This window comes from Desulfosporomusa polytropa (genome assembly GCF_055380075.1).
In genome coordinates this window covers 695,604-753,274 of the sequence record NZ_AP042400.1, presented here as the reverse complement: position 1 = coordinate 753,274, position 57,671 = coordinate 695,604, and the positions used below count along the sequence as shown (strand labels likewise).

At 43.6% G+C, this 57,671-nt stretch carries 66 protein-coding genes, 1 other RNA gene and 1 riboswitch (1 of these 68 only partly in view); of the genes, 4 read left to right on the top strand and 63 right to left on the bottom strand.

Going from position 1 to position 57,671, the window contains the following annotated elements:
* The 8 genes from ACZ449_RS05265 to lgt all read right to left on the bottom strand — a co-directional run.
* Positions 1–1,249: the 5' portion of a UDP-N-acetylmuramoyl-tripeptide--D-alanyl-D-alanine ligase gene (locus ACZ449_RS05265; protein ID WP_464260010.1), read on the bottom strand. It extends 125 nt beyond the left edge of the window; only the first 1,249 of its 1,374 coding nucleotides appear in the window; its start codon is at positions 1,247–1,249; its stop codon lies beyond the left edge, outside the window.
* On the bottom strand, positions 1,242–2,756 hold the full coding sequence (locus tag ACZ449_RS05260) for a UDP-N-acetylmuramoyl-L-alanyl-D-glutamate--2,6-diaminopimelate ligase (RefSeq protein WP_464260009.1): 1,515 nt from the start codon (positions 2,754–2,756) through the stop codon (positions 1,242–1,244). Before ACZ449_RS05260 ends, ACZ449_RS05265 begins: the two co-directional genes overlap by 8 nt.
* Before the next feature lie 84 nt (positions 2,757–2,840).
* The gene (locus ACZ449_RS05255) at positions 2,841–4,925 is read right to left on the bottom strand and encodes a stage V sporulation protein D (protein WP_464260008.1); all 2,085 of its coding nucleotides are present in this window, start codon (positions 4,923–4,925) and stop codon (positions 2,841–2,843) included.
* 25 nt (positions 4,926–4,950) lie between these two features.
* A complete protein-coding gene (gene ftsL / locus ACZ449_RS05250) occupies positions 4,951–5,409 on the bottom strand; it encodes a cell division protein FtsL (protein ID WP_464260007.1) in 459 nt (152 codons plus the stop codon).
* 38 nt (positions 5,410–5,447) lie between these two features.
* On the bottom strand, positions 5,448–6,389 hold the full coding sequence (gene rsmH, locus ACZ449_RS05245; RefSeq protein ID WP_464260006.1) for a 16S rRNA (cytosine(1402)-N(4))-methyltransferase RsmH: 942 nt from the start codon (positions 6,387–6,389) through the stop codon (positions 5,448–5,450).
* Positions 6,390–6,414: 25 nt separating this feature from the next.
* On the bottom strand, positions 6,415–6,846 hold the full coding sequence (gene mraZ / locus ACZ449_RS05240) for a division/cell wall cluster transcriptional repressor MraZ (RefSeq protein ID WP_464260005.1): 432 nt from the start codon (positions 6,844–6,846) through the stop codon (positions 6,415–6,417).
* 155 nt (positions 6,847–7,001) lie between these two features.
* Positions 7,002–7,832, bottom strand: coding sequence for a polysaccharide deacetylase family protein (locus tag ACZ449_RS05235; protein ID WP_464260004.1), 831 nt, complete (start codon positions 7,830–7,832; stop codon positions 7,002–7,004).
* Complete coding sequence (gene lgt, locus ACZ449_RS05230) at positions 7,819–8,643, bottom strand: prolipoprotein diacylglyceryl transferase (protein WP_464260003.1); 825 nt, start codon at positions 8,641–8,643, stop codon at positions 7,819–7,821. The genes ACZ449_RS05235 and lgt overlap by 14 nt, the downstream gene beginning before the upstream one ends.
* Before the next feature lie 172 nt (positions 8,644–8,815).
* Here lgt and ACZ449_RS05225 point away from each other — a divergent pair, with 172 nt between their 5' ends.
* Positions 8,816–9,013, top strand: coding sequence for a DUF1858 domain-containing protein (locus ACZ449_RS05225; RefSeq protein WP_464260002.1), 198 nt, complete (start codon positions 8,816–8,818; stop codon positions 9,011–9,013).
* A 54-nt stretch (positions 9,014–9,067) separates the two neighbouring features.
* Here ACZ449_RS05225 and ACZ449_RS05220 read toward each other — a convergent pair whose 3' ends face one another.
* The 24 genes from ACZ449_RS05220 to ACZ449_RS05105 all read right to left on the bottom strand — a co-directional run bounded on the left by ACZ449_RS05220 (position 9,068) and on the right by ACZ449_RS05105 (position 29,469).
* The gene (locus ACZ449_RS05220; protein ID WP_464260001.1) at positions 9,068–9,295 is read right to left on the bottom strand and encodes a FeoA family protein; all 228 of its coding nucleotides are present in this window, start codon (positions 9,293–9,295) and stop codon (positions 9,068–9,070) included.
* 8 nt (positions 9,296–9,303) lie between these two features.
* Positions 9,304–11,253: a ferrous iron transport protein B gene (gene feoB, locus ACZ449_RS05215; RefSeq protein WP_464260000.1), complete on the bottom strand. Its 1,950-nt coding sequence runs from the start codon at positions 11,251–11,253 to the stop codon at positions 9,304–9,306.
* 112 nt (positions 11,254–11,365) lie between these two features.
* Positions 11,366–11,689: a thioredoxin gene (gene trxA / locus ACZ449_RS05210; protein WP_464259999.1), complete on the bottom strand. Its 324-nt coding sequence runs from the start codon at positions 11,687–11,689 to the stop codon at positions 11,366–11,368.
* A 35-nt stretch (positions 11,690–11,724) separates the two neighbouring features.
* Positions 11,725–12,114 carry a CoA-binding protein gene (locus ACZ449_RS05205; RefSeq protein WP_464259998.1) on the bottom strand — a complete coding sequence of 130 codons (390 nt, stop codon included), beginning with the start codon at positions 12,112–12,114 and terminating at the stop codon, positions 11,725–11,727.
* A 43-nt stretch (positions 12,115–12,157) separates the two neighbouring features.
* Positions 12,158–12,589: a peptidylprolyl isomerase gene (locus ACZ449_RS05200; protein WP_464259997.1), complete on the bottom strand. Its 432-nt coding sequence runs from the start codon at positions 12,587–12,589 to the stop codon at positions 12,158–12,160.
* Between the two features lie 139 nt (positions 12,590–12,728).
* Positions 12,729–12,905: non-coding RNA, 6S RNA (ssrS, locus tag ACZ449_RS05195), on the bottom strand.
* A gap of 155 nt (positions 12,906–13,060) precedes the next feature.
* Complete coding sequence (gene cobC, locus ACZ449_RS05190; protein ID WP_464259996.1) at positions 13,061–13,669, bottom strand: alpha-ribazole phosphatase; 609 nt, start codon at positions 13,667–13,669, stop codon at positions 13,061–13,063.
* Positions 13,670–13,673: 4 nt separating this feature from the next.
* On the bottom strand, positions 13,674–14,774 hold the full coding sequence (cobD, locus tag ACZ449_RS05185) for a threonine-phosphate decarboxylase CobD (RefSeq protein WP_464259995.1): 1,101 nt from the start codon (positions 14,772–14,774) through the stop codon (positions 13,674–13,676).
* Positions 14,764–15,645 (bottom strand): GHMP family kinase ATP-binding protein, encoded by an 882-nt coding sequence (locus ACZ449_RS05180; protein ID WP_464259994.1) that lies wholly within the window; start codon positions 15,643–15,645, stop codon positions 14,764–14,766. The genes cobD and ACZ449_RS05180 overlap by 11 nt, the downstream gene beginning before the upstream one ends.
* A gap of 39 nt (positions 15,646–15,684) precedes the next feature.
* Positions 15,685–16,410, bottom strand: coding sequence for an adenosylcobinamide-GDP ribazoletransferase (cobS, locus tag ACZ449_RS05175; protein WP_464259993.1), 726 nt, complete (start codon positions 16,408–16,410; stop codon positions 15,685–15,687).
* A gap of 35 nt (positions 16,411–16,445) precedes the next feature.
* Positions 16,446–17,396 carry an adenosylcobinamide-phosphate synthase CbiB gene (gene cbiB / locus ACZ449_RS05170; RefSeq protein ID WP_464259992.1) on the bottom strand — a complete coding sequence of 317 codons (951 nt, stop codon included), beginning with the start codon at positions 17,394–17,396 and terminating at the stop codon, positions 16,446–16,448.
* A 2-nt stretch (positions 17,397–17,398) separates the two neighbouring features.
* Positions 17,399–18,931, bottom strand: a complete 1,533-nt coding sequence (locus ACZ449_RS05165; protein ID WP_464259991.1) for a cobyric acid synthase — start codon at positions 18,929–18,931, stop codon at positions 17,399–17,401.
* Entirely contained in the window at positions 18,924–19,505 is a 582-nt protein-coding gene (gene cobU / locus ACZ449_RS05160) for a bifunctional adenosylcobinamide kinase/adenosylcobinamide-phosphate guanylyltransferase (protein ID WP_464259990.1), read from the bottom strand. The genes ACZ449_RS05165 and cobU overlap by 8 nt, the downstream gene beginning before the upstream one ends.
* A 5-nt stretch (positions 19,506–19,510) precedes the next feature.
* Entirely contained in the window at positions 19,511–20,917 is a 1,407-nt protein-coding gene (locus tag ACZ449_RS05155) for a cobyrinate a,c-diamide synthase (protein ID WP_464259989.1), read from the bottom strand.
* A 29-nt stretch (positions 20,918–20,946) separates the two neighbouring features.
* Positions 20,947–21,573: a precorrin-8X methylmutase gene (locus ACZ449_RS05150; RefSeq protein WP_464259988.1), complete on the bottom strand. Its 627-nt coding sequence runs from the start codon at positions 21,571–21,573 to the stop codon at positions 20,947–20,949.
* A 38-nt stretch (positions 21,574–21,611) separates the two neighbouring features.
* Positions 21,612–22,373 carry a precorrin-6A reductase gene (cobK, locus tag ACZ449_RS05145; protein WP_464259987.1) on the bottom strand — a complete coding sequence of 254 codons (762 nt, stop codon included), beginning with the start codon at positions 22,371–22,373 and terminating at the stop codon, positions 21,612–21,614.
* Complete coding sequence (cobJ, locus tag ACZ449_RS05140) at positions 22,370–23,059, bottom strand: precorrin-3B C(17)-methyltransferase (protein ID WP_464261817.1); 690 nt, start codon at positions 23,057–23,059, stop codon at positions 22,370–22,372. Before cobJ ends, cobK begins: the two co-directional genes overlap by 4 nt.
* A 20-nt stretch (positions 23,060–23,079) precedes the next feature.
* Positions 23,080–24,153, bottom strand: a complete 1,074-nt coding sequence (locus ACZ449_RS05135; protein ID WP_464259986.1) for a cobalt-precorrin 5A hydrolase — start codon at positions 24,151–24,153, stop codon at positions 23,080–23,082.
* 3 nt (positions 24,154–24,156) lie between these two features.
* Positions 24,157–24,912, bottom strand: a complete 756-nt coding sequence (gene cobM / locus ACZ449_RS05130; RefSeq protein WP_464259985.1) for a precorrin-4 C(11)-methyltransferase — start codon at positions 24,910–24,912, stop codon at positions 24,157–24,159.
* A 45-nt stretch (positions 24,913–24,957) separates the two neighbouring features.
* Positions 24,958–25,533 (bottom strand): precorrin-6Y C5,15-methyltransferase (decarboxylating) subunit CbiT, encoded by a 576-nt coding sequence (gene cbiT / locus ACZ449_RS05125; RefSeq protein ID WP_464259984.1) that lies wholly within the window; start codon positions 25,531–25,533, stop codon positions 24,958–24,960.
* Positions 25,530–26,162: a precorrin-6y C5,15-methyltransferase (decarboxylating) subunit CbiE gene (gene cbiE, locus ACZ449_RS05120; protein WP_464259983.1), complete on the bottom strand. Its 633-nt coding sequence runs from the start codon at positions 26,160–26,162 to the stop codon at positions 25,530–25,532. The genes cbiT and cbiE overlap by 4 nt, the downstream gene beginning before the upstream one ends.
* Positions 26,141–27,235 (bottom strand): cobalt-precorrin-5B (C(1))-methyltransferase CbiD, encoded by a 1,095-nt coding sequence (gene cbiD, locus ACZ449_RS05115; RefSeq protein ID WP_464261816.1) that lies wholly within the window; start codon positions 27,233–27,235, stop codon positions 26,141–26,143. Before cbiD ends, cbiE begins: the two co-directional genes overlap by 22 nt.
* 111 nt (positions 27,236–27,346) lie before the next feature.
* Positions 27,347–27,518: riboswitch (cobalamin riboswitch) on the bottom strand.
* Between the two features lie 158 nt (positions 27,519–27,676).
* Positions 27,677–28,603, bottom strand: a complete 927-nt coding sequence (locus tag ACZ449_RS05110; protein WP_464259982.1) for an NAD-dependent epimerase/dehydratase family protein — start codon at positions 28,601–28,603, stop codon at positions 27,677–27,679.
* 5 nt (positions 28,604–28,608) lie between these two features.
* Entirely contained in the window at positions 28,609–29,469 is an 861-nt protein-coding gene (locus ACZ449_RS05105; RefSeq protein ID WP_464259981.1) for a ChbG/HpnK family deacetylase, read from the bottom strand.
* Positions 29,470–29,601: 132 nt separating this feature from the next.
* Here ACZ449_RS05105 and ACZ449_RS05100 point away from each other — a divergent pair, with 132 nt between their 5' ends.
* Complete coding sequence (locus ACZ449_RS05100) at positions 29,602–29,898, top strand: hypothetical protein (RefSeq protein ID WP_464259980.1); 297 nt, start codon at positions 29,602–29,604, stop codon at positions 29,896–29,898.
* 54 nt (positions 29,899–29,952) lie between these two features.
* Here the strand turns inward: ACZ449_RS05100 and folE2 are convergent, their stop codons facing one another.
* The 6 genes from folE2 to ACZ449_RS05070 all read right to left on the bottom strand — a co-directional run bounded on the left by folE2 (position 29,953) and on the right by ACZ449_RS05070 (position 35,386).
* The gene (gene folE2 / locus ACZ449_RS05095; RefSeq protein WP_464261815.1) at positions 29,953–30,741 is read right to left on the bottom strand and encodes a GTP cyclohydrolase FolE2; all 789 of its coding nucleotides are present in this window, start codon (positions 30,739–30,741) and stop codon (positions 29,953–29,955) included.
* 41 nt (positions 30,742–30,782) lie between these two features.
* Positions 30,783–31,469 (bottom strand): 7-cyano-7-deazaguanine synthase QueC, encoded by a 687-nt coding sequence (gene queC, locus ACZ449_RS05090; protein WP_464259979.1) that lies wholly within the window; start codon positions 31,467–31,469, stop codon positions 30,783–30,785.
* A 29-nt stretch (positions 31,470–31,498) separates the two neighbouring features.
* The gene (locus ACZ449_RS05085) at positions 31,499–32,578 is read right to left on the bottom strand and encodes an HD-GYP domain-containing protein (RefSeq protein WP_464259978.1); all 1,080 of its coding nucleotides are present in this window, start codon (positions 32,576–32,578) and stop codon (positions 31,499–31,501) included.
* Between the two features lie 187 nt (positions 32,579–32,765).
* On the bottom strand, positions 32,766–33,974 hold the full coding sequence (gene larC, locus ACZ449_RS05080; protein ID WP_464259977.1) for a nickel pincer cofactor biosynthesis protein LarC: 1,209 nt from the start codon (positions 33,972–33,974) through the stop codon (positions 32,766–32,768).
* Positions 33,975–33,982: 8 nt separating this feature from the next.
* On the bottom strand, positions 33,983–34,735 hold the full coding sequence (gene larB, locus ACZ449_RS05075; protein WP_464261814.1) for a nickel pincer cofactor biosynthesis protein LarB: 753 nt from the start codon (positions 34,733–34,735) through the stop codon (positions 33,983–33,985).
* A 192-nt stretch (positions 34,736–34,927) separates the two neighbouring features.
* On the bottom strand, positions 34,928–35,386 hold the full coding sequence (locus ACZ449_RS05070) for a hypothetical protein (protein ID WP_464259976.1): 459 nt from the start codon (positions 35,384–35,386) through the stop codon (positions 34,928–34,930).
* Between the two features lie 260 nt (positions 35,387–35,646).
* Between ACZ449_RS05070 and ACZ449_RS05065 the strand changes: the two genes are divergently transcribed.
* Positions 35,647–35,835 (top strand): CC/Se motif family (seleno)protein, encoded by a 189-nt coding sequence (locus tag ACZ449_RS05065; protein WP_464261813.1) that lies wholly within the window; start codon positions 35,647–35,649, stop codon positions 35,833–35,835.
* Positions 35,836–35,850: 15 nt separating this feature from the next.
* On the opposite strand, the gene ACZ449_RS05060 is transcribed toward ACZ449_RS05065, so the two are convergent.
* The 25 genes from ACZ449_RS05060 to ACZ449_RS04940 all read right to left on the bottom strand — a co-directional run bounded on the left by ACZ449_RS05060 (position 35,851) and on the right by ACZ449_RS04940 (position 56,954).
* The gene (locus tag ACZ449_RS05060; protein ID WP_464259975.1) at positions 35,851–38,946 is read right to left on the bottom strand and encodes an efflux RND transporter permease subunit; all 3,096 of its coding nucleotides are present in this window, start codon (positions 38,944–38,946) and stop codon (positions 35,851–35,853) included.
* The gene (locus tag ACZ449_RS05055; RefSeq protein WP_464259974.1) at positions 38,947–40,080 is read right to left on the bottom strand and encodes an efflux RND transporter periplasmic adaptor subunit; all 1,134 of its coding nucleotides are present in this window, start codon (positions 40,078–40,080) and stop codon (positions 38,947–38,949) included.
* Between the two features lie 214 nt (positions 40,081–40,294).
* Positions 40,295–41,377 (bottom strand): 3-dehydroquinate synthase, encoded by a 1,083-nt coding sequence (aroB, locus tag ACZ449_RS05050; RefSeq protein WP_464259973.1) that lies wholly within the window; start codon positions 41,375–41,377, stop codon positions 40,295–40,297.
* Positions 41,364–41,891 carry a shikimate kinase gene (locus ACZ449_RS05045; protein WP_464259972.1) on the bottom strand — a complete coding sequence of 176 codons (528 nt, stop codon included), beginning with the start codon at positions 41,889–41,891 and terminating at the stop codon, positions 41,364–41,366. The genes aroB and ACZ449_RS05045 overlap by 14 nt, the downstream gene beginning before the upstream one ends.
* A gap of 28 nt (positions 41,892–41,919) precedes the next feature.
* Entirely contained in the window at positions 41,920–43,245 is a 1,326-nt protein-coding gene (locus ACZ449_RS05040; protein ID WP_464259971.1) for a type II secretion system protein GspD, read from the bottom strand.
* Positions 43,246–43,250: 5 nt separating this feature from the next.
* Positions 43,251–43,757 (bottom strand): hypothetical protein, encoded by a 507-nt coding sequence (locus ACZ449_RS05035; protein ID WP_464259970.1) that lies wholly within the window; start codon positions 43,755–43,757, stop codon positions 43,251–43,253.
* A gap of 35 nt (positions 43,758–43,792) precedes the next feature.
* Positions 43,793–44,866, bottom strand: a complete 1,074-nt coding sequence (locus tag ACZ449_RS05030) for a chorismate synthase (RefSeq protein ID WP_464259969.1) — start codon at positions 44,864–44,866, stop codon at positions 43,793–43,795.
* Between the two features lie 23 nt (positions 44,867–44,889).
* Positions 44,890–45,504 carry a type IV pilus inner membrane component PilO gene (locus ACZ449_RS05025; RefSeq protein WP_464259968.1) on the bottom strand — a complete coding sequence of 205 codons (615 nt, stop codon included), beginning with the start codon at positions 45,502–45,504 and terminating at the stop codon, positions 44,890–44,892.
* 5 nt (positions 45,505–45,509) lie between these two features.
* Entirely contained in the window at positions 45,510–46,040 is a 531-nt protein-coding gene (locus tag ACZ449_RS05020) for a PilN domain-containing protein (RefSeq protein WP_464259967.1), read from the bottom strand.
* Positions 46,037–47,134 carry a type IV pilus assembly protein PilM gene (gene pilM, locus ACZ449_RS05015; RefSeq protein WP_464259966.1) on the bottom strand — a complete coding sequence of 366 codons (1,098 nt, stop codon included), beginning with the start codon at positions 47,132–47,134 and terminating at the stop codon, positions 46,037–46,039. Before pilM ends, ACZ449_RS05020 begins: the two co-directional genes overlap by 4 nt.
* Positions 47,121–47,393: a late competence development ComFB family protein gene (locus ACZ449_RS05010; protein ID WP_464259965.1), complete on the bottom strand. Its 273-nt coding sequence runs from the start codon at positions 47,391–47,393 to the stop codon at positions 47,121–47,123. The genes pilM and ACZ449_RS05010 overlap by 14 nt, the downstream gene beginning before the upstream one ends.
* 12 nt (positions 47,394–47,405) lie before the next feature.
* Positions 47,406–47,807 carry a pilus assembly PilX family protein gene (locus tag ACZ449_RS05005; RefSeq protein ID WP_464259964.1) on the bottom strand — a complete coding sequence of 134 codons (402 nt, stop codon included), beginning with the start codon at positions 47,805–47,807 and terminating at the stop codon, positions 47,406–47,408.
* Positions 47,808–47,812: 5 nt separating this feature from the next.
* Positions 47,813–48,373, bottom strand: a complete 561-nt coding sequence (locus tag ACZ449_RS05000) for a PilW family protein (protein WP_464259963.1) — start codon at positions 48,371–48,373, stop codon at positions 47,813–47,815.
* A 10-nt stretch (positions 48,374–48,383) separates the two neighbouring features.
* A complete protein-coding gene (locus tag ACZ449_RS04995; RefSeq protein WP_464259962.1) occupies positions 48,384–48,806 on the bottom strand; it encodes a type IV pilus modification PilV family protein in 423 nt (140 codons plus the stop codon).
* A gap of 10 nt (positions 48,807–48,816) precedes the next feature.
* The gene (locus tag ACZ449_RS04990) at positions 48,817–49,281 is read right to left on the bottom strand and encodes a pilus assembly FimT family protein (protein WP_464259961.1); all 465 of its coding nucleotides are present in this window, start codon (positions 49,279–49,281) and stop codon (positions 48,817–48,819) included.
* Between the two features lie 21 nt (positions 49,282–49,302).
* The gene (locus ACZ449_RS04985; protein ID WP_464259960.1) at positions 49,303–50,052 is read right to left on the bottom strand and encodes a prepilin peptidase; all 750 of its coding nucleotides are present in this window, start codon (positions 50,050–50,052) and stop codon (positions 49,303–49,305) included.
* Between the two features lie 84 nt (positions 50,053–50,136).
* Entirely contained in the window at positions 50,137–50,514 is a 378-nt protein-coding gene (locus ACZ449_RS04980; protein ID WP_464259959.1) for a type II secretion system protein, read from the bottom strand.
* 45 nt (positions 50,515–50,559) lie between these two features.
* A complete protein-coding gene (locus ACZ449_RS04975; protein ID WP_464259958.1) occupies positions 50,560–51,783 on the bottom strand; it encodes a type II secretion system F family protein in 1,224 nt (407 codons plus the stop codon).
* Positions 51,784–51,817: 34 nt separating this feature from the next.
* Positions 51,818–52,873, bottom strand: coding sequence for a type IV pilus twitching motility protein PilT (locus ACZ449_RS04970; protein ID WP_464259957.1), 1,056 nt, complete (start codon positions 52,871–52,873; stop codon positions 51,818–51,820).
* 13 nt (positions 52,874–52,886) lie between these two features.
* The gene (locus tag ACZ449_RS04965; RefSeq protein ID WP_464259956.1) at positions 52,887–54,569 is read right to left on the bottom strand and encodes a GspE/PulE family protein; all 1,683 of its coding nucleotides are present in this window, start codon (positions 54,567–54,569) and stop codon (positions 52,887–52,889) included.
* Positions 54,570–54,807: 238 nt separating this feature from the next.
* Positions 54,808–55,668: a shikimate dehydrogenase gene (locus ACZ449_RS04960; protein WP_464259955.1), complete on the bottom strand. Its 861-nt coding sequence runs from the start codon at positions 55,666–55,668 to the stop codon at positions 54,808–54,810.
* A gap of 47 nt (positions 55,669–55,715) precedes the next feature.
* Positions 55,716–56,219, bottom strand: a complete 504-nt coding sequence (locus tag ACZ449_RS04955) for a YqeG family HAD IIIA-type phosphatase (protein WP_464259954.1) — start codon at positions 56,217–56,219, stop codon at positions 55,716–55,718.
* A gap of 255 nt (positions 56,220–56,474) precedes the next feature.
* Entirely contained in the window at positions 56,475–56,609 is a 135-nt protein-coding gene (locus ACZ449_RS04950) for a hypothetical protein (RefSeq protein ID WP_464259953.1), read from the bottom strand.
* Positions 56,610–56,679: 70 nt separating this feature from the next.
* Positions 56,680–56,796 carry a hypothetical protein gene (locus tag ACZ449_RS04945; RefSeq protein ID WP_464261812.1) on the bottom strand — a complete coding sequence of 39 codons (117 nt, stop codon included), beginning with the start codon at positions 56,794–56,796 and terminating at the stop codon, positions 56,680–56,682.
* On the bottom strand, positions 56,751–56,954 hold the full coding sequence (locus tag ACZ449_RS04940) for a hypothetical protein (RefSeq protein WP_464261964.1): 204 nt from the start codon (positions 56,952–56,954) through the stop codon (positions 56,751–56,753). Before ACZ449_RS04940 ends, ACZ449_RS04945 begins: the two co-directional genes overlap by 46 nt.
* A 160-nt stretch (positions 56,955–57,114) precedes the next feature.
* On the opposite strand from ACZ449_RS04940, the gene ACZ449_RS04935 reads away from it, so the two are divergent.
* Entirely contained in the window at positions 57,115–57,609 is a 495-nt protein-coding gene (locus ACZ449_RS04935) for a hypothetical protein (protein WP_464259952.1), read from the top strand.
* The last annotated feature ends 62 nt before the right edge of the window (positions 57,610–57,671 follow it).

The window sequence follows — 57,671 nt, the reverse complement described above, 5'->3', positions numbered from 1 at the left end:
AGGCTAGCGTAGTTTTTACACCCTGCTCACTGGCTGCAACAGCAATATGGTTTGCAAGGGCACCAACCGCTATAAGAATATCTACCCCTTGCTCTGCGGCTTGCCTGCCCACTCTGCGATGAGCCTCAACTGCGGCATCTCCTAGCTCTAACATATCGCCTAACACGGCAATTTTGCGGCCTTTACTGATATTAGCTAAGGTAGTAAGTGCCGCTGCCATTGATAAGGGACTGGCATTATAAACATCATTGATAACCGTGTACTGACTATACCTTTTTATTTCAAGCCGCATAGCACCAGGAACAAAACTACCAATTCCTTTTTGTATTTCATTTGGCTTTAAACCCAGCTCCCAGCCTACAGCAATAGCCGCAAGCGCATTATAAACATTATGTATGCCAACTGCTGGCAATGTGACGGGAAATGAGCCGCGGGCACTACAGCACTCAAAAGCAGTAATCAATTCACCATTTTCCCCGGTAGTTATGTTCTCAGCTCGAACAAACGCAGCTGGCGTTAAACCATAAAATACAACTCGGCCTTGGGTCTTATGCTGCATGTCCCGTACATGCTGATCATCAGCATTGAGTATCACTACATCATCATGACCAATTGCCTCAACAAGCTCGGCTTTGGCAGCTGCAATGTTTTCAATTGAGCCGAGAATTTCCATATGGGTTTCGCCCACATTTGTCACTACGCCTACTGTAGGCAATGCAATTTTAGTCAAATCACGTATTTCCCCAATAGCCCGCATGCCCATTTCAACAACAGCAACCTCATGACTTGCATCAAGCTTTAGCAGTGTCAGCGATAAACCTATTTCATTATTAAAATTAGCTTCCGTTTTAAGCACTTTGAACCTGCTAGATAGTACAGCTGCAAGCATGTCTTTAGTAGTTGTTTTACCATTAGATCCGGTCACAGCAATCACAGGAATATGGTACCGCTGACGATGAAACCGAGCCAACTCCTGCAACGCCGTCAGGGTATTCATTACCTGGATTACCGTAACATGCTCAGGCACAACTACCGCCTTACTGACAATTAGACCTGTTGCTCCTTTCGCTACAGCTTGAGCGGCAAATTCATTACCATCAAAATGTTCACCCACCAAAGCAACAAATAAATTACCATCCTGAATGCTCCTTGTGTCGGTAGAAACACCCTGAAACAGCTTGTTGTCGCCAGCATTAATCAATCGACCACCAGTAGCCTTAAGCACTTCTGTCAAACTAAAATCAGCCATTCTTACTCATCTCCTTGATGACTTCACGCGCTACCTGCCTGTCATCAAAATCAATTGTTTTATCTTGCAAAATTTGATAGGTTTCATGCCCTTTACCCGCAATAAGTACAACATCATGTGCATTTGCCATGCGGATAGCCTGCGTAATCGCCTGACGGCGATCAATAATTACTTCATATCTTTTTCCACTTTTATCTGCACATAAGGCCGCTTTGATCCCCACTTCTACGTCTGTCAGTATCTTTTCCGGGTCTTCACTACGCGGATTATCCGATGTAGCAAGTACAATATCAGCATACTGCACCGCCAATTTCCCCATAATCGGTCTTTTGGTGCGGTCACGATCACCACCACAACCAAAAACTACAATAATTCTTCCTTGAGCAAACTGTTTTGCCGTTTTTAGCACATTTTCCAAGCCATCAGGTGTATGGGCATAATCCACAATCACCGTAAATGGCTGCCCTGCCTGCACTAATTCAAACCGTCCTGGTACACTGGTGAAATTCTCCAGAGCCTGTTTGATAACCTCAGGATTAACCCCTTCTGCCAAAGCAGCCCCCACCGCCGCCAAAACATTATACACATTAAACATACCTGTAATGGCAAGCCTAAGCTCCATGGTACCAAAGGGACCTTTGACCTGGAAACTAGAACCGGTTTCTCTAACATTAACATTGTCAGCTGTCAAACTTCCAGCATTCTTAACTGCATAACTGATTACTGGACAAGCCGCATTCTGCGCCATAATAGTCCCTGCACTATCATCAAAATTAATGACTGCTGTTTTGCCTGTTTTCATATTGGTAGGTTTGTTCAAACCGCGGAACAATTCAGCCTTAGCCTCAATATAATTCTCAAAAGTCTGATGAAAATCCAAGTGATCCTGTGTCATATTAGTAAAAATACCAACATCAAATTCACAACCCGCCACCCGATTAAGCGCTAACGCATGGGAAGAAGCCTCCATAATTACATACGCCATACCACTATTGAGCATTTCTGCCAACGTATTTTGCAGCTCGATAACATCAGGTGTAGTGTTTTTTATCGGTAGTGCCCTGTTATCAATAAGGGTCTGGATTGTTCCAATTAATCCGACTTTATGACCGGCTTTTCGTAAAATATCGCGAATCAAGTAAGTAGTTGTGGTTTTGCCATTTGTACCTGTTACACCAATCATCCGCAGCTTATGTCCCGGATACTCAAAAAAACAAGGTACAATAACCTGCATTGCCACCCGAGTGTCTTCAACCCTGATTATCGTAATCGTATCATCGGCTACGTCTGCCACATCTCTTTCTACTACTACAGCAACTGCACCACGCCGAACAGCCTCAACAATAAAGTCATGCCCATCAACATGAACACCGCTCAGGCAAAAGAACAACGTTCCTGGAACCACTTTGCGGGAGTCATGCGCCACTGCTTCAATGGTTTGATCAAGCCTTCCCAAAATCGTAGCGTCTGATAATAATGCCGTTAGTTGTTTTAAATTCTTGGCCATACGAATTCCTCCTGCCCAACTATGAAAAATTCTCTAATCAATACCCTGTCGTATTATTTTTACCATTATTCCCTATTTTAACGCTTATTCAAAATAGATAGTAATGTTTGTGCCTGATGCTACTTTACTCCCTGCCAACGGGTCTTGTTTAATGGCTTGGCCGGTACCTACCGGCTTAATCGCAAGACCTATTTCAGCTAGTGCATCGGCTGATTCCCGTAGTGTCCGTCCAGTTACGTCTGGAACAGTAACTTCACCGTTTGAATATCGTGGTGTCATAGTATATAGTAGCACACCCCCGCCGCTAGGTATACGGCTACCCGGTTTAGGAATTTGATCTGCAATCCTGTCGCCTGACTCCTCAATGCGTGGAATTAAACCTACCTGCTCTAACTCCTTCATAGCTTCCGGAACACGCAGGTTTATGACACTAGGAACCAGTACGTGCGCTTGTTCAGTGCCTGTTGCGGCATTTGTCGCCACCTGTGGATTAATTTTCAGATACTGTAATACATCTTTCATTACTGCGCCAAACACCGGCGCGGCAATCTGACCACCATAGTATAGTCCAACAGGCTCATCTATAACCACTAACATGGCTACCTGGGGATTATCAGCAGGCGCAAACCCCATAAATGATGCCACATATTTATCAGGCAAATATCCGCCTGCACCAACTTTTTGCGCAGTACCGGTCTTACCGGCAATCTTGAAACCCTCGATATATGCATTTCTGCCAGTTCCTTGTGATACTACTGACTCTAGTATTTCTTTGACTTGTTTTGCGATAGAAGGATCAAGTACCTGCCTAACAACATCAGGCTGAAAACCTCTAATTAATTGCCCTGATTTGTCCTTTACTTCCCTTACAATCTGCGGCCGCAGTAGTTTACCATCATTAGCCACAGCGGCTGCTGCCGTAACCAACTGGATAGGAGTAACCGCAATACTTTGCCCAATAGACATTGTTGCGATATTAATAGGCGTTGCTTTAGCACAATCAATTGTTATGCCTTTTGCTTCTCCTGGCAAATCAACATTGGTGTGTTGCCCCAAACCGAAAGCATCAATATAGCGGTAAAACGACTCACGTCCTAATCGTAAACCTACAGTAACAAACCCGACATTACAAGAGTTCTGCACCACTTCGGTAAACGTCTGGCTGCCGTGCCCACCATGTTTCCAACAATGAATATTTCGGCCTTGTACCTCGACTTCTCCGGGATCAAAAAACTTCTCATCGGCCTTAATAATATGTTCAGCCATGACAGCTGATGTAGTAAGAATTTTAAAAGTAGAGCCAGGCTCATAGGCATTAGATATAGCTATATTTCGCCATAATTTAGGGGAAAACTCACTGAATTTATTAGGATTATAGTCAGGCCTGTTAGCCAAAGCCAAGATAGCGCCATCTCTTGGATCAATGGCAATAATAGTAACCGCTTTAGCCTGAGTTTCCTTCATAACACGGTCTAATTCACGTTCGACAATCTGTTGAATAACCAGGTCAAGAGTAAGATAGACATTATGTCCCTCAACAGGCGGCACAAAACGGTGAGAAGCATTCGGTATCTCCTGACCTCTGGCATCATACTCAATAACAATACTGCCTGAACGACCTTTTAGGTAACTGTCAAAGGTCATTTCTACTCCATCAAGGCCTTGGCTATCAATACCATTAAAGCCCAGAACATGCGCAGCTAAATTATCATAGGGATAATAACGTCGGTTCTCCTGAGTAAGTCCAATACCAGGAAGATTCAGTAATTGCACTTGGTGGCCAATTTCTGGTTCAATCTTGCGTTTAATCCAAGTAAATGCCTGACGTTTTTTCAGTTTGTTTTTAAGATTGTTTTCATCTAACGCCAAAATAGCAGCCAGTTTGGCTGCTGTTTCTTCTGGGTTACGTATTTCGGCAGGTATTGCATAGACAGATTCAGTACTAACACTAACTGCGAGTTCCCGACCATTCCGGTCATAAATAATGCCCCGTTTGGCCTCCACTGGAATTTCGCGAATGCGTTGATCAATAGCATTTTCTGATAACCAGACGCTTTTGTAAAACTGGAGATATAGCAAGCGACCTATCAACCCCATCATAATTACCGATATAACAAGAAAAAGGAACGCCACCCTCTTTCTAATGGTAACATGCGAAACAGCTGCCACTTATTTATCTCCCCCATCATCCAGATTACCGCCCTTTACTCGCCTCCGCCTTGTTCACGTTGATTGCGCTCAATACTTTCTCAGTAATCCCGGCATTACCACCAAATGCTGTTGGCTGAGATTGATTGCTTTCAGGAATGACTGTAGTTGCATAATAAGCGTTACTAGGTACAACCATCCCTAAGTTTTTGGTAGCAAACTCTTCGATACGTTGTGGTGATTTAAGTTTTGCAATATCAAGACGTAAAAGTTCGTTTTCCTTTTCAATTTTTGCTGCTTGGCTTTTAATTTTCACCAGATCATAGCCTGCTTGAATAATGGTAGCACTCTGCATGGTTGTAACCGCCGCCATGATAGCAGCTAGGATTACTAGGATTAAACACTTCGCACGCAATCGTTTATCAGCTTTTCGTACAATTTTGAGCGTAGGTAAAGCGGTTTCTTGCTCGTAAACATGTATTTCTTGTTTTTTATGCACTAACATTATTATTGTTCCTCCTTACTATTTAGAACAATTCGTCACTATAACTTTTCTGCTAACCGCAACTTAGCACTACGGGCTCGTGGATTGTGTTCCAGCTCATCCACAGATGGCAGCGTCGGTTTTCTTAGAACCTTTACTTTGGGTTTGGTATTACACATACACACTGGTAATTGCGGTGGACAAATACATGTTTTAGCTAACTCTTGCAAAGTTTGCTTGGCAATCCGGTCTTCCAGCGAATGAAACGTTATTATCCCAATGCGTCCTCCTGGTTTTAACCTTTCCACCGCAGTAATAAAAGTGTCCCGCAAAATTCCCAGCTCGTTATTGACTTCAATTCGAATGGCTTGAAATGTTCGTTTGGCCGGATGCGGTCCATCCCGGCGAGCGCCAGCTGGAATGGCTTTTTTAATAATATTCACCAGTTGGCTTGTTGTATCAATAGTTGCGTTTTGCCTATTTTCCACAATGAATTTGGCAATTCGTTTAGCCCAACGTTCCTCACCATAATTAGCGATAACCTCAGTCAGCTGCTTTTCATCATATGAGTTAACGACATCATAGGCTGAAAAATCAGACTTAGGATCCATACGCATATCAAGCGGCGCATCCTGCATATAGGAAAATCCGCGCTCGGCAACATCTAATTGATGCGACGAAACACCTAAATCAAACAAAATTCCATCTACCAAGCCAGCCTCTACCTGGTCAAGTACAGCACCCAAATTACGAAAATTATCCTGCACAATACTAATTTTGCAGACGGCCTCTGCCAAACGTTGTTGGCCTGCTTGAATGGCTGCGGGGTCTTGATCAATACCAATCAGCCACCCCTCTGGTGCCAGACGCGCAGCTAAACAAGACGAATGACCGCCCCCTCCTAGCGTGCAATCTACATAAATACCCTGCGGATTGGAAAAAACTCCAGCAACACTTTCTTCCAATAGTACACTAGTATGTTCAAATTCAAAACCCTGCATTTTTCACCCACTCGTTTCGATTATATTAGATACCCAAGTCGGCCAAGTTTTCAGCAATTTCAGCAACCGTAGGACTAACCTGCTGGTTATATTCATCCCAGGCAGCCTTGTTCCAAACCTCAATTCGAGTTGACACCCCGATTACTACAACCTCTTTATCCAATCGCGCATATTCGCGTAAATTTGTCGGTAGCAACACTCTTCCCTGTTTGTCACATTCCAGTTCAGCAGCTCCCGAAAAGAAGAATCGGACAAAGGCTCTCGCTTCAGGTTTGGCTAACGGAAGCTTTTTTAATTTTTCTTCTAGGATAGCCCACTCACTGCGGGTATATACAAACAAGCAATTATCCAATCCTTTGGTGGCAATAAATAGTTCTCCCAACTCATCCCGAAACTTCGCTGGGAAAATCAGCCGGCCTTTATTGTCAATGGTATGCAAATACTCTCCCATAAACACGGCTGTACCACCACCACCTAAAAGAATTCATCCACTTTACACCACTCTACACCACTTTTGTAGTCTATTCTTGGTAAATAAAAAAAATCCTGCCTAAAACTCAGCAGGATTTTAAAAAAACCAAAAATTGGACTTAAGTCCTATATTTCATTAACCTAATTTCTTATCAATCCAAAACGTTCCAATACAGGTGCCGCATTCAGTCTAACAAAAAAACTGCGAAAAGTATGTTGTCCTCTAAATATCGGTATACGTTCAAGTGCATAGGGGTTACTCTCGGTGCCGGCCTGACCATAGCGGATGGTAAAAGCCGCTTTATACCCGGCTTGTTTAACCATGTCTTCAATCTGGCGATTATACGCACCAGTAGGATAAGCAAAATATCGTGCTTTAACCCCTAGTTGCTGTTCCAGCTCTTTTCGTGAGTCAGTCAGTTCCATCATACCCTGCTCTCGTGAAACCTTGGTAAGAGCAGCGTGTGATACCGTATGAGAACCAAAAACAAAACCGTCTTTTTGCATGGCCCGTACTTGATCCCATGTCATGAAATTCCCCTCATGTCCTACCTTATTAGTCACTAAAAATATGGTAGCCGTAAAACCATACTTTTTCATGATTGGGTAAGCATTGGTGAAATTATCCGAATAACCATCATCAAACGTAATCAAAATAGGGTTTTCCGGCAATTCTCTGTCATGATTAAGATAAGCCATCAGCTGATCAGGTGTTATCGTCGTAAAACCATTTTCAGACAAATATTTCATTTGCTCTTCAAATTCTTCTGGCGGTATAGACAACGAATGATAAAAATCATCGACTTTATGATAATTTAAGATAGGCACATCGGCAAGTAAACTAATTTCAGCACGATTACTATTGCGTCCCGCCACTACAGCAGTGGTACTCACCACAGATGATGATACTATTAGTAGAAAAATAAGACCAACAATAAGAAAACATCCTTGACGCCGACTAATGCGAACCACCGTCTCGCCTCCCTAAAGGATTAAGCTGCAACCTATTCTGTAGCGTATAGTTGCGCCATATCATTAGAACTCCGGCCATTATTATGGCAATGACACTAACTAATTGTGCTACCCGCCACGCTCCGACCATCTCACTATCAAGACGCAAACCCTCAATGACAAAGCGGCCTACTGAGTACAAAATAATATACAGCAAAAACACACTGCCTGGTGCTGACTTGCGTGGATGTTTAGTGAGCAGCCAACTTACAATAATAAGTATACTAAATACAACTAAGTCCCACAAGCATTGATATAAAAAAACAGGATGAAAAAAATCAAACTGTTCATAGCCTAGTGGCCGATATATATAGTCAATATAGATACCCCAAGCAACATCAGTCGGATAGCCAAACGCCTCCTGATTAATAAAGTTTCCCCATTGACCAATCGCCTGCCCAAAAATCACCCCTGGTGCTATTATGTCAGCCCATCGCCAAAAAGAAATTTTTTCCTTTTGACAATACACTAAGATTGTCAAAAGGACCCCAATAATAGCACCATGGATAGCCAACCCGCCATGTTTTACTTGCAATATTTCATTGGGGTCAGCTGCATAAAACTGCCAATTTACAGCAACATAATATGCCCTGGCAGCCACTAAGCCTACCGGTAAACTATATAGTGTCAACCCCAACAATTTGTCTGGATCTTCATTACGTAGGCGGACATAATACCAGCTAATAGCCACTGCTATAATTATAGCAGTGGCTAAAATTATCCCAAACCAATTAAAATTAATTGTTCCAATTGAAAAAGCAATTTTCCCCATGTAAGCTCCTAACATAAATCTGATTTCGTATAAGAATCAGGAATCAGTTAATAATAATAAACATTATTGCCACTCTCTATTTTATAATAAAGTCATGACAAATATTAGTCAAGTATGCTATAATAATTTATATTGTCATTATGTTCCACTCTCAATTAAAGGAGGCTATAAAATGGCTATCACTAAAGAAATGAGTATTGTTGATGTTGTTCAGCAATATCCCCAAACTGTTGAAGTATTTCGCAATTATGGCATGGGTTGCTTAGGCTGTGCTGCTGCCCGCTTCGAAAATATTGAACAAGGCGCTTCTGCCCATGGTATTGACGTACCGGCATTAATTGCTGCCTTAAATGAAGCAGTAAAAGCATAATTGCAAAAAATAAAAGCAGGGCTAACCATAGCCCTGCTTTTATTTTTTGCCGCATTAACACGTAACCACAATAATACCAAACGCAGCTTCATAGTCAAGGGCCAGTTGAGTATTATCAATCTTAAGAACATAGGCAGGAAAGGTCTGCAGCACCTCAAGCTCCATTCCCGGTAACACACCAAAAACAATAAGTTTTCTAATGCTTGCGTCATTCTGCCCATGGATAGCTATAACTCTAGCCTTCTCACCTGTTTTAAGTTCAGTTACAGATTGTTCTGTCATAACACCCCTCACATTTGTATGGCTAACAACTTGAGCACATTATGGATAAGCGCCGCCGAACCAAAAGCAATCATTATTATTACCGTCACCATTGCCACCGACATTCCCAACCCTCGTTCTTTAACCATGACAGCCAATTGAGCCACACACGGCACAAATAAGGTTAATGCTACTGCTGCAGTGAGTAATTGTGCATCGGTTAGTTTCCCTGCCACTGTGAGGTCGTAGAGTCCTGCTGCCCCATAGTCGCGGCGGAAAAAGCCGAGCAAAAAGGCTTGTGCGGCCGCTGGTGGTAACCCGACAAAAACCATATAAGGCTCAATAGACTGTATCATCATACCTAAAATACCGCTATGATCGCCTGCCCACAATAGCACACTAGTAACAATAAAAACCGGTAATATCTCCATAAAGTACCAAGTCATGCGTGTATACGCTTTTTTCAGGACATTGCCAACAAGCGGCAACCGTAATGGCGGTATTTCCATATAAAAAGCACTTCGGCTTCCCGGAATAAGCTGAGCACTCAACCAGCCAACACTAACAAAGACTAGCAACATGTACGCGCTCCAAATAGTAACGATAGTTGTATTATGAGAAAGCAATGCAAGCACTACGCCTAGTTGAGCGGAACAAGGTATGGTCAGCGATAGCAAAAAAGTGGCCAATAACCTTTCACGCTTGCTTTCGAGCGTTCGGGTTACCATCACCGCCATGGTACCACACCCTAGCCCCAGCGTCAGCGGGATAACAGCCCGGCCGTTAAGTCCAAAATACCGAAAAACAGAATCAACCAGCATCGCTAACCGCGGAAGATACCCGGTATCTTCCAATAAAGCAAAAACCAAAAAAAATGTCCCGACAATGGGTAAAATAATCGCAGTTGCGTAACGAAAACCCATAGTAAAGACACCATATTCCCCAGCTAAAAGCGACCTTAGCCATTCCCATGGAATATAAGTATTTGCGCCCATTGCCACTACCGGATTGATAATCGGCACAAACACACTATTATTAATATAATCAACAAGATAGCCAGCGCCGAACTTTCCAACAAATTGGTATAATCCAAAGTAAAGTACCAGACATAAAATAGGAATCCCGGTCCAAGGTTCTCTGGTTATTTTACCTAGATATCCTGCCATGTTTCTTAGGGGTTGACGATCAAAGCTTGCATATCTGACAACTTTAGCCACTATTTTATCAATAATAGCCTGTTGCTCTATGGCTACAAGAGCAGCAAGGTTATTTTTATTTTTCAATGATAAGCCAGCCATAAGGGCAGCTATTTCTGTCCACGCCTTTTCAGTCTGCGCCATATTGAGTACCATAGGATCGCCCTGCAAGAGCAGCAAGGTGGTAATCCTTTGGCCTAGACCATATGAGCAGCTTAATCGCGCACTTATTTTAGTTATTGCTTGCTCAAGCTCATCGTTTAGTTTAAAGATATTTGGCTGTACTTGTTTATATTGATAAATCACCCTTTTTAAAGACTCTAGGCCAACCTTCTTGACAGCAGAAGTCGCAATAACCGGAATCCCCAGCATTTTTTCGAGTAGCTGAACATTAATGAGCAACCCCATATTCTGAGCTTCATCCATAATATTTAAGGTAAGAATAACTGGCAGCCCTGCATCAATAAGCTGAATAGTCATATTGAGCATACGCCTTACATTTTTTGCATCAACAACATGAACAACAATATCAGGCAGTTGTCTGGTAAGTAATAGTCGAGTGACTTTTTCTTCCTCAGTCAAAGGAATTAATGAATACATTCCGGGTGTATCAATAATCTCAAAACGCTGCCTACCATAGTTAAAACGGCCTGTTGAAATATCAACTGTAGTACCTGGATAATTAGACACGGCAACATAACTGCCTGTCAAATAATTAAAGATGGCGCTTTTACCAACATTGGGTGAACCAACCAGTACTACTTTCACTGCCTTATCTCGCACCAATACATCCTCCGTTTACTAGAAATACTAAATGATATTTCCTATGCTGCGGTATGCGGGGATATACGTGAAAGAACAAATAAATTCCCGGCCATGTGGCCGGGAACAATAGTTATATTAGTTTTTCCAGTTTAGAGGCGATATTAGCCTTGGGTATATAACCTGTCAGCTTCTCTAATTGCTCACCATCTTTGAAGACAATCATGGTAGGCAAACTCATTACACCGTATTTTTGGGTTAGTGAACGATTTTCATCAACATTAACTTTTACAACTTTGATTTGGTCACTCATTTCTTGCGCCAATTCATCCATAATCGGTGCAAGCTTATTACAATAGCCACACCAAGGAGCCCAAAAGTCTACAAGTACCGGCTTAGCAGTATCAAGCACTTCCTCCTGGAAATTGTTGTCATTAGCATTGACTACAGTTGCCATCGACAGTCCCCCTTTTACTAAACTGAAATATGTATCTACTTGTGGTTGCGAAGTTCAACCAAAACACAGTTTTGCTCAACCACATTAAGACCCAATTTTTGGGCTAACGCTACTACACTGGCAGCATTAGCTCCAGGCTGCAGCCATACATTTTCAATGCCAAGTTCAGAACAATTATTCATAATTTGCTCACCGACTTTCGGCGGCACTACAACATTCACAACCTCAGGTACGACTGGCAAATCCTTAAGGGCCGGATAGCATTTGTCACCAAGTATCTCAGTTATACCTGGATTTACCGGATATACACTATAGCCAGCTTCTTTGAGGGCTTTGAATATCTTATAGCCAAACTTCTCTGTATTGTCAGTAGCCCCTACAACAACCCAGTTCTTCATTTGGAGCATAGCTTCAACCTGCTTCATATAGGGAACCCCCTTACGTCAGTTTACGACGTTACCAGTTAAATCATTCCTCACTAATAGTAACTTTATTCATTATGTCGCCTTGAGCAATTTGATCAACAACGTCCAAGCCTTCAATGACCTTACCAAATACGGTATGTACACCATCTAAATGCGGCTGGGGTTCATATACAATAAAGAACTGACTGCCACCAGTATTAGGACCGCGATGCGCCATGGACAGCGAGCCCCGTTCATGCTTATTCGGATTGTCTTTGGTTTCACAAGGAATAGTGTAGCCAGGACCACCGGTACCATTACCATTCGGGCAACCACCTTGTGCCACAAATCCTTTAATTACTCTGTGAAATTGTAAGCCATCATAAAAACCTTCTGTAATTAGCTTTTCAAAATTAGCAACCGTCTTAGGTGCATCTTTTTCAAACAATTCAATAACAATCTGGCCTTTATCCATCTCAATAATCGCTTTTTTCAAAGTTTATCCCTCACTTAAATAGAATTATTTTTATTATAACATAATTAGATGTCCTTGGCAAAATTGGAAATCATCTTACAAGAAGCAAACCTAAAGAAAATACTCTTCCTACTTAGAAAGAGTATTTTATGAAACAGTATGTACGCCCATGGTACCGTGCTCTCGTATGTTCATACCCGCCGCTAAGCAGGTGGGCGCTTTCTAGTTATACTTTTGCCTTCCACTCAAAGGAGGCATGGCAGCGGCATCACATCAAACTCCCCAAGTAAATGAGTCGGTTGAACATATAAGAGTGTAACGAGCACCTCAGGCATTAATTTCTGTTAACATTATGTATCTTACCATGCCTGTATTATTATCTCAAGGCCGAAAAATAGTCAAAAAACTATGATTTTTAACTATTTTTTTAAATCAGCCTAAGCATGCCTTTTCGTCCTTGACCGCACGCAGTTACTAAGCGTTTGACTTTTATTATTCCTCTAAATGGCGAGCACAGTTTAGTAAAGTAATTGTCGGCCTGCCTTCATAATATTCAATAATATTAACGGCTGTGTTATCCTGCCTGATACTCCACACGTGATTTAAATGAATGTCAAGCATAGCGCACAAAATTGTACCAATTGTGCCGCCATGGGCCACTACTATTACCGTCTGATCAGGATGTGCGGCTACAATTTTTTCGATGGCCGCATAAGCTCGCTCTTTCAGCTGCTGAAAGCTTTCCCCTCCAGGTATTTGAAGTTCATCAGGAGTTGTCCACAACTTACCTAACAGCCCTGGCCACTGCTCAGAAATTTGCTCATAAGTGAGCCCTTCCCAATCGCCAAATTTTATTTCGCGTAAGGCAGGCACTACCTGTACCGTCAGACCATGTTTATCCGCAATGCATGCTGCCGTTTTGAAAGCCCGCGATAAATCGCTGGCATATACAGCATCAATTTTTTCTTCAGCTAAACGCGCAGCTACCGCTTCTGCTTGCTTAATCCCCTTGTCTGTCAAAGCAATATCGCTGTGTCCCTGATATTTCCGTTCTAAATTCCACAGTGTCTGACCGTGGCGTACTACTATTAATCGAGTCATAGCTTCACCTCAAGACCTGCTCTAACCTTTGGAGCAAAATTTTGTTCTGTTCATTGAGTTTCACAGCTACCCGTATATAGCTAGAAGATAATCCCGGATAATTACTACAATCACGGATTAAAATACTTTGTGCAGCCAGTCTCTGCCGCAATTGCAGTGCAGCCCAACCACTTGGGCTTATATCTATTAAAATATAGTTAACAGACGGCACAAATGGCTTTAATCCTCTCAGAGCTTTTAGACTGGCATAGAGACTATCTTTTTCACACTTCACGGCCTCCCGGCTCTTACTTTGATACTCGGTATCTGTTAACGCTGCCACACCTGCTACCTGCGCCAATAAGTTAACATTCCATGGATCCTTGGCGGCATGTAACTTAACAGTCAAACTAGGATGAGCCAGAGCAAAGCCCAGCCGGAGGCCGGGGATAGCATAGAACTTGGTAAGCGAATGGATAATTACCAGATTATCATATAGTTTAAGCAAGGATCGACAAGTATAGTCCTGGTCGCCGATAATAAAGTCCATGAACGATTCGTCAACAACGACTATTACTCCAGTCCGCTTGGCTGCTTGTATTAGACGTTCTATTTGATTGACAGTCAATAGCGTACCTGTAGGGTTATTGGGGTTGCCAATAAACACCATGTCTACGCCGTTCAGACGGCTGCCTAACAAATCTACATCAATGGCAAAATCATCTGCCGGCGATAAATATGCATACTCAATTGCCGCACCAGCCGCCGTAGCAGCCCTCTCATATTCACAAAAAGTAGGCGCTGGAATAAGTACCCGCTTAGGACGCAGCGTATGTGCCAATACATATAATAATTCGACAGCCCCATTACCTGGCGTAACCCGCGTAACATCAACATGATAATAATTGCTTATCGCCGCTTTCAACAGGGCAGCCTCTACATCAGGATAATGAATCACCTGGCCTATTGACTGCGCTATGGCTTTGCGTACACTCTCAGCCAAACCAAGCGGATTAATATTCGCACTATAGTCTAGTATATCTGCTAACTCACCAGCGTTCTCTCTGGCCCAAGCATGCACATTACCGCCGTGAACAAAGCTACCTATCTGCTTGTCAGCATTCACTACCATCATCTCCTGTTGTGATAAGCCCGCCAGCAATTAACTGGACAGTCTTGAGATAGACTACTTCCGAACAGACACGGCCTATTTCCTTGATACAACTTTCATGACCATTCATGGCAGTTGCACTAAACATAACGCCCAGAACTGTGCCGCTATGGGCGGCGCAGATGCCAACAGCACCAAAATCGCGACTGATCGTTATAACCTGTTCCAGACAAGGCTTATACAGTATTGCTTGATTAGCTACAGCACTCATTGTCGCTCCCTGGCCAATAAGCTGAGCATCGCCAGTTTCTAAGCCTTTGGCCACTAATGCAGCGGCAGCCATAACCTGCGGCTCTTTCGCTTGATTTAAAGCAGCTAGATCCTCACGGTCATTAAAAACTAGGGTATCTACTTGACCGCCAACATCGAAAACAGCAATATATATTGGCGGAGGATTGCCTAAAGAGCGACGAATTTTGCCCTCTACATGATCAAACATTATAATCCCAGGATAAAAAATCCCATCAGTTGGTTCAATGCTTAAAGCAATATCGGCAATCTCATCACAAGACAGGTACCGTCCTACCACTGCCAGTGCAGCAGCCTGACAAGCAGCGCTAATATCGGCACTGCTTGATGCCATGCCTTTGCCTACCGGCAAATCAGACTCCACAGTTAAACCAAGCTTTCCTGAAATATTCAGATATTCAAATGTCTTGGACACAGCTGTGGCAGTCTTAGGCTCAGTATGTACCATACTATCACCGGAAACTACGGTAACTTCAGAATACCAATCCACCGGACAGGTAATTAAGAAGTTGACGCCATTTATTGTGCCCTGCACTAATTCGCCACATGAACCGGGTGCTTTAACTTTAATCGTCATTGAAAAGTCTGCCTTTCAGTGATTGAATCTTATTGGTCTTTAGATTACAAATAGGAGCAACGCTGCTACTTCAGTCAATTCAGTAACAGCACCATAGGTATCACCAGTTAAACCACCCAAAATATTCGCAAAATAACGAGCTGTCAATATTCCGGCCACAACGGCTCCGCCAGCACAAATTGCAGCCTGAATTCCTAATGGAACAACCACCGCTACAGCAACAACCGCAGTAATACATAAGGTAGTGCGATTAGCATATTGCGCGAAGGCTTTCCCCATACCTTCAGGGCGTGCATAGGGAAACGAAGTAATACTGATTACCATCACCATGCGCCCTGCCACTGGCATAGTAATAAGCGCCGTAAATAACATGGTCGGGGTCATGTCTATAATAAGTGAATACTTCAAGAGCAATAATAGACCAAAAGCTACCACGCCGTTAGACCCAACCCGACTATCTTTCATAATCTCCAGCATGCGTTCCCGGGAACGGCCGGAAAATACGCCATCAGCCGTATCCATAAAACCATCACAATGCAAACCGCCGGTAAGCACAATTTCAACTATTATAATGACAGCTGCCAATACATGGGAAGGTAAAAACTGGCTAAGAATATAATTCATTCCCGCCAAAATCAAACCGATAATGGCACCAATCAAGGTAAAATATTTTACACTACGTCCAAAACTATCTGGTGACCAATCTGTCTGATCTACCAACCGAATGCGGGTAAGAAACTGTAATCCGGTAAAAAAGTCTTTCAACTTCTCATTCCTCCACCTGAATGGCTGCTTACCACTTAAGCAATCAACCGTTTACAAACTACTGTCGCTATCATAAATATAGCGGTCACTGCATACATAATTTGAATGGTTTGTTCTATATGTATTGGCTCAAGTTCACGTTTTGCCTCACCCATATAAGCGCGTACCGAAGCCACTCCCCCATAATAATTGAGCCCGCCCAGCCTAATCCCTAACGCGCCAGCCACACCCGCTTCAGAAAAGCCACTGTTAGGGCTGGGGTGCTTACTGGCATCACGCCTAATGGACTGAAAGGCACCACGCACATCCTGTTTAAGCAAAGCTGCCGCCACGATAATCAATAAACCAGTGATTCTAGCGGGAATATAGTTAAACACATCATCAACCCTGGCGGCAACCATACCGAAATCTTGGTATTTTTCATTCTTATAGCCAACCATTGAGTCCATTGTGTTAACCGCGCGATACAAAAAGGCCAATGGTACACCACCAATTGCAGCGTAAAAAAGCGGTGAAATAATTCCATCGACAATATTCTCAGCCACTGTCTCAACAGTAGCCCGGGTTACTTCAGCAGTATTCAGATTAGCGGTATCTCGTCCAACAATCCAGCCCACTTTATAGCGAGCTTGCTCCATATTACCGCTACTCAGAAAACCGGCTATCTCCCGTCCGGCTTCCGCCAAGCTTCTTGTTGATATCGTAAAAGATAGCAGCACTGCGCCACCAATATAACCAACCCAGACATGAAGCGAATTTAAAGCCGCCATAGCCAGCCATACTACACCATATACTACTGCCAACACACTAATGACAAGGACTACACCAACCAACTTTTTATAAACCGATGAATGAGTGACCTGCAAAAGCCGTCGTTCCAACCAGGCAATAAAATTGCCGATAATAACTACCGGATGAAGTGATGTCCGTGGATCGCCAACCAAGCAGTCAACGACAACTGCGCCTACTATTAAATACTCTGTCATAGTTATCTACCAGTATTTTCGTTCATAATCTGATAGACTAACTCCATATCCAGACTCTGTCTGACAACGTCAGCCAATCGATTATAGGCAGCATCTTTACGAGCCTGCGTATCCTGGATTACGCCTAACGGTGCTAACCCTTTGCGTACTCTCAGCGCATCCAGCACTGTCCGACGATAGGCGTCATTGTCAAAAATCCCATGGATATAGGTACCCATAACCAAACCGTCTGCAGAGACAGCACCATCATTTAACTGTACCTCTTTACCAGACCGGGTGGCAATAGTGAAAGCAGTATCTACTGGTGATAAGAACTGGGTACGACCCATATGAATTTCATAACCGACCAAGTTGTCACCGCTATAATTAATCCCTAAAAATTTATGGCTACACGCTGCCGCTTTAACCTGATGAGTTACTTTATTGGCTTCGAAGATAGTAATACTGTCAATAAGACCTAAACCCATAACTTTGTCAAGGTCTGACTCTGTATGTTCAGGGTCTTGTACCTCCCGCCCTAACATCTGATAACCACCGCAGATGCCCACAATTGGCGTACCACTTTTGGCCAGCCTGATAAGCTCCTGTTCATAGCCATTGTGGCGAAGGTATAATAAATCTTCAGTAGTATTTTTGCTGCCTGGGAGGATAATCAGATCAGGTTTGCCAATCGGTTCCCCCTGGCGCACATATCTTACCTGTACATCACTTTCATTAGCTAATGCATCAAAATCAGTAAAGTTAGATATTTTCGGCAACCGCAACACGGCTATATCAAGCGCTCCGATTTTCTCTGTTTGTTCTTTATCCTCCAATGAAACAGAGTCCTCATCATCAATCCCCAGCCTGTCAAGATGAGGTACAACACCAATGACTGGCTTACCTGTCTTAACTTCAAGAAAATCCAATGCTGGTTTCAGTAACGTAATATCGCCTCTGAACTTGTTAATAATGATGCCTTTTACTAAAGCGCGCTCATCTGGGTCTAGTAATTCCAGCGTCCCGACAATGGAAGCTAAGGCTCCGCCTCTATCTATATCAGCAATAAGCAGAACTGGTGCGCCAGCCAGTTTAGCAACACGCATATTAACAATATCATTGTCTTTAAGGTTAACCTCGGCCGGGCTGCCAGCGCCTTCAATGACAATGGTATCAAATTCTTTGTGCAGCTTTTGGATACACTCGGTTACTACTCCTAGAGCCTTCAGACTATAGCCGGCATGATATTCCTTCGCTGACATGTTGCTCACAGGCTTACCCATAACAATCACCTGCGAACAGGAATTACCTGTAGGTTTTAATAATACCGGGTTCATTTCGACCGTCGGATCCAATCCGGCTGCTTCGGCCTGAGCCACTTGTGCCCGGCCCATTTCACCACCGGTTTTGGTAACATAGGAGTTAAGTGCCATATTTTGTGCTTTAAATGGCGTTACCTTCTGACCATCTTGTTTAAAAATCCGGCACAACGCCGTAGTTAAAATACTCTTGCCAACATGGGAGCTTGTTCCCTGCAACATAATTGCTTTAGCCATTAAGCTCACCCTCCTCCAGACTAACGGCTATTTTTTTTAGTTCAACAGCCAAACCACTTACTACCAAATATACTTCATCCGCATTAGCCGCTACCTTTTGATTGACAAGCCCTGCCACATCACGGTATTCTCGCGCCAATGCATTATCTGGAACAATCCCTAAGCCAACTTCGTTAGTAACAAAAATCACATCACAATTTCCCTGTTTAGCTCTAGCCAGTAGTTTTTCAATGCCATTAAGCACAGACTGACGGCGTTCTTCCCTGTCAGTTGGAGCATCAGGCGCCAAAAGCAGATTACTGGTATACAGTGTCAGACAATCAAACAATACCGTTTTGGCACTCTGAACTGCTTTTGCCATGGCCTCATCGGCATTATATGGTGCTTCAAAAGTCGGCCAGTTGGCAGGGCGGCGGCTTTGATGAATACTTACCCGTTCTTTCATTTCATCATCATAGATTTGAGCAGTAGCAATATAGGCTACCGGCCGTCCACCACGAGCGGCATACCGTTCGGCAAACGTGCTCTTGCCACTGCGAGCACCGCCTGTCACCAGCACAATTTTACCTGCCATCGTAACTACATCTCCTGTCCTTGTCCTTCTAGGTACTGCCTGTACTTAGCGCAGCAATCAACAAACCGCTCAGCAGCTTGCCGATTTCCAGCAAAATGCATATGCAAATAGGATGCTACAACATTTTCTGACGCATAACCGCCTTGGTAAATAGCACCTGTCCGCATTTTTTTAAATGCAAAGGCCCACGGAAATTCTTCGCTGCTCATATCAGGAAACATCCGGGAAAAATGAAATTCATGTCCCCGCAAGCTTACCCCTGCCGTACATAGTATATTGTCAGTTAAAGCCTCAGCTTCCACATAGCCTACAGTTTCAAGTTTAGATTGCATCTGACATACTGCTGGAATAACGCCAGCCATATCATATGTCTGATTATCAAAATCTGTTATTTGCCGCATCAGATACATCAACCCGCCACACTCGGCGTATATCGGCATACCGTGCTTAGCTGCCTGCAATATATCCTGTCGCATAACGGTATTGGCTGATAATTCCTTGACGAACATTTCAGGAAAACCACCGCCTAATATGATCCCGTCTACCGTAGGCAATTTTTTATCGTTAAGCGGGCTGAAAGGAATAATTTCCGCACCAAATTCAGCTAAAACTTCCAGGCTTGATGGATAGTAGAAAGTAAAAACATCATCTTGGGCTACGCCAATACGGACTGGTGTCTGATTAAGCTTGACCTTTGCTGGTACACTACGTCTCGGAAGCGGTCCGGCGGTTTTAGCCACAGCCACCAGCTCATCTAAGGCCACCTGCTCTGCCACTTGCTGTCCTATTTTATCTACTACAGCTACCGCATCATGCTCTGTAACTGGTGTCAAACCAAGGTGACGTTCTGGCATACTAAGCTCATTGTTGCGAAAAACTGTGCCGATAACCGGAATCCCCAATCTATCCATTGCCTCACATACCATCAGTTTATGACTTTCTGAGCCAAGCCTGTTAATAATGACACCAGCCAAATCCACTTCTGAATCATACAGTTTAAAGCCTAGCGCAATGGCCGCCGCACTCTCCCCCATTGATTTAGCATCAATCACCAGCACTACCGGCGCTTTTAGCAATTTCGCTACAGTTGCCGTGCTGCTAACACCAGCACGCCCGCCGTCATACAGCCCCATAACACCCTCAATAATGGCAATATCATTTCCAGCTGCCGTACTGGTAAATATGTCTGCCAGCAATTCTGGCGGCACCAGCCAAGAATCAAGATTATGCGCACTTTTACCACTGGCTAAGCGATGAAAACCAGGATCAATATAATCAGGGCCCACTTTATAAGATTGGACTTTGAAGCCACGCTTGGATAACGCCGCGAGCATACCGGTTACGATGGTTGTTTTACCAACACCACTATTAACGCCTGCAATGACAACTCTGGGAATATTCAATTGGGCCATGCGCACCCCTCCTAAATAGTGCTTATCGTTTAGCGGCCTAACATATACATAACTGCATTGACAGAAGCTGCCGCAATCGGACTGCCACCCTTATTGCCTAGCACAGTAATATATGGTACAGGCGCAGTCGTATGCAGCAATTCTTTCGACTCAGCCGCACCAACAAAACCAACTGGCACACCAATAATAAGCGCTGGCTTAATATTCTCTTCTTTAATCATTTTCAGTACTTCAAACAATGCGGTTGGTGCATTGCCAATAGCTACAATGGCACCATTAAGCTGTGTGCCGAATTTACGCATAGCTGCCATCGAGCGGGTAATACCGGCTGCTTTAGCTTCCTGAGCCACGGTCTCATCAGCCACTAAGCAGAACGCCTGCCCACCAAATTGGGCCAACCGGCGTTTATTTATACCTGTGCGCACCATTTCAACATCACAAAAAATATTACAACCGGCTTTCAGTGCAGCAATCCCTGCGGCAATAGCCTCCGGATGCACTTTTATAATAGTAGCATAATCCGGGTCACCGGCTGCATGGATGATTCGTGAATACACCTTGATGGTCTGTTCGTCTAAGTGGAATTCAGCCAAGTATGGCGCAATAATTTCCATACTGCGTATTTCAATAGCCATCGGATCTTTTATGTACGACATCAGTGCTACCTCCCTTATAAATTGACGTTAACTCTTTGTTAACCAATATTGTTTACCCTATTCATTACTTGTTCTTGTGTCTGACACAAATTCCTATAGTTGATATCTGGTCTGCCGATTACAATAATCGATAAATTCAGCTCAATTGCTGCCGCTATTTTAGTATCTGCACCGCCGATTGTCCCGCTATTTTTAGTTATAATGACTTCGGCAGCATATTCTTTAAATAGCGCTATATTAAGTTGCTGAGAAAATGGCCCTTTGATGGCCACAATGTCACCTAAATCAAAGCCTACGTCAACACACTCTTGTATAACATCAGGTTGAGGCAGCACCCGCGCAATCAGGCGGCAATTTGCCAATGATGGTTCGTCTCTAAATGTTTTTAGTGTACGACTGCCAGTAGTTAGGAATATCACCTTGCCCAGACTGGCTGCCAGCTTAGCCGCATGAGCAGCATCGCTGGCAACATATAATCGTTCATATTCTGGAACACAAACCTCGGAGCGTTCATACCGAATATATTCAATACCTGTAAGCTCACAGGCCGCCATGGCATTTAGTGAGCCATTCACAGCATAAGGATGGCTGGCATCGACAATGACCTCAATGTTCTGGTCGGCAATTAAACTTTGCATACCACCTACTGTCAATGGCCCGGCATGAACACGAATACCCGGCAGTTCAGCTAAGCTTCGGCCATATTCGCTAATTACCGAAACCATCACCTGATGGCTGGCTTTTGCTAAACGCACAGCCAATTCCCGGCCATCAAGCGTTCCAGCCAGCACTAAAATCATAGGTGATAGCCTCGCGGCGTCACCATTTTCCCATCAACTACATACGTCTGGCTATTGCCAATGATGACCAGCGAAAACATGTCAATATGTTCATTCGTGAAATGTTCCAAGGTCGAGATTTTCATGTTCTCTTTGGTTCGGCTGGCATGATGAACAATACCGACAGGAGTGTCAGGCCCCCGGTGTTTCAATGCAATTTCGCGCACTGTTTCAATTTGACTTGTCCGCCGGATACTTTTTGGATTATAGATAGCAATAACAAAATCTCCAGCCGCTGCCATCTCGACTCGCTTTTGAATAACCTCCCAGGGAGTCAACAGGTCGCTCAAACTGATAACAGCAAAATCGTGCATTAATGGTGCACCCAAAATGGAAGCTGCTGCTCCAACAGCACTAATACCAGGAACAACACTAACTTCAGGCTGAATAGTTGCCGGATATTTGGCAACAAGTTCAAGAACAAGACCAGCCATACCGTATATGCCTGGATCACCGCTAGAGATAACGGCAACCTGTTTGCCTTCCATCGCTTGCTCTACTGCCGCCTGGCAGCGATCAATTTCCTGCATCATGCCTGTGCCAATAATTGTTTTCCCTGGCAACAAATCTTTCACCAAGTCCAAATAGGTATCATACCCGACAATAACCTCCGCACATTCAATAGCTTGCCGGGCGCGCGGTGTCATGTCAATAAAACTGCCAGGCCCTATTCCCACCACCGAGAGCTTACCGGCGTGATAGCCACAGTCACTTTGGGATACTTGGTTTTCGGCAAAATCAGATTGCTGGTTTTCCCCGCTAGAATTGCTGCTGGTTCGCATACATTTCCCACTCCTATCTTTTCTTTAACAAAATTTGATAACGACAAGGCATGTTGTTCAATACATTCTTGCAACTGCTCATTGGCAAAAAATTTAATAGGAACCGCCAATTGCTGCGCAGCTGCCAATAGACCAATTTCGTCTGCTTTGACTACTGTACTCCCAATTATTGCCACACTCTTAACACTGCATTTAGCAGCCTGACAGGCCTGATTGATAGCCGACAAAATTTCAGTGCTGGTCGTACCACGACGGCAACCAATACCAATGGCTAAGCTGCCTGGACGCAAATACAGATGTGGTTTGGAAATACTGAGTATCCTGTCGGTAATTACTATGGCTGCATCATATTCCTCAATAAGAGCCAATTCACTGCTATCAGCTAATACAACCCCTTGTTTCGCTGCTAAACAAGTATATTTCTCTTGTTCGGCCAATTCGCTATCCAGGAAAAACGTCACTTTGTCGCCATTAACAATGGCCGAATTGATTATTTTTAGGGAATTAAACGGTTCTATCACTAAGTTAAGTTTGACGGCAAGCACATCGGCTGCTGGTAATTTTGCGACATCCGTAGCTGTCGTAATAACCGGCGCGGCTCCGGCAGCCTCCCCCACCAACTGAGCCAGCTCATTGGCACCGCCAATATGACCTGACAACAGGCTAATCGCAAAATTACCGCCATCATCCATAACCACTACCGCCGGGTCAAATCGTTTATCCTTGACATAGGGCGCAATTACCCTCACAACAATACCTGTTGCCATAATAAAAAGCAAACCATTATAGTTTGAAAACAGTTCGCCTACCAAATCACTTAAACGACAGTAGGTATGAGGTTCATTGCGCGGGTTGCGCCCAATCTTGGCATAAATATCAACTTCAGTTCCGATAAGGGGCGCTATCCTGCCGGCTAATTCAGCGCCTTTATTAGTTACTGAAATGACTGCTATTTTCACAGCCTACTTGGCCTCCCTGAACATATGTCCAAATTCAGGAGCATAGAGCCTGGATAAAGCGTAATCTGTGCTTAAAACCTTGCCAACAACAATCATGGCCGTGCGGTCAATATTATTTTCCCGCGCAAGCTGGGCAATGTCAGCCAAGGTACTACGGTAGATTTTCTGATCCGGCCAGGAGGCCTTTTGCACAATAGCTACCGGCGTTTCTTTGGTATAACCACCATCTATTAGCTCTTTTACAACATTGTCCAGCATATGCACACTCAAAAAGATGCACATGGTTGCTTCATGACTGGCCAACTTAACTAGCTTTTCTTTTTCAGGTACAGGAGTACGGCCTTCTAACCGGGTAATAATCACCGTCTGAGATACATCCGGCAAGGTATATTCCTGTTTTAAGGCAGCTGCAGTAGCCAGGAAAGAACTAACTCCGGGGATAACCTCAAAGGAAATATTGCTAACTGCCAATTTATCCATTTGTTCCTGGATGGCACCATAAATGCTGGGATCCCCTGTGTGGAGTCTAACTACCAGTTTGTTTTCTTTTACCCCTTGTTCCATAACAGCAATAACCTCATCCAGCGTCATTGATGCGCTGTTATAGATGGCGGCACCATTTTTAGCCAGTGAAAGCAGTGCCGGATTGACCAATGAGCCAGCATAAATAATGATATCGGCCTGTCCCAAAAGCCGTTGGCCTTTGACAGTAATTAGTTCCGGGTCGCCCGGACCGGCTCCAACAAAAAAAACGTTCATTAGTATATCTCCCTTCTTCTTAGGCTGTTATAACCCAGCCTGGACCTATTTACTACAAGCGATTATGTATATCGGATTAAGTGCCTTGAACATATTACTGGTACCTACTGGTTGAATTCGGGTTACCTGGACAGCGCAGGCATCCACGCTGTATTCCTTTTTAGCTCTCATAATATGGAGCGCAGTTGACAGCGTTTCCACCGTGACGGCTGTTATCACCAGCCGGCCACCCGGTTTAAGCAACTTATCAGCACATGCTAGTATATCTGGCAAAAGCCCACCGCTACCACCAATTAAAATAACATCAGCAGCTGGCAATCCATTTAGGGCCTCAGGGGCGGCTCCCAGTATGGCCTCAACATTACTAGCTTTAAATTTAGCGGCATTAGCCTTAATTAATTCAATACCTTCTGCTTCCCGTTCAATCGCAAATACTTTGCCCTGTTCGGCTAATAAAGCAGCTTCTACAGACAGCGAGCCTGTACCTGCACCAATGTCAATGACAGTATCGTTAGTGGCAATAATGGCTTTTGCTAATGTTAATATCCTAATTTCCTGCTTCGTCATCGGAATATCGCCACGAATAAACTGGCTGTCTGGAATCCCTAGTCTCTGCGTCATGATTTCACCACCATTACACTATGTTCAAATCCAGCAATTGTTTTTGTCTCAGCCAACGTCGTAGCAACTACTTCTTCATTATCATAGGACAGGTTGGTACATAACCATACACAAGCATTCGTAGGCCAACCATGTTCTAACAAAATACCAGCAATGTTCGCAGGATTATGCTGCGTATCTGTTAATATCCCCAACTTATATCCAGGATGATAGCATAGTACGTCATCAGCCGCCTTACGGCCATGCATACTGATTAAAGCCGCGTCTTGCCAAACCTCAGCCACTCGCGCAAAAGCAAGCTGCACTGAACTAATCCCTGGGATAACAGTAAGACATTCTGCGACAAAACGCTTTCTCAGCGCAGTCAACATACTGTAAAACCCGGGATCACCTGATACCATAACAACTACATCCTGACTGGCAAGCTGCTGCTCAATAAAATCAAGCACACCGCTAATATCTTTATCAATCACCTTGGTAACCTGATTAATCGACGCAAACGTATCCAGCGCCCGTTGGCTACCGACCAAAATAGTAGCCGCTGCAATTGTCCGGCTGGCTATTGGCAACATATAATCAGGCGAACCGGGACCAATACCGACAATAATTATTCGATAGGTACATTCCATCCTAAATGGCCTCCAATTTCCCGGGCCGTCTGATCAAGGCCCAGTATCTCTCCCTTCAAAGTCACGATGACTGTCCCCACGGTTAAATCACCAAACACATAACGCATCGCTCTGGCACTAGCCCTTTCAGCTAATAAATTATATACCTTATTCATATTATAGCGAGCAATAATTGGCATAGCTGCTTCTGTTGTAGTCGAAGACAATATCTCTTCAATGGCAGCCTGTGGCGCCCCGCTGACAGCCAAATAGGCAGCTAATGTTTCCATCCGGGCATCAGCCATTCGATTATGAGTGTGAAATATTCCGGCTGACACCTTAACAATTTTACCTAGATGACCAAACAAAAGCACCTGCCGCATTCCATACTTCACGGCATGTTCCAACATATGCCCCATAAAATTGCTAGTTTGCACAACCGTTTCTGCTGGCAAACCATACCGATTAATGGCAATATCCTGTCCAATCTTCCCAGGCGCAAAAACGATTTCGTCATATCCCAGCGCCTGCACCACACTGATCTGAGGAACTAGCGAATTCTTAAAAGCTTCTTCAGACATGGGTTCAACAATCCCGGTAGTACCAATAATGGATAAACCGCCGACAATTCCTAATATGGGATTGAGCGTTCTAGCAGCTAATGCCTCCCCGTTGGGAACCGAAATAGTAACAATAGCACCTTTGCCTGCTGGCAAACAATCATTAACTGCTTGCGTAATCATAGTACGCGGTCCAGGGTTTACAGCCGGTTCGCCTACCGGCATAGCCAGACCCGGCTTTGTCACCGTCCCTACGCCCTCACCGGCCCTGATAATAATACCTGGTTGATCAGTTATAATTACTTCAGCTGCAATTTTAACCCCATTCGTAATATCCGGATCATCACCAGCATCCTTAATTACCCAGCCAACACCACCATGTGTCAGCGCATGACTTTCGGCTATTGGTGCTACCAGCATTATGCCTTGCGGCGAAATGACCTCAACTGCAGCAACCTGCTGACCTTGCCAAGCCATTACTGCCGCCTTGGCCGCTGCGGCTGCACAAGTCCCTGTAGTTATTCCTTTGCGCATTTGCTTGTCAGACAATAGAAAAACCCCCTTAGCAGGGGGTATAATACCAAACAATACATAAATTTTGCCTGATTATTGTACCCACACCTGCCTATCTTCCGTAGGTCCTAACGGCGTGTGTTAGAACAGGCAGGTCTCCTGACTCTGGTTCATCGCCGCCCTAAGCCTTCCCGGTTTCCCAGTGGCAAATTTAGGAGGCATCCCCATTACAGTGGCGGGACCGTGCCGGTATTACACCAGACTTCCCTATTAAGCACAAAGCACCCATTCCCTTACACTATCAAATTATGTTAGTGGTATAATTCCATATACTTGACTATTTTCCTGCTAACAAGACAATTATTATCAAAATTAATTAAGTACGCCCTTTCCTGCCAAAAGATTACACAGTTGCAAAAAAATCACCCGCTGCTTATCTTGGGTGATTTTCTTCCATATCTTTTATAGTTTTTCCTTGATGGAATGGTAAGTCCGACCCAAACCATCAGCAAGCGGCATCGCCGGCTTCCAGCCAAGAAGAGTAACAGCCGCCTTGTTAGACAACGTAGAATGATAGATATCGCCGTCTCTTGCTGGCAAGTAATTCGGTTTTGCTGATTTAGCAGCCGCTTTATTTAATAGTGCGGCAAGGTCATTGACACTAGTCTGCGTCTGCGTACTGACATTATATACCCGGTTTACCGCTGACAACGGCGCAGTAAGCGCTTGGCAATTCGCCTCAGCCACATCACCGACATAAATAAAGTCCCTTGTTTGACCACCATCACCAAAGACATACATAGGCTGCTCTTCCGCTATTTTGCGGGTAAAGATGCTCACTACCCCGCCTTCGCCGCCATCTCCCTGACGTTCTCCATACACATTGGCATACCGGAGAGCAACATAATCAATATGGTATATCTGGCTGTATAACGCAAGATACTTCTCACTGGTGCACTTGGTCAGACCATAAAAGGACCCTGGCTTAAGCTCCATATCTTCAGTAATCGGCAGACTGGCAGCATCGCCATATACAGCGGCGCTGGAGGCAATGGCCACGCGTTTGACGCCTGTTTTACGGCAGGCTTCCATTACATTCACCAAGCCGAGTAAATTAACCTGACAATCAATATCAGGATGCTCAATCGAATAAGGCACAGCCGTCTGCGCAGCAAGATGCAAAACACAGTCAAATTTTTCCCGTGAAAACAACTCTACCAATGTATTATCCAATATATCCATTTGAACAAGCCTGGCTCCAATATTAACATTGGCTCGTAATCCAGTACTCAAATTGTCAATTATGACAACTTCCCAGCCTCTGTCTATCATCTTATCCACAGTGTGCGAACCGATAAAACCAGCGCCACCAGTTACTACTACCTTCAAATTCATCACCCTTTACTGTTACTCAGCCTGGCAAATGACACGAGTTCAATATTCTCTTGTTGCAAACGACTAGCAACCTGGCAGCTGGTCACTGCCTGCAGTTCCTGCTGCCAATGGTATTGCCAATTAAATATGCTGTTGAGTGCAGCCTCATCAATGCCAGGATGAACCATAACTTCTGTTATACCTGCAGATAAGTTGTTTATAATATTGAGTAGAAGCCTTTCTTCCATACTGCCGCCTGCTAACATTCCATAGAAATAATCGGGTGCAGCTAGACCAGCCTGCCGGGCCTTAAAACGAGCCAAGCCAGCCAGCGTGCTAAGACCAAAGCGGCCAATCACCCTGCCGGCGCCTGGTTTAAAACCACCTAAGAACACCAGCGATTCAGCCGGTATCCGCATAGCCTGGATATTGAATTCTTTAGCAATACTTAGCACAATATCGAGAATCCCCGGCACCACATGCATATGCTGATGGCTGTCAAGATGAGTAATCTTAAGTCCAGTTGATAGTATTTTTTTCACCTGTCCAGTAAGCTCACGGTGCATATCAGCAAGGCGAATATCTCCCAAACAAAACTTTTTTAAAAATGCCGGATAACTAGTATATAACATCCCCTCACCATCAACTAGTGAAGGAATGGAACTAGGTTCAGCTATCGGCAATCCGCCTACAAGGGTAAGATGAACACCAATTCCGAGCTGTGGATGGTCAGCAGCTACAGCTACCGCATGTTCAAAAGCTGGAGCACCGGCCATAATCGAAGTACTTGTTATACAGCCCTTAATATGGCCTTCAATAATACCAAGATTAATATTTTCATGCAACCCAAAATCATCCGCATTTACAATTAACTGTTTCATATTTAACCTCGAAAAGGACTTCAGCCGCATATTTCTGCTAGGGCAAAAAATCCCTGGTATGACTTGATATGTGTTTTCTGATACTAATATTGGTCACATGACCAAATAAAAATTTAGGGAGGTAATCACATTATGGAACAATCCAAACAAAGCAAACAAGCAGCAAGTAAAAGTGAATATGGTACCTTGACTGCCAAAATGGATGCTAACAACGATTACTCTAGTAACACCACCGGAACGTCTGGAACTTCCGCTACTTCTTCTACCACCACAGCTTCCGCTACCTCGGCGGATATGAACAAATTAAGCAAACTAGCTAAACAATCGCAAACAGGCAGCAGTACTTCAGCCACTAGCTCGAAAAGCGCTATGGCTAACCAAACCTTAACTGCCAAATATGATGCAAATGGTGACTATACTGCTGAATAATCACTAAAGCCAAATGCGGCGCCGGACTTAGACTTCGCAGTCCGGCGCCGTCTATTAGCTATCTACACACTCAGTATGTGTGGCATAGGCGCTATGGTTATGAATGGATTCATAGTTCTCACATTCAATTTCAAACCACTGAACACCATCAATCTTGCGCAACGTTAATACTAAGTCTCTGAGTACATCTTCAACAAATTTAGGATTTTCATATGCTTTTTCGGTAACATATTTTTCATCCCCACGTTTTAAAAGGGAATATACCTGACAACTGCCTTGTTCTTCCATCATTTTTGCCAAATCTTCAATCCAGATAAAATTTCCAGGATGCTGTTTAATCTTTACCCGCATAATGCCCCGCTGGTTATGCGCCCCATATTGTGATATTTCCTTGCTGCAGGGACATAGTGAGGTAAATGGTACCGTAATACCAAACATAAAGTCCAGATGCTCACCGCGGGTTAAGTTAGCAGAAAACATGCAATCACAATCAAGCATACTTTTGAGACCACTCACAGGAGCCATTTTTTCAATAAAATATTTAAAAGTAATATCAATATGGGCGCGTTTGGCCTGCAAACGATCAATTGTGTCTGTTAACATATACTCAATTTCCCGGTAGGACACCGGCTTTTGACTCCAGTCGCTGAGGATTTCAATAAACCGGCTCATATGTGTCCCTTTGAACTCTTGCGGTAAATCAACAGTAAGCTTAATTTTGGCTAAAACGCTTTGAAATGAGCCGCTTTTAGTTTTTATTAAAAACGGCAGATGCACATCACTGACTCCCACTTTTTGAATTGCAATACCACGTTCATCACAGCTATTTTGGACATCCTTAATACTGGTATTTGTGCTGCGCCCCTGGGTCGTTGGCTTCATAATTACTCACTCCTAGCATGATACAAAATCGGATCAATCCGGCCTGCTTCAGCAAACCCTTTTAGACGCAAAAGACAGCTGTCACATCGCCCACAAGCCACATCTGTGCCTTCATAGCAGCTTGTTGTCAGCTGGAGTGGTGCACCTAGCTTGTCCCCCAATAATACAATATCTTTTTTGGTTAAGCTTATCAGTGGCGTCTCAATCATAATTTTTCTGCCATCTTCCGCAGTTGCTTTAGTAGAAAAGTTAGCCAATTGCTGAAACATAGCAATAAACTCGGGTCGACAATCAGGATAACCTGAGTAATCGAGAGCATTAACACCAATATATACCCGTTCAGCGCCTGTTACCTCTGCATAACCAAGTGCATAGCTAAGAAATATCAAGTTCCGTGCAGGTACATAAGTAATTGGTACTGTAGTTGCACCAATTTCGCCTGCCGGTACAGCTATACTCGTATCTGTCAAGGCGCTACCACCAATAGCCTCCATATTGGTTTCAATAATTAAATGGCGGCTAACCTTATAATGTTCAGCTACGCTAGCGGCAGCAGCAAGTTCTTTTTTGTGCCGCTGATGGTAATTAAAGCTGATCGGTAAAAGTTCATAGCCTTCATTACGTGCAACAGCCATGCATACAGTAGAGTCCAGTCCGCCTGACAATAGCACGACGGCCTTTTTGTTCATAAGTAATCCCCTTATTTCAATTATTTATTTTAAGCTCTAATAACTTTCACAATACTCAGTGTTTTGTTACATTCTAAATCAATATATTCTTTATCTTCGGTAACAACTATTGGTCTTGCTGCCATAAACTGTCCCAGGTAAATTACTTCAGCCTGGCGACCATCACTTAATTCAACAATATTGCCGATAAAATAGTCGCGAACATTATTTAAAAAAATTGTAACAATCTCCGGGTCGAGTTTATTAAACATTTCTCCAACAACCATTTCGACTACAGCAAATGGCGAACTTTTTCGATGATAAACGCGATCTGAAGTCATGGCATCATATATGTCGGCAACCGCAATAATTTTCGCATATCTATGGATTTGATCGCCTGGGACGGCAAGCGGATAGCCACTGCCGTCAAACCGTTCATGATGCTGGAGAATTCCGTGAATGACGCCTTGGGGAATGCCTGGTTTATCACGCAGCAGCTTGTAGCCACGGGTTGTATGCAGCTGCATAATCTCCATCTCTTCAGGCATAAGCTTGCCAGGTTTATTTAATATTTCAAGTGGAATTTGCGTTTTACCAATATCGTGAAGCAAACCGGCCAGTATCAAATCCTGCCACTCTTTACCTACATAGCCAAGCCATTTACCCAGTACCCCACAAATAATAGCTACATTAACCGAGTGATGAAACGTATAATCATCCTGCCGACGCACCAAATTCATATGATTAATTACACCATGCGCATTAATCAGCGGTTCAATCAAATTATTAGCCAAATCCTGCAGAGTATTTAGTGCAACATCTTTAAAAAATCGGGTTTTAGTAAATGCATCTTTCACTACATTGATAGTATTTTCATAGTCTTCATAGAAATTTTTCTGGACAGCAGTTTCCGGAATAGAAAAATCAATATCTGGTTCAGCAGGCAATGCCTGTTTGATAAATACGGTGGTCACATTCCAAAATTGTAAGCCTTGCAGTATACTGTCTGTTAAAATTGTACCTTCACTTAAAATGACCTTATCATCTGGGGTTAGTACCATCCGGCCAATTTCCATGCCAGCCTCTGCCTCGCTCACCGAATATGGTTTGATGCAATATCGTGCCGCCACACTTCTTCCCTCCCCCCGCCTAACCACTGTTTTATTTTTTTACAAATAAAGAAAGTTACAATATTAACAATTATAATTGCACATATTTTCAGTTTTTCCTGCTAACAACCTATTAAATTAGTTATATCTGCTTAAAAGTCTTACAATCCAGCTTCAAAACTTCTCTTAATTTATCCATACAATACCGCTAACAAACTGACAGGGCTTCTTTTAATGCAACCTGCTGGACCACCTTAAGTGGCATTCCTGACTTCTCAGCAATTTTTCGGCAATCTTCGTATTCAGGCGCTACATTACATATTTTTCCCTGGTACGAACTGATTTTCACCTTAACATCTCCCCAAGGTAACCCGATAACAATAAATTCACGGTCAGCCATCGCTCTTGATACCGGATAAAAGCGCATACCAATAGAAGTGGTTTCCTGCAAGATTATCTCGGTTACCTTGGTCTGACAATTTGAAGTAACCAGTACTGATAATGTAGTTGCAGGCCGGTTTTTCTTCATAATAATTGGGGTCAGCCAGACGTCCAATGCACCAGCCGCAAATAACTTGTCCATTATATACCCATAGTTTTCGGGGTTTTGATCATCAATATTGGCCTCAATTACCAAGCATTGTTCATCAGGTTCAATCTTACCTTGGCTAGTTGCGTTATTGTCTCTTGCCTCACCTAAATAGAGACGCAAAACATTTGGAATAGCGAGATTCCAGGTACCGGCACCATACCCAATCTTACTGCTCGTAAAACCTTCTGGCATTTTACCAAAACCATTGCCCAGTGTTGCTAGGATAGCGGCTCCGGTAGGCGTTACCAGTTCTTTTTCAATCTCACCCTGATAATAAGGAATACCATGCAGCAATTCGGCAGTAGCCGGTGCTGGCACCGGAATAAGCCCATGACAACAGGTAACAAAACCGTTACCAACATGAAGACGTGAGGCATAGATTTGCTCAATAGTAAGATAATCGAGAGCCCACGCCGCACCGACAATATCAACAATGGAATCCACTGCGCCAACTTCATGAAAATGAATTTCATGAAGCGGCATACCATGAACTTTGGCTTCAGCCTGAGCCAATCGGGTAAATATAGCTTTACTGGTTTCCTTTACAGCAGCTGTAAGGGTTGAATGATCAATAATAGCAACTATATCAGCCAAATTACGATGTTCCTGTACCGCTTCATCGACTTGAACATCCAGATAGCAGGCGCTGATACCACCTTTATCAACCCTCGACACGCTCAACTGATACCCTGTTACTGGCAGTTTGGCCAACTCAGTCCGCAACAACGCTTCTGGTGCACCGGCATCCAACAAGGCCCCCAGCAGCATATTTCCACTAATACCAGCAAAACAATCAAGATAAATCGCATTACCTTTTATATCCATAGTTATACTCACCTCTGGTGGTTAATCATGCTGGCCATTCGGCCTGCCCCAAAACCATTATCAATATTAACAACAGCCACTCCGGCTGCACAGCTATTAAGCATACTTAACAACGCCGCCAGGCCGCCGAAACTTGCGCCATAACCGATACTTGTTGGCACGGCAATAACCGGTTTCGCCGCCATACCACCGACAACACTGGCCAGAGCACCTTCCATGCCAGCGACCACTACAAGCACATTGGCTTTTTCAATCAACTGGTGCTGGTCAAGCAAACGATGGATACCCGCCACACCAACATCATACACCCGTTTCACTTCATTGCCCATCATCTCAGCCGTAACAGCAGCTTCCTCAGCTACCGGAATATCACTGGTTCCGGCGCTCATAACCAAAATGAACCGTTCTTTATCTACTGGTGGTTTCTGGCGTTCAATAGTAATAAGTCGTGCCAATTCATGATACTGGGCATCAGGCACAACTTGCTTTACCGCTTCATACATCGGTTTGGTCGCTCTTGTAGCCAAAATACTATGATTATACTCAGCCAGCTTCTCAATAATAGCCTGCACCTGGTTAACTGTTTTCCCTTGACAAAAAACAACCTCCGCAAACCCTTGGCGCAGCAGTCGATGATGGTCCAGCTTAGCAAATTTCAGATCTTCATAAGGCAGTATTTTTAGCTTATCCATAGCTTCATCAAGTGTCAGATCGCCTGCCTTAAACTCCTTAAACAGACGACTCACATAATCCTTATCCATTTCTACACCTCGAAACCTTCCTTTTTGCATAATAACATCTCTGAGACTTAATGGCAATAATGTCGACATTATTGCACCTGAAGTAATCTCTGTTAGACAATAGCATAAAGACATAATGTCCTCTACGAACATTATGTCTTTATAAGTATTCCATAGCAACAGTAAAAATCCTGTTATTTATAAATGATTTTTCTAATTCTGCAATTGAGGAACAGGATAAGAACTTTCTAAAAGCTCTTCCAGACTCTCAATAATCTTTAGCTGCGTTTCTTCCATTAGTAGAATCCCCTGATTTAGTAAAATTATTTGTGGATGAAACCTAACCGGTATCTCCTGAGCAGCCAACTCCAGATGACCAATAGCAAGTTCCATTTGTTCAGCAGCAACTAAAACTTGACTATCAAGTAATCGCTCCAAGAGTATATAGTGATAGGTTTGCACCAACTGCGCAGCTTGGCTGTAGCCTTCACTGTTATAGTGATAATGAGCAAATTCGAAAAAACGGGTAACAAACTTGGCGAATTCAGGATTGTTAGCTAGCGTCATATTAGCAGCAGCAGCATATATTAGCTTGTTCAGCTCACAAATATAACTATTTTGTAACCTCATTAATGCCAGCAGATTATTCACCGCTTCTGTCCGATTAAACACTATCATCCCCCCAAGGCGGCGTGTCTCAACATTACATTGTATACTATTCGGTTACCGTATATTATGTCACTATCAAATTCAAAGCCGTCGCAAAGCCTGCTTTAAAGGATATCCGTCTCTAATACCGAATATTTGTATAAAAATAGTGAAGGAGGTTCACTTCTATGGCAATGCTTACAATAACTGACAAAGCCTTGGAATATATTAAGTCCCACGGCAAACCGGTATATCTTGAGCTTTTTCAGGTAATTAGCTGCTGAATTGATATACGTGAAAGCCCGGCTGTACGCCTGGGGCAACCGCATGACCCTCACAACTATACTCTTGAAGAAATACAAGAAGTCATGGTTTATATTCCCAATGAACTGCCTGAAATACCACTGACGATTACCCTCACCAGCTTTTTCTGGTTCAAAAAGCTCGTCATTCAAGGCTGGTCGTTAGCATAATGGGAAGCCCTAGCGTTATACGCTAGGGCTTCTTCCTGTTATATCTTCTGTTTTAATGGGTTTAAAATAATTCTGTATTTTATCAACAAGTAAATACACCAACGGGATAATGACCAATGTCAGGAAAGTTGATGTTATTAAACCTCCAATTAATGTTACACCCATCGACGAGCGAATTTCAGCACCGGCGCCAATGCCCAACGCAATAGGTGCCATACCCAAAATCATAGCCATGGTTGTCATTAATATGGGACGCAACCGTACTGATCCGGCCTCTACCAGCGCGTCGACAATAGGCATTCCCTGCCCTCTGAGTTGATTAGTATAATCAATCAGCAATATAGCATTTTTTGTTACCAGACCCATCAACATAATCACACCGATTAGCGACATGATGTTTATGGTACTGCCCGTAATTAACAGTCCAAGTATTGCTCCAATCAAGGAAAATGGTAATGATAACATAATCGTCAGTGGATGCACAAAACTTTCGAACTCAGCCGCTAATACCATATAAATAAGAATAATCGCCAGTACCAGAGCTTTAGCAATCTCTTTAAAAGAATTTTCCATTGTCTGCGCTTGGCCTACCAACTTATGATTATAACCCATAGGCAAATTAAGCCCCGGAATTAACTCTTTGACCTTGGCAATTACTTCACCTGGTGAAACGCCTACTGCGTTGGCATACACAATTACCTGACGCTGACGGTCTTCACGATCAATCTGCGTCGGACCGGAAGATAATTTAACTTCAGCAATATCGCCCAGCCGAACGAAGCCATTTTTGCCACTAATGCGGAGATTAGCCACGTCTTCCAGACTCAACCGATATCCCTGCTGCATTTGCACACGGATATCGTAGTCGCTATCAGCTACATTATATTGGTTTTTAGCAGTATCACCCAAAAAAGCCGTTTGCACAGCATTACCGACAACGGTAGCATCTAGACCAACATCACCTAACCGGGCTGGATCAAATTTCACCTGCACCTCTGGTTCAGATTGCTCACTGGATATGTCCACATCTGTGGTTCCCGGAATTTGTTTTATTTTTTCAGCTAAGGAATTGGCATACATATTCAGCGTATCTAACTCTGGCCCGCGTAGTGCTATTTGCACAGGACGGGAATCGCCTTTCCCCATACCTTGACCTGACGACACGTTGACTTTTAGCCCGTTAACATTACGAAATTTAATTCGAAGTGCATCCATAATTTGCATCATGGAACGAGAACGCTTACCCGAATCTATCAAACGTATGCCAATCATGGATCGATACACCTGACGATTAGTACCAACAACCAGGTAGGCTGATTCCAATTCAGGTATAGCCATAATCTCTTTCTCGACCTGGGCCACTAATTCTTTACTACGTTCAATAGACGTTCCTGATGGCGCTATCAGATTGATACTAAATTCACCTGAGTCATAGGTAGGCTGAAACTCGGATCCTAAGAAAGGTAGTAATAACGCATTAAGCAGCAGCGATAGGATAGCCAGTGCTACCAGCTTTTTGGGGCGCAGTAACGCCCAATACAGCACTTCCCGATAGTAGCTCCGGAGAGTTTCAAAACCTTGTTCCCACTTATCTAGTATCGATTCAAGCCATTGTATACGGCGACCTTGTCCAGCATGACCAGTTTCTAACCAATAAGCGGACAACATCGGCGTAAGCGTAAAGGCTACAAATAGAGAAAAGGCTACGGCAAAAGCTATTGTTAAGCCAAACTGTTTAAAAAACTGACCAATAATCTCACCCATGTTACCTACAGGCACGAACACCGCGAGAATCGAGAAAGTTGTCGCCAAAACAGCCAGAGAAATCTCTTTCGTACCTTCTCGCGCTGCCACTACGGGACTTTTACCTTGCTCCATGTGGCGGAAAATATTTTCAACAATAACGATAGCATCATCAATAAGAATCCCGACTGCCAGGCTAAGCCCCATCAGCGACATATTGTTAAGCGTAAAATTCATGATCTTCATCAAAAAGAAGGTGGATATGATCGAAGTAGGAATGGCAATGGCACCAATCATAGTTGCTCGCATGTTGCGTAAGAACAGGAATGTAATAGCCACAGCCAATAAACCACCAAACACCATAGATACCATGACATCATCAACACTATCCCTAATGTAGACAGAGTTGTCCCGTACTGTTGTCACTTTCATATCTGGCGGCAACACATTCTGCTCTAAATGCTGCATCGACTGTTTTACTTTTTCAGCTACCCCCACCGTGTTGGTACCTGACTGCTTCTGAATGGTAATAATTACACTTGGTACACCGTTGGTTGCCGCATAGGTTCGTTCTTCTGCCCAGGTATCTGTTACACTGGCTACATCCTGCAGACGCACCAAACGTCCTTGCTGGTTGAGAACAACAATGCTTTTAATATCATCAACACTTTTATATTTACCGAGAGTTCTAACAGTTAGCTCAATACCCTGTTCCTTAACATGCCCACCAGGCGTATTGACATTGTTATTGTTGACAGCATCAACTAATTGCTGTAACGAAATCCCATACGCCTCAAGCTTACGAGGATCAGCCAATATCTGTATCTCGCGTAGGGCAGCCCCGTAAATACTGACCTCAGCCACACCCTCAACCTGTTGGAGCTGATCTTTAACAATATCTTCAGCAATTTTCCGGATTTCTCCCCGAGTCCTCGTCTCTGAGGATAAACTAAGACTGAGAATAGACTGTGCTGTAATGTCATACCGCTGTACTACTGGTTCATCAATTTCATCTGGCAAGCGCCTCCGGACACCGGCGACCTTCTCTCGCACATCATTGGCTACCATCTTGGCGTTTGTTCCTAGTTCAAACTCAATGGTCGTCTGAGATACCCCTTCTCGCGACACAGAAGATAGCGTCTTAATACCCGCAACTGAACTTACCGCATCTTCAATTGGCTTAGTAATAAGGCTTTCCATCTCTTCTGGTGAAGCGCCTGTATAAGTAACGCTTACTAAGACGATGGGAAAGTCCACATCAGGATTAAGATCAACGCCGAGACTCGGATACGAGTTAAGACCGAATACCACCAGCAACATAACCAGCATGGTAGTAAATACCGGACGCTTTATAAAAACATCAATCATCTACTTGGCAGCCTCCCCTGGAGCTTCCAGTCTGACTGTTGAACCGTCCCTCACTTTATTTTGACCGGCAATAACGATTTGCTCACCGTCTTTAACACCGTCAAGCACCTCAGCCCAGCCACCGACAACAGATCCCAGCTTAAGCGCACGCTGCTGCACTTTGTTGTCAGCCGTAAGTACAAAAACTGTCTTAATATCTTCCTTCATTACCAGCGCTATTTCCGGCACCACCAACGCCTGGGCATGGATCTGAATAGGAGCTTCAACCTTAGCAAACATACCTGCCTTCAAAATACTTTGCGGATTAGGAATCGATATTTCTGCAATAAATGTCCGCGAAGGCATAGCCGCTACCGGCGAAAGACGGGTAATGGTACCAATAAACTCCTGCCCTCCTAAAGCATCGACCCTTACTTTAACAGATGTTCCCAGCGTCAGCTGCGCAATCTCGGCCTCGCCTACGGTGGCCTTGGCTAAAAGTGTACTAATATCAGCAACACTAACAATGGCCGTACCTGCTTTAGCATAGTAACCTGATTGCAAATAGCGCTTAACAACTACCCCGCTCCGCGGCGAGTTTACATTAGCACCTGAAAGTTTGCTAGCATTTAAGGCTAACGTCCCCTCAGCCGCGCGAACCTGACCAACATCCCACTCCCGCTTAGTCCTAGCCGAATCAAGTGTTTGCGCTGAGATGGCTCCCTGCTGAGCAAGCGTCTCCATTCGCCTTAAATCAAGCTCCGACTGCTCAAGATTGGCTTTGGCCTGAAATAAAAGTCCCTCAGCCTGAACTACCTGAGCCGAAAGTTCCCCCATATCAAGGATGGCTATTGTCATACCGTCGGAAACGGTATCGCCTTCATCAACAGTGAGCCTATCGATACGTGCATCCACTTTGCTGGAAATGTCCGCACTCCATACGGGCTCAAGACTGGAAGAAAAGGTTAACACCGGGGTAATATCCCGTCTGGTTATAGCCGCTACTTCAACAGCCACCACCTGCCCCTGGGATGCCCGCGCTGCCCGTTCTTTATTTGCTTGTGTAGTGCTATAAATCCGGTAGCCGACAATTCCAGCCAAGACTAATGCAATAACAGATACAATGATAATTGCTTTTTGCTTCCTGCTTGCCACCTGCTCATTCCTCCAATTTTTTTGATACCCACTTTCTATTCGACAAGCCCCCACTCTCTCCTGCCTTTATAAAGTAAATTAAAATTTTACAATTACAACTAGGAAAATACAAAAATGAGATTACTCCGCAAAACCCACAATGGCTATATTACCCCAATATAGTCATTGCGAGGATGTACAGCGAAGCAATCTCACTTCTTATGGTGGTTGATAATTATGTAACCTGCTCTAATACAGCCTCAATAGTGGCCTCCGTAACCTCATGGGTTATTTCTACGTGACCAATTCGGGACATCAACACCCAATTAACCTTGCCATTAAGCACTTTTTTATCTCTGACCAAATAACTTACCAGCTTCTCTGGATGATAACTTGGTGCTGTAAGTGGCAGGTCCAGCCGGTTAAGCAGCTTTTTCAAAGTATCCACATGACTTTGTTCGCACAGTCCGACTCGTTGACTGATCAACGCGGCCGCATGCATACCAATAGCAACCCCTTCACCGTGATTATATTCAGAATAACCACCCTCAGCCTCAATAGCATGTCCGATCGTGTGTCCAAAATTCAAGATCATACGCAGCGCGCTTTCGCGCTCATCTTGAGCAACAATGTCGGCTTTAAGCTTACAGCACTTGCCAATAACAGTTGTAAGTACCGCCGGGTCACGTGCCAGTAGCGCGGCAGCATTGTCTTGTAAGAAAGTAAAAAAATCGCTATCAGCAATAACGCCATACTTAACGACCTCAGCCAAACCAGCCTTCAATTCCCGATCATTGAGAGTGTCTAAGGCCTGTGGATCAATAACTACCATATGGGGCTGGTAGAAAGCACCAATTAAATTTTTCCCAAGCTCATGGTTAACGGCTGTTTTACCACCAACACTTGAGTCCACCTGCGCCAGTAATGTTGTCGGCACTTGAATAAAAGGCACACCGCGCAAATAATTGGCAGCCACAAAACCCGCCAAGTCACCAACAACACCGCCGCCTAATGCAATAATAGCGGACTTACGGTCAAGCCTCTTGGTAATAGCCTCTGTAAATACAACATTTGCTGTAGCAAGTGACTTTGAACCTTCACCAGGCGGTACAGCTAAAACAGCAGGCTCAAAACCTGCTGCCACCAGACCACTAGACAATTTCTCCGCATAAAGTGGACAGACATTTTCATCTGTCACAATAAGAACTTTATTTCCTAATGCGAGTTTACGCATCAGCTCACCTACCTGGCTAATACCATCGGGAATAATATGAATAGTATAGCTATGTGCATCCAGCTTAACGTTAACTTCGGCCACGCAAATGCCCCCCTTCTCTAAGCAACACGATAATTCTTTCTGTCACCTGCTGTGGTGACATACAACTGGTGTCTATGGTATAGTCGGCCTTCATGTAAAGACTGGCCCTATCCTGAAAAAGTTTAGCTACCCGTTCCGCTCTATCTTCGCAATCTAACAATGGCCGAACACCACGCCGCGCTGTTCTCTCAAGAATAGTGTCCAGAGAAGCAGTAAGCGAAACAATAACACCGTTATTCTTAAGCCTAACCATATTTTCCTGTTTGAGCACCACGCCACCACCAGTAGCAACAACCGTATTGGTGTAACGGGCTACGCGTGAAATGATTTCCCGTTCTATCTGCCGGAAATAGTCTTCACCATAAAGCTGGAAAATGTCACTAATAGCCAGCTCTGTTTCTTGCTCAATTTTTTTGTCAACATCAATAAAGGGGCGGTTAAGCCGTCCTGCTAATAAGCGCCCGGTGCTGGTCTTGCCAGTACCCATAAAACCTATTAAGACTATGTTTTTCACTTGTTCCTCCCAAAATAGTAAAGCATAGCTATTTTACAATACGCGGGGTAAGAAAAATCACTACTTCTGTATCGCTATGGGATTTGTTAAAATTTTTAAATAAAGCCCCGATGATTGGTAAATCACTAAAGAAGGGTACTGCCTTTTTAGCTTCACTGTCTGTAGATCCAATTAAACCACCGATTACCATGGTTTCGCCATCTTTTAGCCGTACAGTGGTCTCAACCTGCCGGGTAGTAATCTTATATTGTTTAATATCAGACACCAAGGTTGCACTGCTAACTTCGGTCCGCACATCTACTGTTATTAGTCCGTCAGTGTTAATCCGTGGCGTATAAATCAATTTAATCCCAGCATCTACATACTCGGTACTGGTTGTTGTTGTACCATTAGTCAGAGTTTGAACCTGTACGGGAATACGGTCACCAATAAGTATCTGGGCCTTTTTTCCGTTGACCGTGGCAACTTTAGGTTTGGCAAGAATCTTAGCATCACCATTACTTACCAGCGCATTAATGGTTGCCTGGTAATAAAACTCATACGGATTCCCTTCAGGATTACGCCCAAATTGAATTACACCCTTGTTATTAGTACGATTGGCTGAAATATTTCCATTTTCGTCTATAGTTTGCTCTGAATATTGCGGGGTTGCCTCCCACGCCCATTCAATCCCCAGATTTTTTATTTTATCTTTACTAATGGCCAATACTTCAGCTTCCAACGATACCTGCTGGTAAGGTATATCTAGTTCATCCAATAGATTTTGGATTTTATCCGCCTCCGACTTAGTACCAAACAGAACCAATGAATTTGTTGCATAATCAATCGTCAGGCGGTCTAACTCTGTTGATTTTTCATTGGATGTTTCACCAGAAACTGCTGCCGCACTAGTTGTACTACTTTTTTGTGCGCTAACACTGCTTCCCTCAGTTTTTGTTGCCTTTTCGCCTTTTTTCTCTCCAAATAAAATAGAGCTAATTGTATCTTTAACAGAATCCGGATTGATAAATTTCAACTTAAATATATGTACCGAACCAAATCCTCTGCCGATTTGCTCAGCAACCCCTACAACCATAACATTGTCGACTAATTGGTAGGTAAGACCCTTTGTTTTACAGACTAAATCGAGGGCTGAATCATACGGAATATTCGTAAGCTGAATCGTAATCGTGCCCTTGACCGAATCATCCAGTACCATATTTACCTTACCAACAGTTGCAAGCGCAGTAAGGACATCCCGTACTTCGCCGTTAGTCACATTTATATTCACTTGAGGATTAGCTGCTAAAACACCTGTTACGGAGCAAAAACAGAGCCACAACGCTAACAGCATCGCTTTGTTCAGACAACGCATTGCTTTCACCTTTCTACTGTCAACACTTTTTCACCTTGCGTTCCCCATAACGTAACCGAACTTTCCCCAATTGCTAGTAACTGATACGGCCCTATATACTCTTTAATCTGATAAGAACGGCTATCACCAGCCTTTTTTATTATTGCAACCCTTTGCCCGCCACCAGTCACTATCCCAACAAGCTCAACCGTGATTTCCGGCATTGCAGTCTGGGGCGAAACAGTACTCAAAACACTAGTGTAATTCCTTGCCGGTGGCGATGAAGCAGGAACAGACGTCACTGGTTGGAATTCTTTAGGAACAGCAAACGGGTCACGCATCACTGGTGGTGCCGGATAATCCATTACTGGCTGAGCCACTTCTTGTGAAATAATACTGTGTTGAGAGTTGTCTGGAACACTACCTGAAAACGCGGCCAGCCCCGGCGACCAGAAAAAATAACCTACTACCGCTACTATTAGGCAACCGCTAATGAGTAACCGAGTACTATGTTGCCGGAGATTAAGCCTCACCACAATACTCCTTTCTTTAGAAAGACCGCGGTTATTCACTCGTTAATTCGTATTTTATAGTTATTAATTGCCTGCCGCATGTCCTCAATGCTGTCACCACCAAATTTCTCCAATAGAGACTGGGCTAGAACAATTGCCACCATAGCTTCAGCCACAACGGCTGCCGCATGAACAGCACACACATCACTGCGCTCTGTATTGGCTTTTTTTGCTGTTTTATCAGCTATATCTACAGTAGCAAGCGGCTTCATTAAGGTCGGAATGGCCTTCATGACGGCTTTAAGAATAATTGGCTCACCATTACTAATGCCACCTTCAATACCGCCGGCATTATTGGTACGGCGATGATAGCCTTGCTGGCTATCATAATATATTTCATCATGCGCCTGACTTCCTGGCAAATTGGCATAGGCAAACCCAGCCCCAAATTCAACCCCTTTGATGGCTTGGATCGACATAACCGCAGCCGCCACGCGGGTATCCAGGCGCCGATCCCACTGCACATGACTGCCTACACCTGGCATAACATGGTCAGTCACAACCTCAAAGATGCCTCCTAGGGAATCGCCTGACGTCTTCGCCTTGGCAATCGCATCTATCATTTCTTCCTCAGTTTGCGCACCGCCAATGTTTAAAACACGTGAGGTTATAGTGATACCAACCACAGCCAAAAGCTGCTTGGCAATCGCACCCACCGCCACACGGGCTGCAGTTTCACGAGCACTGGCCCGCTCCAAAATGTCTCGGATATCTTGACGCTGATATTTTAAAACACCAGGTAAATCAGCGTGCCCAGGTCGGGGAGTTGTTATCTTTTCCCCTTGCATCAGCCCAAATACCGCCATTCGATCCTGCCAATTCTCCCAGTCACGATTCGATATAACCATTGTCAACGGACTACCTAATGTACTGCCAAACCGTACCCCCGAAGTTATTTCAGCTTTGTCTTTTTCAATCTTCATGCGCCCGCCGCGGCCGAACCCCTGCTGTCTGCGCGCCATTTCCTCATTAATTTGATCCAAATTTAATGACAAGCCTGCTGGAATACCTTCAATAATAGCGGTAAGCGCCGGTCCGTGGGACTCGCCAGCTGTAAGAAATCTAAACATATATTACACCTCTTTCGAGAGATTTATTTTTTAGCTGGTGAAGCTGAATTTTTTGGTTGCTTTGTTTCTGCATTTTCCTCAGCTACACCAAAGCTGTAGATATTCATAGTGAGTTTGACATCCAGCATTCCCTGTTTAGCCTGGATATTTGTATGACTAATAGTAGTAAATCTTTGGTTGCTTTCAATGGACTTAACAAATTCCAACAGATTAGCAAAGGAACCTCGCAGAAAAATTTCGATGGAGATTTCCCGATAGCTTGCTTTATTAACAGCAGCAAGCGGTTTAATCTCAACAAGCTTCATATCTTTTAGCTTGGATACCTGTTCGATTTCTTTGATAAATTCACCAATTTCCAACTGGTTTGGTAATTTAGCATCCAATTGCGTCAGTTTAAGGTCAAGTTCTTTTAAATGTGCACTGGAATCTGGATGCTGTTTGGCATAGGTTTCAATGACTTTTAGCCTCTGCTGTTCTATTTGGTGCCTAGCAGCAAGCGTGGTCATAGTTGTACGCTGCGGGACAACTATCCCAATATAAAAAAGCAAAGTAAAAAGCAGTGCGCTCCCCCCCAGCAACCATAACTTATACTGGGTTAGTGCCTTACATTTTATTTGTAATTTAACCCGCCAATCCATTCGCCCTATATCCCCTTGAGCTTTACAGTCATCTCAAATTTCGTATAGTTAAATTCACTGTCTTGCTCTGCTTTAATGAGTACCGGTTCTGTTACTAGTTTATCATTCTCCAGGCTATCAAGATAGTTAGCCAAATCAGGGTACGTCATGGCATTACCTTTGACTAAGATACTGTTTTTATCACTGGCGGCAAGTTCTGTAAGCCATATCTGCGGCGGTGTAATTATGCCAAAATGGCTAATCATAGCATACCCCGCCTTACGTTCACCAGTAATGGCAACTAAGGTCTTCTTCTTTTTATCAATAGCCAGCTGTTTGCTAACAGCCAGTTGCATATTGTCCTGAGTAGGACGCAACAGGCTATATTGTTGATGCGTTGCCTCAATATCTTTTTCCAGGGACCAAATAGTATAGCAATTATAGGCAAAAATACTGCCATATAACCCAAACAGCGTTACACCACATAGCAAAACAATTCTTTGGAATGACCACTTTGGCAACCGCTCTGCTAGTGGCAGCAAATTAATGGTTATCATGGCTTACATCCGCGGATAGCCAAACCAATTGACATAGCAAACTGCAAGGCCATGTCCTGTAAATAGTGCTCATCAAGACCTGTGGATGACAGTACAGCAGTTAACGGATTATGCAAAAAAACTTGCACCCCGCCCAGCTTTGCCGCAATATATTGCGGTAAGTTAGCAAGTTTGGCTCCACCCCCGGTAAGATAAAGCCGATCAATGACTACCTCTCTGTTTTGAACCTGGTAATATTCAACCGTGCGCTGCACTTCGCGAGCCAGCTCGTCTACAAGCAAAGCAAGTTGTTGATGCACAATAGGCAGTTGCCCTTCAAAGTCAGGATGTTTTAATTGACAAGTTTGACAATATTTCAAACGTTCCGCCTCAGAATAGTCGAGTCCAAGCGTTCGCATAATTACCTCAGTAAAACTGCACCCGCCAATGGGAATAGACCGACTGACGGCTGGCGAAGCTCCCTGAAACAGCATTAACTGTGATACATGGGTACCAATATCAATGATCATAGCGTTATCCGCATCACGCAGTGTACGGTATATAGCCAATGGTTCAATATCAATAGCAATCGGCTTACAATCAGCCTGTTTGACAACATTGACAAGGGTATTTACCAACTCGTGAAGAGCGGCCACCAGCAACACTTTTATCTCAAGTTCATTGTTTCCTGGCCCAACTACTGCAAAATCATAATAATAACTGCCTGGCTCATAAGGAACATATTTCTCCATATCCCATTTTATAGCTTCTTTGAGTTCTTCCTGCTTCATTAAGGGGAGTATGACCTCCCTAACGAATACCGAACGGCCGCTGACGGCAACAACGACCTCGCGAGAGGCAATACCGCTATTGATAATCAACTGTCGAATAATCTCTGTAAGGGCTGGCGCATTCGTAATATATCCCTCTTCAACAATGTTCTCAGGCAAATCAATCAAACCTACCGCTCGCAGTTCGGTTTTGCCATGACCAAATGCAACTTCCGCTGCTTTGACATAACTTGAACCAATATCAATGCCGACAGCACTAACTGGTTGTTTGATTAACCAGTTAGCCAGCTTGCTTTTAATAGTAACAAACTTATTTGGCATCATGATGTGGCTTACTAGCCACAATCAGAACAGCATGGCTAATGGCTGTAACGATATCAATATTAAATTGTTGCTCCAATGATTTTATTCTAGTAAAGGTTTCGCCCTGAGTGGTCACAACGTACCGGGGTGGCAAAAAATTAAGTGCAAGTGCGGCAATGTCATAACGACATTTTTCACAAGTACAAATATTTCTATGGCTATCCAGCACCTCAGTAAGACTCTGAAAAACTAAATCTTCCATATAATTTTTAACCTGCATAATGATACCTCCCTAATGATAGTTCCAAAAAACAATACTTATTGTCGGAACAATAGTAGCTTTTACTACCACCTTGCGAACAGAATGATTGACAGCACCTTGTGCTTCTATAAGAGTTAGAGTAGATGGAGTACCTGCAATAATTGTCAACCGATATTCCCCATTGCCTTCCTTATATGGATTGATAGGCTTCCAGTTAGGGTTTTTAGATAATTCGACAATAGCATGGCGTGCTCCTGCTTCTGCCAAGTACTGAGCCGCTATACCATCACGATAATTTGCCGCCATATTCACTTCAGTACTGCTCATACTAATAAAGTAGTTCCCTAAAACGCCTAAAACTAGCATAGTAACAAGGGCTACTAGACTGGCTGACCCACTTTGATTTCTACAGCTATTCAAACCACCTTGCATCGGTTTCACCGCCGCGAGGTGTTAGACGCTATTATCGCTGCCTGCATAGTATAAGCAGCATCTGTCTGTTTGTCCTTAATAGTAATCATACTAGTAACTAGTTTTACATATACCAGGTTGCCGTCTTTATCCCGCATTGGTATATCCTGAACATCAAATTGTTTTTTATTGTCTGGATTTTCCCCAACTATGATTGTTCCTTCTGCGCCACCAGTTCCATTGCCTGCAATTGGATCCGCCGCACCGCCATTTACACTGATACACAGTGCCTTGGTAATAGGACTAATGCTAAATTTGATATTCCAACCATCGCCATCCTTTATCACAAGTGTTTCACCGGCATCACTCAAGGATACACTGCTAGCATAGCGCACATGCTGGGACATTCGCTCAATCGCCAGTCGAGCTGTCTGCTGGATTTCAGCTTGCGAACGGCCCAACTGCCAGGCTTTAACAGCAGGCGGAATCATAAGTGCCATGCCAGAAAGCAATATCACAATAATACTCATTCCTACAATTACCTCAACAAGCAGTATACCTCTTTGCTCAAACATATATCTTTGCATAACTATGCCCCTAATTGGCAAACTGCGGCAATTCCCGCAGTACATAAGTAACCATACTAATTTTTTCGGCACCCAACCATTCAACATGCACAGTTACTTTAATAATTCGCTGTTTCGCCGGATACTCTGGGTCAAGTATGCTAAGCTCAGCCTGAGTAGTCCTTGTATAAGTAACATTATTCATAGGAATGGCTTCAGTCGCAAACTGATAAGGAAAACTTACGCTATTCCAAAATAGTTCATCTATTATTTTCATTTGTTCCATTTGTTCTTGAACTAAACTAGTAGCTGTCGTATAGTCTGCCGCCTTCTTAGTAGCACGCAACGACTGAGTGAACATTCCTAGTATACCTACCAGAGCTACAGTAATAATTATCATGGCTACTAGCGCCTCTACTAGCAAAAAACCAGCTTGACTCTTGACTAAATTCATAAAAACCTCCTCAACTACCCCCGCTGCTATCGGTAATTCTTACCCGTCCGGTTACAGGGGCCAACTTGATATACAGAGATTTTCCAGTAACTTTGCTCTTAAGTTCAATTGTTTGTCCGCCTATAAATGGCATTCCATCTAGCCGAAATACTATATCTACCGGATATCCCATCATCTTTACTGAATTGGGCAGATAAACCTTCCGCACGGTTTGCGGTCCGGCAGTAAAATTGTAGCGCGGTTCAGTATCATTAATAAAACGGAGTTTATATGCAGTATTGCCGCCGTTGATTGTCATTTGTTGCAAACCACGGATATCGGCAGCCAGTAACCGTGCTGCTCCGTCCAGTTCATTTTCTGCCACCGTCTGATTCATTCTCGGAATAGCCATAGCTGACAATAGTCCAATAATTGCCATGACGATAATCAGCTCAATTAAAATAAAACCGCATTTTTGTCTATTATTGACAGCCACAACCGATGATTCCCCCAATCCCTACTTGGCAATTGTATGGAAATACCACCAAACAAGCTCACTGCCAAACAACATACTGATAAAAGCACCAGTAGCAATAAACGGCCCAAAGGGTATAAAATCTTTGCGGCCTTTCACTTTGAAAACAAGCAATAACGCGCCCCCGACACCACCAATAAAAAACGATAAAAACAGCGTAACTATGATTAGCTTTACTCCTAACCACAGGCCAAGCACAGCAACAAACTTAATATCACCACCACCCATGCCACCTTTGGTAAGCACGGCAATAATCAGCAGCAACCCGCCGCCAACCAGCGCGGCAATAAGCATATCAGCAATATGCGGATAACCAATATATAAATTTATGGCAACACCAGCTCCAGCAAACCATAGTAACACCTTGTCCAGGATAAGCTGGTAGTCGTAGTCAATACAAGTAATGACGATAAGGAAAACAGTACATATACATACTTTAAGCAATTCTGGTCTCAATCCAACAATCTGTAAACACCATAGAAAAAGGAGTCCAGTAATGAGTTCCACCATGGGATAGCGTGATGAATAGGATTTACCACAGTAGCGACATTTGCCACGCAATAAAAAATAGCTAACTATAGGAATTAACTCCCAGGCTTTGAGTTGAGTATTACAATCTAAACAGTGCGACGGCGGGTTTAGAATTGATTGGTTTCGCGGCAAGCGATAAATGCATACATTGAGGAAGCTGCCAATTATAATACCAAGTACTACGATAATAAGATCAACCATCACAAACTCCTAAACAAAATATAAAATAAACTACTAAACCAAGCTAATAGCAACTAACAATTTTACTACTATTTAGTATTCAAATTACCACACCGGAGTAGTAGTGTCTGCAAATATCTTAGTGCCAGTTGTTATTTCAATATAAGCCCGATAGGTGGGTGAAGTACCCCCGTTATCGAACTTGTATGGTAGCCCCACGGTACCCTTATATGGACTAGGAACATTAGGCATTGTTGCTATAAAATCAGGTACTAGTTTTAGCAACGCATCTGGATATTTACTCTCTTTAGCATAATACATAGAAATAGCACAATCTAATGTTCTCAAATCTGCCTGTATCTTAGCCTTATTCGCTGAATCGGTGGCAGCACCAAACTTGGGTACAGCAATTGCAGTAAGAATGCCAATTATGGCGATAACTACCATTAATTCAACCAATGTAAATCCCTTTTGACTTCTCATCTTATATCTGCTGTTTATAATGATCTTTTCACCCCATTATTAATGTTATCCTGTTTTGTTGAAATTAGTAAGAACATCAAACATAGGCAACATTACGGAAATCACGATAAAACCAATTATTACTCCTAATACGCCAATCAAGATGGGCTCTAACATACTACTCAATCGATTAATCATATCCTCAACATCACTATCGTAAAAGTCAGCGATTTTTTCCAGCATTTTATCCAATTCACCCGTTTCTTCGCCAATAGCCACCATCTGTACCACCATAGGAGTAAAAACATTGCTGGCTCCTAATGGTGCCGCCAGACCCCGACCTTCACGGATACTAGCTTGCGCCGTAGTCAACGCTCTTGTCATACTGAGATTGCCTGCAGTCTTTTTTACCACTTCGATAGCAGCAATAATCGGTACTCCACCCCGCACGAGCGTAGAAAGTGTACGGCTAAAGCGAGCAATTGCCACCTTGCGCCCTAGCAAACCAAATATTGGTAAAACAAACAGCAATTGATCCATAACTAATCGGTTCTTGGGTTGGCGTACTAACAATACTAATCCATAGCCACCCACTGCTAGTATGACTACCAACCATATACCATAGTTAGTAAGCAGACCGCTTAGTGCCAAGAGAATACGTGTTGGCAACGGCACTTCTATATTCATATTCTCAAACATTTTCATAAAAGTTGGCAAAACAAACATCAAGATAAAACTAACAGATAGTAGCGCCATACTGATAACCACTGCCGGATACACCATGGCTGATTTAACACGCTCATTTAGTTTATGCTCTTTTTCGAAGTGAGTTGTCAGTCTGCACAGAACCTCATCAAGCACACCGCCAACTTCTCCGGCTTCTACCATGTTTATCATAATCTCAGGAAAAACAGCAGGGTACTCATTCATTGCCTTTGATAATGGTTCACCTTCCTGTACCTTTTTATAAATGACCTGCAATGCGGCTTTGAGTTTTGGGTTGTAGGTTTGTTCAATTAAGATACTTAAGCAGGTTACCAGTGATAGCCCCGCATCCACCATTGTTGAAAACAGCCGACAAAACACGGCCAACTCCTTAATACTTACCCGCTGCAGGCTAGTTAGCAGCGTACAGAAGGAGCTTGCCGATTTTTGCACTTTAATCTGTGTAACGAAATACCCTTTATCCCGAATATAAGCAGCTACTGCGGCTTCGCTTTCAGCCATGATAGTACCTGACAGCAATTGACCGGTGTAAGCCCTGGCTTTATAGCTATATGTTTTTGCCACCTATGGACCCACCTCGCTGTTTACTAAATCACACTTAATCGTTTGCCAAACGGACAAAGGTTTCCTGATCCATAGCCCGTGCCAGCGCCTCCTCATAGGTCACAATTCCCTTCCGGTATAGATCACGCAGCGACATATCCATTGCCTGCATCCCGGCCTTGGCACCTGTCTGAACAACCGATATCAATTGATGGGTCTTGCCTTCGCGGATTAGATTGCGCACCGCAGGTGTTGCTATTAGTACCTCCAGCGCGGCAACCCGGCCTGAGTCATCACGGCGTGGTAATAGCTGTTGTGCCACAATGCCCTGGAGTGTAAGTGACAATTGAATCCGGATTTGCTGCTGCTGGTAAAGCGGAAAAGCGTCAATAATCCGGTCAATGGTCTGAGCAGTGTCACTAGTATGTAATGTGGCAAACACCAGATGACCCGTTTCGGCAGCTGTTATTGCAATACCTATTGTCTCTGCATCGCGCATCTCACCCACTAGAATCACATCTGGATCTTCCCTAAGCGCGGCTCTAAGCGCATTGGCAAATGATCTGGTATCAACGTGAATCTCGCGTTGATTAACAATACTTTTTTTATGTTTATGTAGATATTCAATAGGATCCTCTAAGGTAATGATGTGACAGGCCCGCTCAATGTTAATTAAATCAAGCATGGCTGCCATCGTAGTTGATTTACCACTGCCAGTAGGTCCGGTAATAAGCACCAGTCCTCGCGGCTTGCGGGCTAACGTCTTCAGTACTTCGGGATGACCAAGCTGCCCTAATGTCGGTATCTGCTCATTCACCACCCGGATAGCTATAGCATTTAAACCCCGTTGTCGGAAAACGTTAACCCGAAAACGACTCAACCCGGCGATAGCATAGGAAAAATCAAGCTCGCCAAACTGTTGAAATTTCTCTTTCTGTTCAACATTCGTGATGGCCGAAACCATTGCTTCCGTATCTTGATAATCAAGTACCGAATATTGGGTAGCAGTCAAAATGCCTCTTATACGAAAAAGCGGTGAAATCCCTACAGTAAGATGAACATCCGAAGCGTTTACCGCTACAGCTTCTTCTAACAAATTTTCTATATTCATCCTATGTTGCCCCTTATCCTGTTCCATTGTAGGCAACCCTCATAACCTCTGATACGGTTGTAAATCCGTTACATGCCTTAGCATTACCATCCTGACGCATTGTTTTCATCCCTTCTCCAATAGCAATCGTTGCTAGTACATCACTAGATACCCGTTGGTTAATAGCCTCACGCACCGCCGGACTGACAGTCATAACCTCCTGGATGGCCATCCGGCCAAAATAGCCGGTGTGACTGCAGCGCGAACAACCCGTTCCCCGATACAAGACAATTTCTCGTACAGAATCGACTCCTAAAAACTGCCGTTCCGGCGAGTCAGCCTCAGGCACATACTGTTGCTTGCACTCTGGGCATATTACCCGAACCAGACGTTGAGCAACAATTCCCAGCAGTGAAGAGGCTACCAGAAAAGGTTCAATTCCCATATCAATTAACCTGGTAGCTGCTCCAGGTGCATCATTGGTATGCAGTGTGCTAAATACCAAGTGACCGGTAAGCGCAGCACGGACAGCAATATCGGCTGTCTCGGTATCCCTGATCTCACCGACCATCACTACATTGGGATCTTGTCGTAAAATGGAGCGCAAGCCATTGGCAAAATTCAAGCCTGCCTTATGGTTTACTTGTACCTGATTAACACCGTCTAGTCGGTATTCAACCGGGTCTTCAACAGTGATAACATTTTTGCTGGGAATACTGATTTGGGTCAACGTTGAATACAGAGTTGTAGTCTTGCCTGAGCCAGTAGGTCCGGTTATGAGCAGCATGCCATAGGCTTGAGAATACAGCCTGCGATATAATGTTAAATTGCCGGAAACAAAGCCCAGTCCCTGAATATCTAAAATGATCGATTTTTTGTCAAGTATCCGCAAAACAACTTTTTCACCAGTTATAGTCGGCAATGTTGATACCCTCAGATCAATGTCCCGGCCAGATTCGTGTACCTTTATCCGCCCGTCCTGTGGTAACCTCTTTTCGGCAATATCCATTTCGCTCATAATTTTTATCCGGGAAATAATGGCTGCATGGGTGTGACGCGGGAAAGTAACAACTTCTCTTAGCACACCGTCTACCCTAAACCGGACTCTAAGTGACTTCTCCTGTGGTTCAATATGAATATCGCTGGCGCGTTCTTTGATAGCCTGACTGATGATGGAGTTAACGATGCTAACTACTGGCGCATCGTCGGTCAAGGGAGCTTCAGCAATACTACCAGCGGCTTCCTCTACTTTCAATTTGTTGACAGCCTTCTCAACTAACTCCTGCACACCATAAGACTGATTGATGGCCCGAATAATCGCACCTTCGGCGGCGATTACTGGTTCAATTTCGCAGCCAGATACCATCCGAACATCATCAATAGCAAAAAAATTAGTGGGATCAACCATGGCCAGTGTTAATTTCCGACCATCTTTCTTAATAGGAATAACCTGGTAGCGCTCAGCTAGGGAACTCGGTATAGTTGCAGCTATTTCGCGAGAAACCTCCATAGCCGCCATGTCAACATATGGCACACCAAACTGGACTTCCAGTACTTCAATCATATTGCTTTCAGTAATATAGCCCAAATTAATAAGTACTTTCTCTAACCGTTCACCAGTCTTTTTTTGAACGCTTACTGCCTTCTCTAGTTGTTCCTGCCTGAGAATTCCAGCTTCGATCAAGAATTCACCTAAGTGTTTGCAATTATTTAACATGGTGTACACACCTCAAATAGATATAAAAAAGCAACCGGCATAGCAAAACATAACCTATTTTGCGGATGGACGGTTGCACTACTTGATCTGACTAGACTACGTATCTCACTTTATATCCTTATATATTTACCAAATTTTACATTTATTGTTTTATATTGAGTATATTCGCATTACAAACAAAAATTCCTGCCTAATAAATACAATTTTTTAATAAAATCCATACAAATTTTCATTAATTTTAATTATTAATTTTTAACCCTGCCAGCAACGCCTGGCGCATTACCTGCTTAGGTGCTTTGCAACCTGTCCACAGTTCAAATGCCAGCGCTCCTTGCTCAATCAGCATACCGTTCCCACCAACTACCGTATGCCCCCGGCGAGCACCCTCGGCCATAAAGCTAGTTACTGGTGGATTATATACTAAATCGGAAACCACCGCTGATTGCTGCAGGAGATTCCACTGTATTGGCGGTTGACTGGCAATATCCGGATGCATCCCCAAGGAGGTTGCATTGACCACAAGGTTAGCCTTAGACACCGCTGCAGTAAATTCCTTATTTTTCCAGACAACACCATTTACTGGTATAACTCCGGAAAATAACTGCGCAATACTATCAGCCTTGTTTTTATCTCGGGCACTGATGGTTATTGATGCAATCTTGGCACCGACTAACCCAGCGACTACCGCTCGCGCAGCACCACCTGCCCCAAGAATAACGGCCGACTTGCCAGTTACACTAATTCCGGCCTGTTCCAGGGAGCAAATATAGCCACCAGCATCGGTGTTATAGCCAATTAATCTGTCTTCTTTAACTACTATCGTATTAACAGCGCCAACCAACTGGGCACTGCTATCAATTTCATCTAAATAATCCATTATAGCCACTTTGTGCGGAATAGTGACGTTCACTCCTGCAAACCCCAATGCTCTAAGCCCTGCTACCGCTTGCGCCAACAATTCCGGCGGCGTAGGCAACGGCAAATAAACATAATCTAAATTACTAGCAGCAAAGGCCGCGTTATGCATCGCTGGTGATAATGAATGCCCCAGCGGCCAGCCTAACAATCCTACTTTTTGGGTTTTGGCAGTTATATCCATAGAACAGAACTCCTTCACTCTTAAATACACTAGGAATGCTGCATGCGCTAGAGCCGCCCAGTGGCTTTTAATAAATGCACTGCTAACTTCTCCAATTCACGGGTAATTTTTGTGCCAATAAATTCTTTAGTCGTTAATGGCTTAACCCAAATAGTAAACATACCGAGACGGTTACCACCTAAGATATCCGTAAACAGTTGATCACCCACAACCGCCACTGTATCTGGGCTTAATCCCATAGCCTGAGCCGCTTGACGAAAGCCACTACGCGAGGGTTTTAGGGCCCAGGCCACAAATGGGGCGCCGCATTGTGCCGCTATTTTTCTTACTCGTTCTTTTCCATTATTAGACACCAAACACAATTTAAAACCCTGTGCAGCTAAGTGATTCAACCACATCAACACTTCCGGACAAATTTCTGAGCTGTTCCAAGGAATTATGGTATTATCAAGATCAAATGCTATCCCGCGAATACCGCGCTGCTTTAATTCAGTAAGCTTAATGTCATACAATGTATTTACCACCATACAGGGCACTAATAGTTTGAGCAATTTTTCCTCCCATACACTACTTTCAATTATCAAAATTATAGCATGACAGCAACAAAAACAAAAGAGACTGCCACGTTGACCAGAGAATGGTCAGCTGCGAAGAGTGCTAGCAACTAGCACCGCAGGCTTGACCTATCGTTGAAAGGTAGGAATAAGTGGGAAAGCCGCCCCCACCGGAGCGGCCAAAACAACAGTCTACATAGTATGTTCGCTAAAATCCACCCACGCAAAGGTAGACATAATTAATTAATATAATTACCGATATAAAATGTAATAGCTTGACATAGCAATGCTAAGCCGTTCCTTTTCCTCCAAATTACTTAAAGCTATATCCGAGTTTTCTAAACACTCTAAGCAGGCTTTTGTTTTTGTTTCTTCTTGATTTTCCACATTTCTTCACTCCTTCTGCATTTGCAAACTATATATATTATGTTTCTTACTATTTAGGTTTATCCATGTATCAACGATCGCTCTTAGATGTAGTATCACCGGCCGACAGCGTCTTCCCTAACTTGGTAATAGCATGTTTTTTTATTCTACTGACATAGCTGCGAGAAATCCCCAAAATTTTGGCAATATCGCGCTGGGTTTTGCGCCTGCCGTCAGGTAATCCAAAACGCATTCAAGCACCCATTTTTCCCGTGCTGTCAGACGATGGATTTCACGGGTCAACCGTTCTTGTTCACACAGACTTTCCACTGCTTCACCCACGACATCAGGAGCTGTGCCCAGCACATCAATTAAAGTTATCTCATTAGTACATACTATTTATCTGTAATTTATGGTTTTTATTTTCATGTTATAATAGATATATGTTCGCTTCTTTACTACGCAATATATAGATAAAGGATTCTACATTAATATAAAGAATTGTTTAAAGAGGAGGAATGTTCTAATGAAAAAATTTTTACTTATGATTATTTTTACCATGTTAACCAACGTATGTTTTGCAGAAGATCTATACACTGTTACGGAAAATGGATTTGCTAAATATCTTCACACAGATTCACTCGTAGCAAAAGTAATATCTAAAACTGAACAAGACTCGTCTTTCGAAATGACGTATACCTTAATCTGCATACCAGATGAACCAACTTTAGCTAAATTAAGGAGCCAAACTTTCGACAATACTATTTCTTTTGAAAAACAAACTTACACTTTTAAATGCTCGTTTAACAAACAAAGCAATCATTGGAACCCTGATGGCTCAATTTGGATAAACAAAGATGAATTTTGGGGGAATTCCCCGGAAAGATGCTTGTATGAATCACATGGCAATATGCCAGCCGGAGCCTATTACGGGGACAGTCCTGAAGCAATTTTTAATAAAGACGTAGTTGTCGCTGCTTACAATTATGTTATTTCGCATAAATTAATACAATATTATTAATCAATGTTGCACCCCACCATAACTTACGATAGATTGTGAGATAGTAGCAGAAAAGCGCCCCA

What these genes read in the sequence shown, in the direction of transcription:
- ACZ449_RS05260 (WP_464260009.1), bottom strand. Translation starts at nt 2,756, where the DNA reads ATGGCCAAGAATTTAAAACAACTAACGGCATTATTATCAGACGCTACG.
- ftsL (WP_464260007.1), bottom strand. Translation starts at nt 5,409, where the DNA reads ATGTTAGTGCATAAAAAACAAGAAATACATGTTTACGAGCAAGAAACC.
- rsmH (WP_464260006.1), bottom strand. Translation starts at nt 6,389, where the DNA reads ATGCAGGGTTTTGAATTTGAACATACTAGTGTACTATTGGAAGAAAGT.
- lgt (WP_464260003.1), bottom strand. Translation starts at nt 8,643, where the DNA reads ATGGGGAAAATTGCTTTTTCAATTGGAACAATTAATTTTAATTGGTTT.
- ACZ449_RS05225 (WP_464260002.1), top strand. Translation starts at nt 8,816, where the DNA reads ATGGCTATCACTAAAGAAATGAGTATTGTTGATGTTGTTCAGCAATAT.
- ACZ449_RS05220 (WP_464260001.1), bottom strand. Translation starts at nt 9,295, where the DNA reads ATGACAGAACAATCTGTAACTGAACTTAAAACAGGTGAGAAGGCTAGA.
- trxA (WP_464259999.1), bottom strand. Translation starts at nt 11,689, where the DNA reads ATGGCAACTGTAGTCAATGCTAATGACAACAATTTCCAGGAGGAAGTG.
- ACZ449_RS05205 (WP_464259998.1), bottom strand. Translation starts at nt 12,114, where the DNA reads ATGAAGCAGGTTGAAGCTATGCTCCAAATGAAGAACTGGGTTGTTGTA.
- cobC (WP_464259996.1), bottom strand. Translation starts at nt 13,669, where the DNA reads ATGACTCGATTAATAGTAGTACGCCACGGTCAGACACTGTGGAATTTA.
- ACZ449_RS05180 (WP_464259994.1), bottom strand. Translation starts at nt 15,645, where the DNA reads ATGACGATTAAAGTTAAAGCACCCGGTTCATGTGGCGAATTAGTGCAG.
- cbiB (WP_464259992.1), bottom strand. Translation starts at nt 17,396, where the DNA reads ATGACAGAGTATTTAATAGTAGGCGCAGTTGTCGTTGACTGCTTGGTT.
- ACZ449_RS05165 (WP_464259991.1), bottom strand. Translation starts at nt 18,931, where the DNA reads ATGGCTAAAGCAATTATGTTGCAGGGAACAAGCTCCCATGTTGGCAAG.
- cobU (WP_464259990.1), bottom strand. Translation starts at nt 19,505, where the DNA reads ATGGCAGGTAAAATTGTGCTGGTGACAGGCGGTGCTCGCAGTGGCAAG.
- ACZ449_RS05155 (WP_464259989.1), bottom strand. Translation starts at nt 20,917, where the DNA reads ATGGCCCAATTGAATATTCCCAGAGTTGTCATTGCAGGCGTTAATAGT.
- ACZ449_RS05150 (WP_464259988.1), bottom strand. Translation starts at nt 21,573, where the DNA reads ATGTCGTACATAAAAGATCCGATGGCTATTGAAATACGCAGTATGGAA.
- cobK (WP_464259987.1), bottom strand. Translation starts at nt 22,373, where the DNA reads ATGATTTTAGTGCTGGCTGGAACGCTTGATGGCCGGGAATTGGCTGTG.
- cobJ (WP_464261817.1), bottom strand. Translation starts at nt 23,059, where the DNA reads ATGACACCGCGCGCCCGGCAAGCTATTGAATGTGCGGAGGTTATTGTC.
- cobM (WP_464259985.1), bottom strand. Translation starts at nt 24,912, where the DNA reads ATGAACGTTTTTTTTGTTGGAGCCGGTCCGGGCGACCCGGAACTAATT.
- cbiT (WP_464259984.1), bottom strand. Translation starts at nt 25,533, where the DNA reads ATGACGCAGAGACTAGGGATTCCAGACAGCCAGTTTATTCGTGGCGAT.
- cbiE (WP_464259983.1), bottom strand. Translation starts at nt 26,162, where the DNA reads ATGGAATGTACCTATCGAATAATTATTGTCGGTATTGGTCCCGGTTCG.
- cbiD (WP_464261816.1), bottom strand. Translation starts at nt 27,235, where the DNA reads ATGCGCAAAGGAATAACTACAGGGACTTGTGCAGCCGCAGCGGCCAAG.
- ACZ449_RS05105 (WP_464259981.1), bottom strand. Translation starts at nt 29,469, where the DNA reads ATGAAACAGTTAATTGTAAATGCGGATGATTTTGGGTTGCATGAAAAT.
- ACZ449_RS05100 (WP_464259980.1), top strand. Translation starts at nt 29,602, where the DNA reads ATGGAACAATCCAAACAAAGCAAACAAGCAGCAAGTAAAAGTGAATAT.
- queC (WP_464259979.1), bottom strand. Translation starts at nt 31,469, where the DNA reads ATGAACAAAAAGGCCGTCGTGCTATTGTCAGGCGGACTGGACTCTACT.
- larC (WP_464259977.1), bottom strand. Translation starts at nt 33,974, where the DNA reads ATGGATATAAAAGGTAATGCGATTTATCTTGATTGTTTTGCTGGTATT.
- larB (WP_464261814.1), bottom strand. Translation starts at nt 34,735, where the DNA reads ATGGATAAGGATTATGTGAGTCGTCTGTTTAAGGAGTTTAAGGCAGGC.
- ACZ449_RS05060 (WP_464259975.1), bottom strand. Translation starts at nt 38,946, where the DNA reads ATGATTGATGTTTTTATAAAGCGTCCGGTATTTACTACCATGCTGGTT.
- ACZ449_RS05040 (WP_464259971.1), bottom strand. Translation starts at nt 43,245, where the DNA reads ATGCGTTGTCTGAACAAAGCGATGCTGTTAGCGTTGTGGCTCTGTTTT.
- ACZ449_RS05030 (WP_464259969.1), bottom strand. Translation starts at nt 44,866, where the DNA reads ATGTTTAGATTTCTTACAGCTGGCGAGTCCCACGGACCGGCGCTTACC.
- ACZ449_RS05025 (WP_464259968.1), bottom strand. Translation starts at nt 45,504, where the DNA reads ATGGATTGGCGGGTTAAATTACAAATAAAATGTAAGGCACTAACCCAG.
- ACZ449_RS05020 (WP_464259967.1), bottom strand. Translation starts at nt 46,040, where the DNA reads ATGATAACCATTAATTTGCTGCCACTAGCAGAGCGGTTGCCAAAGTGG.
- pilM (WP_464259966.1), bottom strand. Translation starts at nt 47,134, where the DNA reads ATGATGCCAAATAAGTTTGTTACTATTAAAAGCAAGCTGGCTAACTGG.
- ACZ449_RS05010 (WP_464259965.1), bottom strand. Translation starts at nt 47,393, where the DNA reads ATGCAGGTTAAAAATTATATGGAAGATTTAGTTTTTCAGAGTCTTACT.
- ACZ449_RS05005 (WP_464259964.1), bottom strand. Translation starts at nt 47,807, where the DNA reads ATGCAAGGTGGTTTGAATAGCTGTAGAAATCAAAGTGGGTCAGCCAGT.
- ACZ449_RS05000 (WP_464259963.1), bottom strand. Translation starts at nt 48,373, where the DNA reads ATGCAAAGATATATGTTTGAGCAAAGAGGTATACTGCTTGTTGAGGTA.
- ACZ449_RS04995 (WP_464259962.1), bottom strand. Translation starts at nt 48,806, where the DNA reads ATGAATTTAGTCAAGAGTCAAGCTGGTTTTTTGCTAGTAGAGGCGCTA.
- ACZ449_RS04985 (WP_464259960.1), bottom strand. Translation starts at nt 50,052, where the DNA reads ATGGTTGATCTTATTATCGTAGTACTTGGTATTATAATTGGCAGCTTC.
- ACZ449_RS04980 (WP_464259959.1), bottom strand. Translation starts at nt 50,514, where the DNA reads ATGAGAAGTCAAAAGGGATTTACATTGGTTGAATTAATGGTAGTTATC.
- ACZ449_RS04970 (WP_464259957.1), bottom strand. Translation starts at nt 52,873, where the DNA reads ATGAATATAGAAAATTTGTTAGAAGAAGCTGTAGCGGTAAACGCTTCG.
- ACZ449_RS04965 (WP_464259956.1), bottom strand. Translation starts at nt 54,569, where the DNA reads ATGTTAAATAATTGCAAACACTTAGGTGAATTCTTGATCGAAGCTGGA.
- ACZ449_RS04960 (WP_464259955.1), bottom strand. Translation starts at nt 55,668, where the DNA reads ATGGATATAACTGCCAAAACCCAAAAAGTAGGATTGTTAGGCTGGCCG.
- ACZ449_RS04935 (WP_464259952.1), top strand. Translation starts at nt 57,115, where the DNA reads ATGAAAAAATTTTTACTTATGATTATTTTTACCATGTTAACCAACGTA.